Here is a 57671-nt window from a genome sequence, read left to right on the forward strand (position 1 = left end):
CAACAGACTGGTATTGCTGCCCGAAAGATCCAGTCTTTCGGCAATCCAGGCCGTGTCCTGCATTTGGGGGACCGCTTTGGGCGATACAAAGCTACCGAAATCAATGGTATCAAAACCGACCCGGATCAGCTGATTCAGGTATTCCAGCTTGATCTCCGATGGAATGAAGGGATGAAAGCCTTGCCAGGCGTCGCGGGGGCATTCGATGAACTTCATGTTTCAATGATTGAATGACTGAATGACTGAATGTAGCAATGAGTGAATGTGACCGGGGCGGATCTAAAAAACAAAGACTGCAATCAGGTAGTTCTTGGAAGCTACGCGATTGCAGTCAGTATTTTTCAAATGGCGCGAAATGGCGCGAAGCTCCTGCTTCGTGCCTACTATTCGCAGGCCTCCGGCCGGTCCGAAACGGTAATATCGTTTTGAGGTACAGCCCGGCCAGAGGCCTGCGGATAAGGAGCACGAAGCAAGAGCTTCGCGCCATGTTTATTTCAAAATCGGAGCGAGATCTGCTTCGTTTTCGGCGAGCCATGCTGTGATTTCTTCGACGATCTGGCGGATTCCGATCTTCGGCTCCCAGCCTGTCAGCGCAGTTACTTTTGTGTTATCTGTCACGTAAAGACGAATATCAGCGGTCCGGTTTTCCGGAACGACTTTGATCGGAATGGTTTTACCTGTCACTTCCTGGCAGATTTTTGTCAATTCCTGCAATGATGCGCTGCTTTGCAAGCCACCGCCGGCATTCAGGATTTCACCATTCACTTTATCTAGGTTATGCAGCTGCCAGTCGATCAGGTTGTATAAATCGGCCACGTGCAGCATGTCGCGGATTTGCTTTCCGGTGCCGCCGTAACCAAAGTATCCCAGCTGCTGCTCGAAATAGTGCTTCGCGATCCAGAGCACCATCACACCCTGATCGACTTTGCCCATTTGCCATGGACCGGTGATCACACCACAACGGTTGATGACGGTTTTCAGATTATAAAATTCATTGTATTCCTGGATGATCAGTTCGGAGGCCAACTTGGTGGTACCGTAGAGCGAGCGCGCGCCGTTCAGCGGGAAATCTTCACCGATACCTTTGGAGGAAACGCCCGGTACAGGCTGTTCGTCAGACAATGCGAAACGGGTCTCTTCTTCTACAAAATTCAATGTTTCGATCGTCTTGATCGGATACACGCGGCTGGTGGAAAGGAAAATGAAGCCCGCTTTGTGTTTCAATGCATAGTTGAGGCAGTTAACTGTCCCGACCAGATTGGTATTGATCAGGTAATCGGGCGTACCGTCCAGACCGGCCAGTACCGACGGCTCGGCGGATGCTTCGATTACGGTATCTACCGCCGGAATGGCGTCGAAATCTTCTTTGTTGCGGATGTCGCCATGAACGAATTCCACGCCTGCCTTTTTGAGACGGGTTATATTCAGTTCGGAACCTCTTCTTTTGAGATTGTCCAGCGCGTAAACCTGATAGTCAGGATAATTTGTTTTCAAGGCTATGGCCAGCGAAGAGCCAACAAAACCGGCCCCACCGGTGATCAGAATTTTCATAGAAGGTAAGTGGAATGTGTGGTACTTATGAAAGGCCAAAGTTAGGGGATTCAAAGCAACCGCCAGTTATGCATTAGATAAATAGCATTTGATTCTTTTGTGATTAGATTTAATTAATCGAATAAAATATTTAATTTACATTTGAAGTATGTAACTTATGTTCACTTCATAGAAGTGCAAGCCCCGGCACTGCAACATTTCGATAGCCTTTGAACGTACTGCTTTAAAATCGACTGCGTAGATGCGTATTTTTACCACTGCATTATTTCTTTGTGCCCTGGTTTCTGGGAGAACCTATGCCCAGGGGGCATTAGCCGAAGCTTCTTCTGCCCGGGAAGTTGCTGCCTATCCGGTATCCCTTTATAAGAACGCCACATCCGTTTCCCAGAATCTTTACAATGGCCGCCAGTACTACGTGTACGATTCGCGTATGGAAGAACACCAGTTTTACCAACAGCGCCGCTGGCTCAATGGAATGGTACTTTACGACGGCCAGCAGTTCGACAGCATCCCGATGCTCTACGACATTTTCCACGACGAACTGGTTATCCGGCATTTTAATGGCGACCATGTATTGTTGCAGACCGTGAAGGTGGATTCATTCATCGTAGATAACCACCATTTTGCCCGGCTCGAAGCAGGGAAGGATATTAACCCGCAAATGCGGACCGGTTTTTACGACGTCGTGTACGGCGGCAAGTCGCGCACGCTCGTGCGCAGGACCAAGTCGCGGCAGGAAAAAATCGTTGAGAAGAAAGTGATTGCCTACTATCCCGAAAAGAACTTTTTCTACGTGTTCAGGGACGGTCGTTACCATTCGGTGCATACGAAGAAATCGATGCTGGAACTGTTCCCGGAACAAAAGCGGGAGCTACGAAAGGTATTGCGGGAGAATAAGATCAAGTTCCGTAAGAACCGTGAATTGGCCATTGTGAAGATGGTAGAAACCTACGATAACCTAGCCAGATGAAAATATTTTTACCATTAGCCCTAATTCTTTGCTGCATTTTTACCACCCACTTTTCCTACGGTCAGAACGTGCCCGAGAAAAAGATCACTATGAAACTGGATTCGGCGCGGTTCGATCAGTTTGTGAAGCAGGTGGAGGCGCAGACAGGCTACTATTTCTACTACGACGCGACGCGGTTCGATAGCCTTACCCTCGATTTGAATGTGAACAACCTTTCGCTCCGCGAGGTGCTCGATCAGGTTTTTAAAGGTTCCGAATTCGAATACGCTATCGACGGGCAAAAGCGCATTTACATCACGCACGGACAGAAAATCATTACCCAGCTCACCCCCGGATTGTTTAACCCGGAACGCGCCGGCGAAAGCGATTCCATTGCCTATGCAGGCCCCGAGAGCGATATCAAGGAGAAGCTGCTATCGACAGCCGAAAGCAAGGTCCATGAAATAGGGATACGAAAGCACAGGATCACGCCCGGTAATTCCACTATAACGGGCTATGTAAGGAATGCGGTTACGGGTGAGCCGGTGATCGGTGCGGCCGTATTTATCACCTCCCCTTCAATTGGTGTCACTACGGACGCGCTTGGGCAATATGCGCTCACCATCCCGCGCGGGAAGCAGATTGTGCGTATCAAAAGCACGGGTATGCGCGAAACCCAGCGCCAGGTGGTTCTGTATTCCGATGGTAAACTCGACATTGAAATGCGTGAAAGCGTGATCGCATTGAAAGAAGTGTCGGTGAAGGCCGGCATGGACAAGAATGTAGTGGGTACACAAATGGGTACGGTGAAACTAACCATTAAAAACCTGAAACAGGTACCGACGGTATTCGGAGAAACAGACCTGCTGCGGACGGTACTTACCTTGCCGGGGATCAAGTCGGTAGGGGAGAACAGTACCGGTCTGAACGTCCGCGGCGGCTCGGTGGATCAGAACCTGATCCAGTACGACGATGCGGTGATCTACAATCCTTCTCACCTTTTCGGGTTCTTCTCGGCATTTAATCCGGATGTTTTGAAGGAAGTGGAGCTTTATAAAAGTACCATTCCTTCCAGATTCGGGGGAAGGTTGGCGTCGGTGCTCGATATCGCCAGCCGCGATGGTAACAAGAAGAAGTTCGTGGCGTCGGGCGGGATCGGGCTTGTTACCGGCCGGGTTACACTGGAAGGACCATTGGTAAAAGACAAAGCATCGTTCATTCTCGGCGGCCGCTCTACGTACTCCAACTGGGTGATCAGGGCGCTGGACAATGAAACCTATAACAGGAGCTCGGCGAATTTCTACGATGTCAACCTGCATTTCAATTATGAAATCAATGAAAAGAACAGCGTTTCGCTAACAGGCTACACCAGCAATGACAAGTTCCGGCTCTATGGCGATACTTTGTATTCCTACCAGAACCGGCTGGGCTCCATTAAATGGAAACATACTTTCAATTCGCGTTTATACGGGGTTCTTACCGCGTCGCACAGCAAGTACCAGTATGCGATGGAAGCGGAAGGCCTCCCGCTCAACTCTTTCGACCTGAAATTCGATATTAACCAGTCCAATTTCAAAGCGGATTTCAGCTATGCGTTAAATCCGAAACACACTTTGGAATTTGGAGGAAGTACTATTTATTACAAACTGCACCCTGGCTCGTTCAAGCCGCGCGGCAGCGAGTCGCTCATCGTGCCGGACGAGCTGGAAGCCGAGCAAGCGACGGAAAGTGCATTATATCTCGAAGACAAATGGGAAGTTAGCCCGCGGTTATCCATCTCCGGTGGTCTCCGGTGGTCATTCTTCCAATACCTGGGTCCCAAGTCGGTCAATACCTATTTACCCGGCTTTCCGATCGACTACATTTACCAGGAAGGAGTACAGGAATACAAATCGGGCAAGAAAATCAAATCGTACGGCGGACCCGAGTACCGGGCCTCGGTGCGGTATAGCATTCTGGATAACCTTTCGCTTAAAGCCAGCTACAATACCCTGCGCCAGTATATTCACTTGCTGACGAATACCATGACGGTTTCGCCGACAGACATCTGGAAACTGAGCGATCCGTATATCAAACCGCAGATCGGCGATCAGCTTTCCATAGGTTTATACCGGAATTTCAGGGGCAACAAAATCGAGGTTTCACTCGAAGGTTATTATAAAAACATCCGCAACTTCCTCGATTATAAAGGCGGCGATTCGCTTTTCATGAACCACAACATCGAAGCGGCGGTGATCAATACCAAAGCCAAAGCATATGGTGTTGAATTCATGATCAAGAAAATGACCGGTAAGCTGAACGGCTGGATCGGCTATACGTATGCGCGGACACTCCTGCGCGCGGTGGACCGCGACTCGCCCGATGCGCCCAACGGCGGTAACTTCTATCCAAGCAACTACGATAAGCCGCACGATTTCACGCTGATCTCAAATTACCGCTTCTCGCACCGTTTCAGCTTGTCGTTCAACTTTACTTACAGCACGGGCCGGCCCTACACGCCACCCATCGGCAAATACATCATCGACGGTTCACAACGGGTATATTATGCCGACCGCAACCAATTCCGCATTCCCGACTATTACCGGATGGATTTAGCAATGAACATCGAAGGCAATCACCGGATCAAAAAGCTGGCCCACAGTTCGTGGACACTTGCCGTGTACAATGTTCTGGGAAGGAAAAACCCGACTTCGGTTTATTTCCAGACCGTCGCCGGAAGGGTGAATGGTTACCAGCTTTCCATTTTCGGACAGCCGATCCCGACTGTTACTTACAATTTCAGATTCTAAAACGGGAAGCAGGCTATGAGACATTGGTTTTTAAAAGTAAGTGTTTTTGCATTGCTGCTGATCGTAGACAGCTGTATCGAGCCGTTTTCGCCGCCGGAGGTTAATTCGGACGAGAATTACCTGGTGATCGACGGCTTTCTGAACGTGAGCGGCACCGATTCAACGCGGATCGAGCTGCGTAGGACGCAAAATGTGAATGCAAGCGCGTCGCCGGCGATCGAGAAAGGCGCACAGCTAACGGTGGAGGAAGAAAACGGGGAAACGTTGTCGATGAAAGAAACAGGTTCAGGTGTTTACACCCTGCCGCCGAGGCAATACAACCGGACGAAAAAGTATCGATTGCGGATCAAGACGAAAGACAATCAGGAATATTTATCCGATTTCGTAGGTGTGAATATTACCCCTGTGATCGATAGCGTAACCTACAAAGTGGATCCGGTACTGAATGCGGCAGTATTTTATGTAAACACGCACGACTCGCAGAGCAAGACGCAGTTTTACCGCTGGAAATTCGAGGAGACGTGGGAATATGAAGCAGCCTATTATTCCGCATTGATAGTCAGGAATGATTCGGTCGTAACAAGGCCTGATAACATCAATAAGTGTTGGGGTAAACTGAAATCCGGGAGCATTTTGCTGGGCAGTACCATCAAACTGAGCAGCGATATAATCAAAGACCTGCCACTGAACCGGGTACCTATCCCTACCAACAAGCTGTTTATCAAATACAGCATTCTGGTGAAACAGTATGGCCTCTCTCGCGACGCATTCGAATATTGGACTGCTTTGTCCAAAACAACCCAGGGAACCGGCAGCTTTTTCGACGTATTGCCGTCGCAGGTGACGGGCAATATCCGCAACACGGGTAATCCGCGTATGCTGGCATTCGGCTATTTCAGCGCGGCTACGGAAGAAACCCGCAGGCTCACCGTTACGCCGCGGCTTGGAATGTTCCCACGCTGTATCGAACCGGATACCATCCCCATCCGCTGCTCGTCGCGGGATGCCGACGAATGTGCATTCAATACGGCCAAGCTGCTGCTCAGTTATTGGGGGCAACGTTCAGACTCCGTTTTGGTAGCGGGCCATTCATGCGCCGATTGCCGCCTGCAAGGTGGTACCACCGAAAGACCCTCTTATTGGTAATGATTTTACAAGGAATGACTGTGAAAGGAATAAACTTCATCAAAAATCTGAAAGAGGCCAATAGGGTCGGAGAGCGGCGTTCGGAACGATGGGCGTTATGGGGAATGCTGGTGGCGGCCGGGCTGGTAATCAATAGCTGTATTGAGCCGTTTTCGCCGCCGGAAGTGACTAACCCCGGTACATACCTCGTGGTGGACGGCTTCCTGAATGTGAACGGCGACACCAGCAAGGTCGTTTTAAGCCACACACAGGGTGTGAATGACGACAAGCAGTTTGTAAGGGAATCTGGCGCTACGATCACGGCCGATGCTGAAAACGGGGAAAGTTATGCGTTTCAGGATATGGGTGACGGTTCTTACAAGCTGGCGCCGACGAATTTTAACAGTGGCGTCAAATACCGGCTCAGGATCAAACGGTTCAACGGGAGGGAATACGAGTCCGACTACGTGGTTGTAAGCAAGACCCCACCGATCGACAGCGTCACCTATCGCATGGACCCTGGAAGAAATAGGATGATGATCTACGTAAATACGCATGACCCGAGCAATCAGACGCGTTTCTACCGATGGAGTTTTGATGAAACTTACGAATACCGGATGGCTTACTATTCAAGCCTGACGCGCGATTATAAGACCAAGGAGATCGTTCCGCGCAGTGATAATATCAACGTTTGCTGGCGTACATTGTCATCGGGGGACATTAAACTCGGGTCGACGATCAAGCTTAGCCAGGATATTATCCGCGACTTGCCCGTCAATATCGTGGACATCGGCACCAACAAATTGTATTTCGGGTATTCGATCCTGGTAAAACAATACGGGCTTACGCGGGAGGCATTCGAATACTGGACCGACCTGGCGAAAACAACCCAGGGTACCGGTAGCCTTTTCGATCCGCAGCCGTCACAGGTAACGGGTAATATTCACGCCAAGGCCGATGCCAAAGAACTGGTGTTCGGTTATTTCAGCGCAGCGCAGGAGCAAACGAAGCGGATATTTATCCGCGAAGCATTAGGCGCATACCCGCGCTGCACGCCGCCGGATACGCTGACTTTCGATGAGGCATTCAATGGCTCCGCGGTGCTGCTTTACTTTTATATGGGTGACCCGACGACGAAGAGCGGTTACCTCGGGACGTCGGAATCATGTGCGGATTGCCGGTCACAGGGCGGCACTACCACGAAGCCTTCATTTTGGTATCAATGATTATTCTATTGTCTGAAAATATACAATGAAACTCAGGACATTTATTTGTGGTTTGCTGGCGCTGGCATTTTACAATACCTCGTACGCGCAGGACGACGCCATGCTCGCTTCCGTTCGGCAGAGGTTCGGCCTTTACACCGAGCGGGCCGTACAGGAAAAACTGTTTGTGCATATCGACAGGCCGTTTTACCTCGTGGGAGAGACGATCTGGTTCAAAGCCTACAACCTCAATGGCGCCACGCACCGGTTTCTGGATCTGAGCAAAGTAGGCTATCTGGAAGTGCTCGACAGTGAGAACAATGCGGTACTGCAAACCAAATTTGCCATGGTCGACGGCCGGGGAAATGGTTCGGCGCTCGTACCGTCCACACTCGTCAGCGGCAAGTACAAGTTGCGGTGCTATACCAACTGGATGAAGAACTTCTCCGCTGAAAGCTACTTTGAAACCTCGGTCTCCATCCTGAACCCATTTGTTCGCTTCGATCCTGACCGGGCATCGAAGGAGGAAACCCGCTATGACGTGCAATTTTTCCCGGAAGGGGGACATCTGGTAAGCGGTATCGAAAGCAAGGTCGCATTTCGCGCCGTGGGTGTAGATGGCAAGGGTATTAAGTTTAAAGGGGCGATCCTTAACCAGCAGAATGAAACCGTGCGCGAATTTGAGCCGGAGCTGAATGGTATCGGCTATTTCAAGCTGAAACCGGAGGAAAACGCAGTTTATAAAGCAGCCATTACCGATAGCAAGGGGCAGCGTTTCGAATACCAGTTTCCCAAAGTGGAGCCGCAGGGGTATATAATGGAGGTAAAAGACTCGACTTCGGCGCTGGTGAAAGTGACTGTGACCGGGAAGCTTGAAAACGAAGAGCCCGCGACCATATATCTGCTCGCACATACGCGTCAGGCGAATGCAGTGTTTGGCAAAAAAGGATTAGGCAAGGGCCCGGCGGTTTTTGTGCTCGAAAAGGCGAAACTCGGGGAAGGTATTTCGCAGATTACGATCTTCAATGAAAAACTGAAACCGGTTTGTGAACGATTGTATTTCAAACGTCCCGAAAAACAGTTGGCCATCGATGCGCAGGTGGGTAAAAGCTTTATCGGACGTGAAAAGGTGGCGATGAATATCTCGGCTGCAACAGGACAGGCATTACCGGCTTGGAGCAATTTGTCGGTAGCCGTGTATCTCGACGATTCGATCCAATACCAGCCGCAGCACGATATGCACAGCTACCTGTGGCTCACCGCCGATTTGAAGGGCGACATCGAAAACCCGGGCTATTATTTTCAAAATGTAAATCAGAACACGGATAGGCAGCTCGACAACCTGATGCTTACCCATGGCTGGCGCCGTTTGAAATGGGACAAGGTTTTCGGGGGGCAACTGGTCAGTTTCGAACATTTGCCTGAATACGACGGACATTTTATTCACGCCCGCGTACTGAACCGTGCCGATGGAAAACCGGCGGTGAATAAGGACGCATACCTGGCATCGCTCGACGTGCCTGCGCGCCTGTATGTGGACAGGAGCGACAATGAAGGCCGGGTGAAATTTGAAGTACGCCAGTTTACAGGGCCTAAGGAAATTACGCTGCAAACGGATCTCGCTAATGACTCGACTTATCGATTCGAGGTGGCGACGCCGTTTTCCAAACAGTTTTCGACGACTGCCGTTCCTTCCTTCTTTTTTGATAAAACGCTGGAAAATCAGTTGCTGACGCGATCCGTCAATATGCAAACGGGCAATGCGTTTTTGCCAAGGATCTATACGGAGAAAAAGGCCGTACTGACCGACTCGCTACCATTCTTCGGGGTACCCGACGAGAAATATTTTCTCGACGATTTCACCCGTTTCCCGACCATGGAGGAGGTTTTGAGGGAATATGTAAAAGGCATTTTGGTCCGCAGGCGCCAAAAGGAATTCCATTTACGAATGATCGACAAGCTGCTCCCCAACACCTATTATACGACCGATCCCCTCATGCTCCTGGACGGTATCCCGGTTTTCGACGCCGACAAGATCATCGAAATGGATCCTTTAAAAGTGAAGAAAATCGAGCTGATCAGCTCGCGCTACTTCCTGGGGCCGATGACTTTTACCGGTATTGTCAGCTTCTCGACTTACCGGGGCGACCTGGGCGGGTTTGAACTCGATCCGAAAGTACTAGTCATGCCATACGAGGGCGTTCAGGCGCAAAGGGAGTTCTATGCGCCGAAATACGATAGTAATAACGCCAACAGCCGTATCGCCGATTTTCGCAATCTCCTGCATTGGGCACCCAATGTCACGACGGGCAAGGACGGCAAAGCGACGGTCGAGTTTTACACTTCTGATCAGACCGGCCGTTACAAGGTCGTGATTCAGGGTATCACCCCGGATGGCACGGCAGGCAGCAAAACCGTCTCTTTCGACGTCAGGAAGCGAAGCCTTTAAATGTAAAACTCCGAGGTGTGCTTGATCTCCTTCAATACGAAGGTGCTGTTGAGCACACCTATGTTGTCGATCTTCGACAGCTTATATTTCACGAAGTCGTGGTATTCGTCGAGGCTGGCGACGTTGATTTTTAGCAAAAAATCAACCTGCCCGGCCATGTGGTAGCATTCCTGCACCTCGTGGAGATTCTGTATCTCCTGTTCAAACTTCTCGATAAATGCTTCATTGTGGTAGCGCATGGATACCTGGCAGATGGTTGTAACCTGTCTGTTAATGAGTTTTTTATCTAAAATTGCTACATATTGCTTGATGTAACCCAGGCTTTCCAGTCTTCGGATTCGTTCATACACGGGCGAGACCGTGAGGTTAAGCATCGTCGCGATTTCCTTGGTCGTTTTCTTGGCATCTTTTTGAAGAATGCGGAGGATTTTGGTATCGATTTTGTCCAACTGTTCCATGAGGCAATAATATTTACTGGTACGGGTTTCGAATTGAATCTCAAAAAGTAAATTTTACTTCAAAAATCAAATAGTGTGGTAATGTTTCCTGAGAAATAGGCTGTTTGTTGAAAATAATTTTCACAAATGGGAAATTGCAAGTGATTTATGCTTTACCCAAAAGTTGTTTTTTATGAAAACGGACTGCGTTTTAGTAATAGGGGCAAACGGACAGATCGGATCTGTTCTGGTGGAATATCTGAGGGAAATTTACGGATTGGGAAAAGTGGTGGCGACGGACATCCGCATGCCCGAATTCCCGGCCGGAATATTTGAGCAACTCGATGCGACCAATGCCGGTGAAATGGCCGCACTGGTGCGTAAATACGGTGTCACGCAAATTTATCACCTGGCCGCAATCCTCTCTGCAAAAGGCGAGCAGGACCCGCTCCGAACGTGGCATATCAATATGCAAACTTATTTCAACGTGCTGGAAGTGGCGCGCGAAAACGGGGTAAGCAAAGTTTTTTACCCAAGTTCCATTGCCGTTTTCGGTGACCGTGTGGATACGCTGGCTGAGCAATGGTCGTACCTCGACCCTGCAACGGTTTACGGGATCAGCAAGGCGGCGGGGGAGAACTGGTCGAACTACTATTTCAAACGTTACGGCGTCGATATCCGCTCGCTGCGTTACCCGGGCATTATCGGCTACCAGTCGATGCCGGGCGGCGGAACTACCGACTACGCAGTTGATATTTATCACAAAGCGGTAAAGGGAGAGGCATTTGAATGCTTTCTCAAACCGGAAACGACCCTGCCGATGATCTACATCAGCGACGCGATGGACGCCACTGTCCGCCTGATGGAAGCGCCTGCCGAAAAGATCTCGGTCCGGACATCCTACAATCTAGCGGGCATGAGTTTTTCACCGAAAGAAGTCGCGCAAAGCATTCAAAAGGTAATTCCAAACTTCAACATAACTTACAAGCCAGACTTCCGCCAGGCCATCGCCGATTCCTGGCCACAGGAAATCGACGATGCCCAGGCCCGGAAAGACTGGGGCTGGCGGCCAAGCTATTCGCTGGACAAGATGACGGAGGAGATGATTAGCGAGTTGCGGAAGAAGTATCAAGTTGTTAATGAGTGAATGTGTGAATGATTGAATGATTGAATATTCTCTCGGTAGGTATGGCTTCGGTGAAATTCTGAAACTCGTTCAAATTCACTCGTTCAGTCATTCCATTCACTCATTCAAAATTCAGTCATTCACACATTAATCATTCAATCATTCAAAATTCATTAGCATGTACGGTACCATCCAACAAGAACTCCAAACCGAGCTGGAAGCGATCCGGTCGGCTGGCTTATATAAAAAGGAGCGCGTGATCACCACGCCGCAGTCTGCGCATATTGCTACTACTGATGGCGGTGATGTGCTCAATTTTTGCGCCAACAATTACCTGGGCCTTTCTTCGCATCCCGATGTGATCCAGGCGGGTATCGACGCCATTCATTCCCACGGTTTTGGCATGTCGTCGGTGCGGTTTATTTGCGGCACGCAGGATATTCATAAGGAACTCGAACGCAAAACGGCCGAATTCCTGGGCACGGAAGACTGCATTCTCTATGCCGCGGCATTTGATGCCAATGGAGGTGTTTTCGAGCCGTTGCTGAATGAACAGGACGCTATTATCTCCGACGAGCTAAACCACGCTTCAATCATTGACGGCGTGAGATTGTGCAAGGCCAAGCGTTTCCGCTACAAGCATAACGACATGGCTGACCTCGAAAAGCAGCTCCAAGATGCACAGGGCAGCCGCCGCATTCTGGTTGTGACGGACGGTGTATTCTCCATGGATGGTACCATCGCCCGCCTCGATCAAATATGCGACCTGGCCGAGCAATATCAGGCCATGGTAATGATCGACGAATGCCACGCCAGCGGTTTTGTGGGTAAAACCGGCCGCGGCACGCACGAGTACCGCAATGTAATGGGCCGTATCGACATCATCACAGGTACTTATGGCAAGGCATTGGGCGGCGCTTCGGGAGGTTTTACGGCGGCGAAAAAAGAGATTGTGGAAATCCTCCGCCAGCGTTCACGTCCGTATTTATTTTCAAACACATTGGCGCCTTCCATTGTGGGGGCTTCCATCAAAGTACTCGATCTACTCACCTCATCCACTGCATTGCGCGACAAGCTGGAACGGAATACGCAGTATTTCCGTAAGGCTATGACCGAAGCCGGGTTTGACATTCTGCCCGGCGAGCACCCGATTGTTCCTATTATGCTCTACGAAGCCAAGCTGGCGCAAGAATTTGCCGCCAAGCTGCTCGATGAAGGCATTTACGTGATCGGCTTTTTCTATCCTGTGGTTCCACAAGGCAAGGCGCGTATCCGCGTGCAGATCTCAGCCGGGCACGAACAAGCGGACCTTGAAAAGGCTGTGGCGGCGTTTACGAAAGTCGGTCGCGAGTTGGGCGTTATTTAGTCAGGTATAGTGAAGTATTGTCAGATATAGTCAGGTGTTGTCAAGAGTTGTCAGATGTGGCAAGATTGGTAAGGAGCTGAATGCCGTTAGGCATGTAATATTGGTAGGAAACACGACTGGCCATATTTCGATAAAATGCCGTCAGGCATGTAACAACAATGCTCTGTTGTCGCATGCCTGACGGCATTTTTGGAACATAGCCCTGGGGACGATTGCTACCTATGTTACATCGCTACGCGATTTCAGACGACGTAACCTACATCAATGCGCTGTAATGTTCCGTCGCTTTCCACAATACATCGCGATTACTGACCACACTTCGCTCTACCTGACAATTCTTGACCACACCTCACTACACCTGACCGCACTTGCCCCTACTTACCCTTCGGCATCAAGCAGCTCCACTTCCACGTGCAGCGATTGCAGCGTGGCGTTTCCGTATTGGGTAACCATCGCCACATCTGCGGCATCGCGGCCGTGGGCGATCTCGATGCGGTAGCCTTCGGTTTTTTCCTGTACCGCATCGAACGTGTACCATTCGCCGCCGATGAAAACCTCAAACCAGGCGTGCAGGTCCATGTCTTTCAGTTTATCGAGGTAGCCTACTGTCATACGCGTCGGGATGCAGAGGTTACGGCATAGCGCAATGGCGAGGTGCGTAAAGTCACGGCACACGCCTACGTGGCTGCGGGCGGTGTCGAGCGCAGTGGTGGCGGCATTGGACATGCCATATTGATAGCGAATGTTGTTGTGTATCCACGTCCGGATCGCCTCCACCTGGTCGTAGCCTGGTGTAAGGTTGCCCGCTATTTCCAGGGCCAGCATGTTGATTTCGTGTAAGTCCGATTGGCAATAGCGGCTCGGCAGGATGTAATGCATCACCTCATCGGGAAGCTCTCCGACAAGCATATACGCAGGTGGTGGGTTTGGAATAGGCTTCGTTTCGCTTACCTGCGCCTGTACTTCCGTGGTGATCGTAACCCGGCCCACGGGCAGGATCGTGCGCTGGCAAGGGTTGCCGTAAAGGTCGGTATACTCCGAAAACGGCACTGGTGGCTCTATGTTAAAACCTTCCTGAATGATCGATTGGCCTTCCTGGCGGCGGGGGCGTAACATGGTCGTTACGGTGGTGGGGGCATACACGTCGTACGTGAATATGCTTCTGCCCTTCATTTTCATTTATGAGTCGGATTAGTATTTTGGTTCAATGTAATGATGCTTAGTTACTTAAAAATTACGTGCCATTTATTTTATTGTGAACACCCGCGTCGACCAGAATTAAATCGTTTTAATCGACGTTTGTACATCAGGAATGTTAATTTTAGAGCGAGTAGTATTTAGTGAAATTTAAATGAATACACCTATGGCAGTTACAAAATGGATCGTAGACCCGGCGCATTCCGAAGTGCAGTTCAAAATCAAACACCTGGTCATTTCGACGATCACGGGTTCCTTCAACAACTTTGAAGGCGGGGCGACTTCGGACCTCAATAACTTTGAAAACGCGGAAATTCACTTCTCACTCGATGTGAGCAGTATCGATACCAATGTGGAAATGCGCGATGCCCATTTGCGGTCGGCGGATTTCTTCGATGCCGATCAATTCCCGCATATTACTTTTCAATCCAACTATTTTCATAAAGTAAAAGGAGACAATTATAAGCTCTCCGGCCTCCTGACGCTGAAAGGTATTACCAAGCCCATCGAGCTCGATGCCGAGTACGGCGGTGCGGAAAAGGACGGCGAGGGGAATGTGCGTATTGGTTTCGAGGTAGAAGGGCGTTTGAGCCGCCAGGAATTCGGCCTGAATTACATGCAGCTCACCGACTCGGGCGGCTTAGTAATTGGTGAGGACGTGAAACTGATTGCTAATATTCAGCTTGTAAAGCAGGCATAATCAGTGATTTAATTATTTTCATAAACTTTTAATACCCGGCATGGACCTGAAAACTGGTTTGCCGGGTATTTTTGATTTCAATAGAAAATGCGGGTTGCCGTCTTTTCATCAAACCTAACTCGCAATCCATGAAAGTGCTGCGCATTATATTCAAAGTCATCGGGATATTCCTCCTGCTGCTCGTACTGGCTATTATCACCATGGTCACCACCATGGACGATACGCCGTATCAGGAAATGGCCTATTATAAGGAATGGAAAAGCCTGATCGGTGGCGTGAAGGCCGATACGATGGCTGCTGACACGTTACAGGCCGGTTGGGCGAAGGTCAATATTACACCGGCGTCGCCTACGCCTACCGCGGGCTATGGCAACCGTCGCGGCCGCCCGTATACGGCCGTGCATGACTCCGTTTATGTACGTGCGATGGTGATTGACAATGGTCATACCAAAGCTGCGATCATCGCCGCCGACCTGCTGATCGTCCCGCCGACGGTGATCGAGTCCCTTAAGGCAAAACTGAAACCGGGCGATATTGCATTCGACCAGATCTATTTTGGCGCTACGCATAGCCATAACAGTGTAGGCGGATGGGGGACAGGTATTTCTTCACTCTTCTTTTCGGGTAAATTCGATCCCGCTATTGTAGAGAATCTTGCCAATGCATTTCACAAAGCCATTACCGATGCCCAAAAGAAAGTCGAACCCGTGCAGCTGACGTACATGGAATCACTCGATTCAGTGGATATCCGTAACAGGCTCGTAGGTGAGGAGGGGCGGGTCGACCCGGAGATACGCTCGGTGGCATTTGTGAATAAAAGCGGAGAAAAGGCTATTCTCAGTTCTTTTGCCGCGCACTCCACGGTTTTGGATTCGAAAAACATCGTTCTCTCTCGAGACTACCCGGGTGCGCTTGTGGATTCGCTCGAAAAGGGCCGCTACAATTTTGCGATGTACATGGCTGGCGCCGTAGGCAGCATGGGACCGATCGAACAGGGTACTGATGACTTTGATGAACTGAAAAACCAGGCATTCGGTGTTCAGAATGCATTGTTATCCCCCAATACCTTGAAGGAGGATTCGAAGAGCGCATTGATCGAAACGCTTACATTGCCCCTGCCGCTGCGGGATCCCTCTCCGAGATTGACGATGAGTATTGTGCTTCGCTCCTGGGCATTCAAAAAAGCTTTTGGCGAATACCCTGTGTATGTAAAAGCATTGCGAATCGGGAACATCCTGATGGTGGGCGTGCCGTGCGATTTCTCAGGCGAACTGACCGCCCCGCTGGATGCCTATGCCAAATCCAAAGGCCTGAACCTGATGGTGACCAGTTTCAACGGTGGCTATATCGGCTACATTACCCATGACAAGTACTTCAACCGCGATTTGTACGAGACCAAAACCATGAGTTGGTACGGCCCGTACAATGGTGCCTATTTGCAGGAAGTGATCAAAGATATTATTGATAAATTATCCTAAACCGTAACGAATGATGAGAACACTTGTAATCCTCTTCCTGGCATTACTGAGCCTTTCTTCCATGGCGCAGAAACCTGTCCGCGTGGCAGTAGCGGGACTTAGCCACGGGCACGTCGGCTGGATCTTTAACCGGAAGGATAAGACGGATATTCAACTGGTAGGCATTTGGGAAACGAATCCGGATCTGGTGAAACAGTTTACCGAACGCTACAAACTTGATCCGAAGCTTTTCTATTCAGACCTGAACAAAATGCTCGACGAGGTCAAACCGGAGGCGGTTTCCGCATTCGGGGCGATCAACGAGCACGTGGTGGTGGTACGGGCCTGTGCGCCGCGGAAGATCAACGTAATGGTGGAAAAGCCGCTGGCCACCACATTCGCCGACGCGAAGGAAATCCAGAAGCTTGCGACGCAGCATAACGTCCACGTCCTGACCAACTATGAAACCTCCTGGTACGCGAGCAACCAGCATGTGAACCAATTGATTCAGGAGGGTAAACTGGGGGATATTCGCAAAGTAATGGTCAACGACGGGCACCAGGGGCCCAAGGAAATCGGGGTTAGCAAGGAGTTTTTTGCTATTTTGACAGACCCTGTTAAAAACGGCGCAGGTGCATTGGTCGATTTCGGCTGCTATGGTGCCAACCTGATGACATGGCTCATGAAAGGCGAACGGCCTGTTTCGGTAACTGCTGTGACGCATCAGAATAAGCCTGATATTTACAAGAATGTGGATGATGAAGCTTCCATTATCCTGCAATATCCTAAGGCGCAATGTATTATCCAGGGCTCGTGGAATTGGTCTTTTGCGAGAAAGGACATGGAAGTGTATGGCAACAAAGGCTACGCCGTGGCTGTGAATGCGACCACCGTACGCCAGCGTTTGCAGGAGAAAGCACCCGAGGAAACGCTCAAACTCGAGCCTCGCCCGGCGCCTTACACCGATCCGTTCTCGGTACTGGCCGATGTGGTACAAGGTCGCATCAAGCTCGATCAGAACGACTTGTACGGGTTGCCGGTGAATGTGACCGTCGTCGAGATACTGGAAACGGCCAAGGAGGCCGCCAAAACCGGTAAGACTATCTTTTTGAAAAAATAAACTATGCATATGGAGCCCCGGCCCGTCAGTTTTTCCCAAACCACCCTCACCGAATTAATGATCCCTTCCTATGCCAATTTCGGAGGGAAAATCCACGGGGGCATATTGCTCTCATTAATCGACAAGGTCGCATATGCATGTGCGTCGAGGCACGCCGGGACTTACTGCGTGACAGTTTCGGTAGATGCCGTGGATTTCCTCGAACCGGTGGAGGTGGGCGACCTGGTTTCGCTGCATGCGTCGGTGAATTATGTCGGGAGGACTTCGCTGGTAGTGGGGATCCGCGTGGTAGCGGAGAATGTGCGGAACCGCTCGGTAAGGCACACCAACACTTCATATGTAACGATGGTTGCCAAAGACGACAATAACAAGCCGACCGTTGTGCCCGAGCTGGTATTGGAAAATGAGGACGACGCCCGCCGTTTCCTGGAAGCGATCAAGCGCCGGGAGCTGAAAGAGAAGTATCGGGACGCATTCGATAATGCCAAAACACGCCTCGATGTGCAGGATAACCTGGATAAATTAGCCGATCAGCGTTGCGTGATCGCTTATGATACCGATGTTTGATGGGGGGAATTATTGCGGTGCGCTGCACCTTTTGGTTTTTATTAATGCAACTTATCTACAAGTATTACGGCGCTCTGCGCCTTTAACAGAGAGGCGCAGAGCGCCGTAATACTTGTAGATAAATGATTGATAATTAATAAAAGGTGCAGCGCACCGCAATAAAATTGAATTAGAATCCGAACAATCCTCCGCCGCTTTTCCGCGTAGTTGTTTTCTTACCAAACAGCATCCCAAAAACTCCGCGGACCACTTCGCGACCTATTTGCTTGGCAAGCGGCGAGTTTAATGCATCAGAGATCATGCTCGACTGCTCTTTCTCCTTTTTAGCCTCTACTTTCGCCTGAACCTCCGCTTCCTTCGCTTCTGATTCCTTGCGGGCCTGTTCTTCCATGCGCTTCGTCAGGATTTCGTAGGCGCTTTCCGGGTCGACGGGATCTTTGTATTTGGCATACACATCCGACTGCTGGACGTGCTTGTCGTAATCGGCCTGTACCATGGGGCCCATAACGGAAGCGGGTGGCATCAGGTGCGTCGCCGCGACTTCGGTAGGGATACCTTTTTCGTTCAAAACGGTGATCAATGCCTGACCGATACCGAGGGTGGTCAGGATCTGGTCGATCGAGTAATAATCTGATTTCGGGTAGGTTTTGACAGTCTGTTTCAACGCCTCGGCATCCTGGGGCGTAAATGCGCGGAGTACGTGCTGCACGCGGTTACCCAGCTGCCCGAGCACCGATACCGGCACGTCCTGCGCCATTTGGGTACAGAAGAAAATACCTACGCCTTTGGAACGGATCAGACGAACGACCTGCTCGATCTGTTCGAGGAATGCTTTGGGAGCGTCTTTGAACAGCAAATGCGCTTCATCCAGGAAGAATACCAGCTTAGGTTTATCCAAATCTCCCGCTTCGGGTAGTTTTTGGTATAATTCAGCCAAAAGGCTTAGCATGAATGTCGAGAACAATGCGGGCTTGTCCTGCACATCGGAGACATTCAACAGGCTGATCACGCCCTGCCCGTCGACCTTGTTGATCAGATCGTCGATATCGAATGATTTTTCCCCGAAAATGGTGCCTACGCCTTGCTGCTCCAGTGCGACGATCTTGCGCAGGATCGTTCCGGCTGTGGACGCTGAAATGGTACCGTAATCGGCTTTGATTTCATCGGCGCCCGGGCCTTCGGCGAGGTAATTAAGGACTTTTTTCAGGTCGTTCAGATCTACCATCGGCAAATCCTTGTCGTCGGCATATTTGAACAGGATAGCGAGTACGCCGGCCTGGGTTTCGTTCAGTTCGAAGATTTTGGAAAGCAATATCGGCCCGAATTCCAATACCGTGGCACGCATTTGCGCGCCCTTGTTGCCGCTCAGGGAATACAGTTCGACAGGGAATCCTTTCGGTTCGAAAACGGTGCCGAGTATTTGCGCGCGTTCTTCCAGAGCTGCATTGGTCTTGCCCGGCTGTGCGATCCCCGAAAGGTCGCCCTTGATGTCGGACATGAAAACGGGTACACCGGCCGCCGAAAGTTGTTCGGCGAATACCTGCAATGTGCGCGTTTTACCCGACCCCGTAGCCCCGGCCACGAGCCCGTGGCGGTTCATCATGCGCAAGGGAAGGTTCACGCGGGCCTCGCCGATGATCTCGCCGTCGAGAATGGCCGACCCCAAATGAATTACAGGTTTGTCAGTTTGATAAGATTTCTGAATTGCTGCAATAAATTGTTCTTTCTTTGACACAGAAAATACGGGTTATGGTTTGATGAAAGGTTAAGTTACAAATTTTAAAGGTTTCAGGAAGATTCCAAGCCAGGGATGCGAATTATTATAGAATAATAATTTGTGAGGAAATAATATAACTTTTTGCATATGCTTGTATTTGCAAAATATTATTAGGTATTTTGGTTTGATCGCATTAGAATTATTCTGAGTTGTATTTTTAGAGACATTACTTTCCACTTATGTTGAGCCGCGTTGCGAATTCTATTTACTGGATGAATCGTTACATGGAACGGGTCGAGAATTACGCCCGTTTCGTGGGAGTTAATTTTAACCTGGCCCTGGATCTGCCGCCCGATGTGGACGAGCAATGGGAACCGTTACTGATCGCGACGGCCGACCACTTTCTATTCTATAAGTATTACGATAAGCCTACGAAAGAGGACGTCATTCATTTCATGACGTTCGATAAACGTAACCCGAACTCGATCATTAGCTGCCTGTACGAAGCGCGGGAGAATGCGCGGACGATCCGCGAGACGATCTCGAAAGAAATGTGGGAGAGCATCAATACGTTCTACCTGGCCATTAAGGGCACCTCGCCCGACGATTTCCGGAATATGGACCATATGCAATCCTATTTCACGGACATCCGTAAAAACTGTCAGCTTTTCCACGGGGTAGTCGATTCGTCGATCACGCGCAACGAAGCCTGGCATTTCGGACGACTCGGACGGCATATCGAACGGGCCGACAAATGCTCACGCTTTCTGGATGTGAAGTATTTTACATTGTTACAAGATTCGGGTACGAACGGCTCGACGCTCGACCTGATGCTCTGGACAGCCGTACTGAAATCGGTGAGCGCCTATAATATGTACCGTCAAACGCACCGGGCGTTGACGCCGATGAATATCGTGGCGTTCCTGATCCTCGACAAGCTGTTTCCCCGCTCGATCGCCTATTGTGTACGCCAGGCGGAACTGTCGCTGTACGCGATCGCCGGCTCTATTCCCGAACGCGGCTACACCAACCCGGCGGAGCGTGCATTGAGCAAGATCAGAAGCGAACTGGAATTCACCGATGTGGAGGATGTTTTCAAAATGGGCTTGCACGACTATCTCGATAAGTTCCAGATTAAGAACAACGAAGTGGATAATAAAATCTTCGATATGTACTTCGGATTGGAGACCGGGCAGTCGCAAAGTCAGAGCCAGGGGCATTTCAAAAGTCAGTGGATGAACTGATCAAAACTTTTATATCTTAGCGACTCTATCATTATTGAGCTGCTAACACATGACATATTGCCTGGGGATCAAAGTCGCATCCGGCCTGGTGGCCATTGCCGACACGCGCCTTACTTCCGGAACCGAGGTTTCGACGAATAAGAAAGTATCTGTTTACCAATCCGATAAGCATTCGATTTTCGTGATGACCTCGGGTCTGAGGTCGGTGCGGGACAAGGCTATTACCTATTTCAAGGAAGTCCTGGAAGAGCGGGACACTTCATTCGACAAGCTTTACAAGGCTGTCAATGCATTGGGGCAGCAGGTGCGACGGGTGGCCGACGAGGACCGTTATGCGCTGAACAATGCGGGGCTGGTATTCAACCTGTTTGCAATTGTAGGCGGGCAGCTCGAACACGATTCCGAGCATAAGCTTTTTCTGTTGTATCCCGAAGGTAACTGGGTGGAGGTCGGCGATGGTTCGCCGTTTATCATCATCGGTAATTCGGGTTATGGGAAGCCGCTGCTGTACAGGAGCCTTAAATTCGATTCCTCGATGCAGGACGCTTTGAAGATCGGGTTCCTGTCGTTCGATTCTACAAGGGTGAGTTCCAATGACGTGGATTACCCGATAGATGTCGTCATGTATGAAAAGGACTCGTTCCAGTTGGTGGAGCATCGTTTCGAGAAGGACGACCTCGATTACGTCGGGAAGCAGTGGAGCGCGCTGCTGAGCAATTCCGTACAAAAATTGTCGTTGGAATGGATGGACCCGGTATTTGGCAAAATGGGAGAAGTTACAAAGGCATAACCGCTTGTTTTAACCTGGAAACGTATATAACGGCTGATTTGGCGGTGCACAATTAACACGGTGAATAAACGGAATATAAGAGTCCAGAAACTCAATTGTAGTTTTTTGTTTGTAGAAAAATCTAATTGCGGAGAGGGAATTTAGTATTTTTGCAACCAAACATAAAGAGGAATTCTAGATCGTGACGTTAATTAAATCTATCTCAGGAATCAGGGGAATAGTGGGAGGAAAATCGGGTGAGGCGCTGACTCCGATTGATGTTGTTAAGTTTGCTGCTGCATACGGGACATGGGTGAGGCGTACAAATCCACAGAATCTTAAGGTGGTGATCGGCAGAGATGCCAGGCTTTCCGGTGAAATGGTAAGTCGCCTGGTGGCCGGTACTTTACAAGGTGTTGGGCTGAATGTGCTCGACCTTGGCCTTTCCACTACTCCGACTGTCGAGATAGCCGTGAAAGCGGAAGGCGCGGCGGGAGGTATCATCCTTACAGCAAGCCACAACCCGATCCAGTGGAACGCCCTTAAGCTGCTCAACCACGAAGGAGAATTCATTTCGGAAGCCGAAGGCGCCGAAGTGCTGCGCATTGCCGACGAGGAAGATTTCCTTTTTCCCGATGTAAAAAAACTGGGGAGCTACGCATCGGACGATACTTACCTGCAAAAGCATATCGATCACGTTTTGTCGCTTGCGCTTGTAGATGTGGATGCGATCAAAAATGCGAATTTTAAGATCGTCGTAGATGCCGTCAACTCAACCGGAGGCATCGCGGTACCGCTTTTGCTCGAAGCATTGGGCGTTGATCCAAAGAATATCAAGAAACTGAACTGCGACCCGACGGGTAATTTTGCGCATAATCCCGAGCCGTTGCCGGAGCATTTGCATGATATCAGCAAAGAGCTCAACAATGGCTCTTACAACCTGGGTATCGTCGTGGATCCGGATGTAGACAGGCTCGCGCTCATGTGCGAGGATGGTACACCGTTTGGAGAAGAATACACGCTCGTCGCTGTTGCGGATTATGTTTTGAAAAATACACCGGGCAATACGGTTTCCAATCTTTCGTCTACGGCGGCATTGCGCGATGTTACGGTGAAAGCCGGTGGCCAGTATTTCGCATCGGCGGTAGGTGAGGTAAATGTGGTGAACGCCATGAAAGCCAATAATGCCGTGATCGGCGGAGAAGGCAATGGCGGGGTGATTTATCCTGAAAGCCACTATGGCCGTGATGCGTTGGTAGGTATCGCGTTATTTCTGACGCACCTGGCGAAATCGGGCAAGAAAGCGTCGGTTTTAAGAAGATCTTATCCGAACTATTATATTTCGAAAAACAAAATCGAGCTCACGCCGGAGATCAATGTCGATAATATCCTCGACCGTATCCAGACACGCTATTCCAAGCAGCCTGTGAACACGATCGACGGTGTCCGCATTGAATTCGACCGCGAATGGGTGCATTTGCGCCGGTCCAACACCGAACCGATTATTCGTATTTACTCGGAATCGGAGACGCTGACGACCGCTACCAGCCTTGCTAATAAGATCATTTCCGATATCAAGGAAATTATTTCGGAACCGAAGAAATAATAAAGCTGTTGCTAAGCTAATTTGGGTCACTTGTTGTCTGAACTGACAATGAGTGATCTTTCTAATTTATATCCCCATGAAAGTCTATCTGGACAATGCGGCTACGACGCAGCTGGACCCCGAGGTCCTGGAAGCCATGCTGCCGCTGATGACCGAGCAATTCGGAAATCCCTCTTCCATTCATTCCTACGGCCGCGCCGTGCGTTCGTCCATCGAGCGGGCCAGAAAGAATATCGCTGCGATTCTGAATGCGGCACCTGCCGAGATATTTTTCACCTCAGGTGGCACCGAAGCCGACAATACCGCGATCCGTTCGAGTATCGAGACATTCGGCTTGAAACACGCCATTACCTCGCGCATCGAGCACCACGCGGTGCTGCATACATTGGAACACCTCAAAAAGCTGGGTATCATTGAACTGAGTTTTGTGAATCTGAATGCGAAAGGGGAGGTTGACCTGGAACACCTCGAATCGCTTCTTGCGTCGAAACCACGCTCATTGGTTTCACTAATGCACGGAAACAATGAAATCGGGAACCTGCTCGACCTCGAAGCGGCCGGCGATATTTGCGAAAAATACGACGCTATTTTTCATTCCGATACCGTGCAGACCATGGGCCACTATCGTCACGACCTGCAAAAGCTGAAAACGAATTTTATCGTTGGAGCAGCGCATAAGTTTAATGGTCCGAAGGGGATCGGATTCTTGTATGTTCGTCCGGGTATTAAGATCAACCCATTCGTACACGGGGGTGCGCAGGAGCGTAACATGCGCGGGGGCACAGAGAATATTTATGGCATTGTAGGTTTGGCCAAAGCGCTGGAAATCGCTTACCGTGATATGGACGCACACAGATCGCACATCGAAAGCCTGAAAGGCCGAATGATCGGGAAGTTGAAGGAAGGTATTGAGGGAGTGGCTTTCAACGGGAATTCAGCCGATTTGGGTAAAAGCCTTTATACCGTTTTGAATGTCAGTCTGCCGCCATCTGATATATCGGATATGCTGCTTTTCAACCTCGACATTGCCGGAATTGCCGTTTCTGGCGGTAGCGCTTGTTCGAGCGGTACCGACATTGGTTCGCACGTTTTAAATGAGCTTAGAATCGATGAAAACCGTGCTAACGTGCGCTTCTCGTTTGGAAAATACAATACGGAGGCCGAAATCGATTACGCAGCAGATACGCTGATCGGCCTTTACAAGAAAGAAAGTGTTACTTTATAAAGAGGTATCCCTCTAAAAAGCCAAAACCCGGCCCCTGAATCAGGAGGCCGGGTTTTTAATGATATCTTCGAGGCATTCGACCCAGATGTCGGAGTCGTTGAGACTTTCGACGAGCTGCCAGTGAACACCGCCTTCTTTTTCAAACATTTCCTTATACTCTTCGCCTACCTCGATCGTCGTTTCCAGACAGTCGGCAACGAATGCCGGGGAAAATGCTAGTGCACTTTTGACGCCTTTTTTGGTCAGTTCAGGGATTACCTCGTCGGTGTAAGGCTTAATCCACGGATTTTTGCCCAGACGTGACTGGAAACAGGTAGTGTATTTGCCTTCCGGAATACCTAAGCCTTTCACCAGCAAACGCGTTGTCTCAAAGCATTGAGCGCGGTAGCAATGTTGGTTGCGGTGATCGAGCTTGTCGCAACAGCTGCCGAACTGGCAAAAGCTGCCTGTAACATCGCCTTTGGTAATCTGCCGCTCGGGCAGGCCGTGATAGCTGAATACGAAATGGTCGTAATCGTGCTGCGCCATGTATTTTTTACCCAAATCCACAAAACCCTGAATGAATTTCGGGTGTTCGAGGAAGCGGTTTACAAAACGGATTTCAGGCAGTACCTCCCAGTCCTTCACCACGCGCATCACCTCTTTATACACCGAGCCGGTGGAAGCGGAAGCATACTGCGGGAAGAAGGGCACAACGATGATTTCCGTCAGACATTCCTTACGCAAAGCAGTGAGCGCTTTTTCGATGCTCGGGTTCTGGTAACGCATGGCGAGTTCTACCACGTAATCGTTGCCCAAAACCTTCTGTAACTTGTCTTTTACCGAGTATCCGTAGGTTTTCAGCGGAGAGCCGTCGGGCCGCCAGAGTTGCTTGTAAACTTTTGCGGACTTGGGTGCACGAAATGGTGCGATAACCAGGTTGATCAGGAACCAGCGGTTCAGATACGGTATATCGATCACGCGCTCGTCCATCAGGAATTGGCGCAGGTATTTGCGGACGTCGGGCACCGACGGGCTGTCGGGCGTACCGAGGTTCACGATCAATACGCCGGTTTTACGGACTTCGTCCAGGGTGGTTGAATCAGAGGGTTGAGCCAATGTGGTTGTACTCATTTCAATATCAGTTTCATGATGCGGATGTATCAAAGTGCGGGTAAGCTGGCTCCCTGAGCGGACGGTGCCGCCCGGCGGTCGAAGGGTGACAACGAAATGTGATTTTACTCTTTTTGATACATCCTCTTTTTATATTCAGTCTTGCAAAAATAGCAATTACAATCCTAACAAGACTTCTTTCAATGCTGCCTGTGCCGACCATTCGCGGTTGGCGGCCTGCTCGATCACCAGCGAACGCGGACCGTCGAGGACTTCGTCGGCTACCTTCATATTGCGGCGTACCGGCAGGCAGTGCATAAACTTGCCGTTGTCCGTCAAGGCCATTTTTGCTTCCGTTATCATCCAGGATGGATCTGTATTCAGAACTTTTCCGTAGCTGTTATAGGAGGACCAGTTTTTGCCGTACACAAAATCCGCGCCTTCCAATGCCTTATCCTGGTCGTAAATCACCTGTCCTTTGCCAACAAACGCTGGCGAGAGGTCGTAGCCTTCCGGATGCGTGATCACGAGTTCCACGTCCATCGGGTTCATCCACTCGCAGAACGAGTTGGCCACCGCCTGAGGTAATGCCTTGAAATGCGGCAGCCAGGTCAATACTACTTTCGGGCGTTGTTTTAGTTTGAATTCTTCGATTGTAATGCAGTCGGCCAGCGATTGCAGCGGGTGCCGCGTCGCCGATTCGAGGTTTATGATCGGGACATTTGCATATTTTTTGAATTGCTGGAAAACGATTTCGGAGTAATCCTTATCGCGGTCCTGCAACCCGGCGAACGAGCGGATACCGATGATATCGCAATAGCTGCCGATCACCGCTGCCGCTTCTTTCACGTGTTCCGCCTTGTCGCCATTCATGATTACACCCTCTTCCATTTCCAGTCCCCAACCATCCTGGCCGACGTTCATCGTAATCACGTTCAAGCCGAGGTTCTGGGCAGCTTTCTGGGTGCTGATCCTCGTCCTTAAACTCGAATTGAAAAACAGGAGGCCGATGGTTTTGTTTTTCCCGAGCTCATTATCCGCAAAAGGGTTCTTTTTCGCCGCAATGCCGCTGCTGATGAGCTGGGGTAGGTCGGTGACGTCTTTAATGGAAAGAAAGTGTTTCATTCAGGTTAAAATTTCGGAGATAGGTGTTCCTATTCTCAACTAGGACAAGGATGGTATTAGTTCAAAAAAAATCAAACTGCGGCAACAGATACTTCTTTTTTCAATGCTTCGAGGAACAAGTCGGCCTCTGTTTTGCCCAAAGCCAGTGAAGGCAGCAAACGGATCGTGTTCGCACCCGCAACGCCCGTAAACATTTTGTGTTCAAACAAAAGCTTGTTGCGCAGGTCTTTTACCGGGAAGTCAAACTCGATCCCGATCATCAGCCCGCGGCCTCTGAGCTCCTTATAGCCGCCGATCGCCTTAATGCCTTCGAACAGGTATTCACCGATTTCGGCTGCATTCGCGATCAGGTTTTCTTCTTTCATAATATCCAAAACGGCCACGCCCGCCGCGCAAGCCAGGTGGTTGCCGCCGAAGGTCGTTCCGAGCAAGCCGTAGCTGGCTTTAAATTTCGGAGAAATCAATATCCCGCCGATCGGGAAGCCGTTACCCATTCCTTTCGCCATCGACATAATGTCCGGCGTGATGCCGCTGAACTGGTGCGAGAAGAATTTGCCCGTCCGTCCGTAACCGCATTGTACGCTATCGAGGATCAGGATAGCGCCGGTTTCGTCGCATTTGCGTCTCAATGTTTGAAGGAATTCATCGGTACACACATTGATACCACCTACACCCTGGATACCTTCCACGATTACCGCGCAAACTTCGTCGGTAATGCCCTCCTCGGCCGCTGCCACATCGTTGAATGGCAGGAATGTGACATGTTCCTTGTAGTTTACCGGCGCGACGATCGACGGGTTATCCGTAGCCGCCACTGCGCCGGCCGTCCGGCCGTGGAACGACTTGGTGAAGGAAATTACCTTCGTTCTGCCATTGTGGAAAGAAGCCAGTTTCAATGCATTCTCGTTCGCCTCGGCGCCCGAGTTGCAAAGGAACAGCTTGTAGTCAGGATAGCCCGAAAGCTCACCCAGCTTCTCCGCCAGTTCTTCCTGAATGGAAATTTTAACAGAATTGGAATAAAAACTGATTGCATTCAACTGCTTCGTCAGCTTATCCACATAATAAGGATGGCAATGGCCGACCGAAATCACCGCGTGGCCTCCGTAGAGGTCGAGGTACTTGGTACCATGCTGGTCCCAGAGGTAGCTGCCTTCGGCTTTCACCGGTTCTATATCGTAAATGGGGTAGACGTCAAAAAGGTGTGACATTTCTTTTTTGTGGTTTATCGGGCTAAATCCAAAGTTTCAATTCTTTGAAAATGATCCTTGTTCAATGTTTTGATGGGTAATTGAAAAATGATTGCTGTTGCAGCAATAAATATGTCGCGGAATTCAATCATCAGGTTTCGCCTTCGCAGATTGTGATAGATCTCCGCCGCTTTCAACGAAATCTGATGATTGAAATTCCGTCCAGAAGTGTTTCAACGTCCTTCTTCTTTTGGTCATTAGTTGCTCCCATCATCAATTCATAAACTGTTACAGCCGAAACAAATAGCGAAGCGTCGTTCGGTAATGACGCCAGAATGGTTTTCGATTTTTCAGGTTTCCGGAGATATTCGATGAATATCCCGGTATCTATTACCAATCCTGTGCTTTCCATTGGTTTAAATGTTTGGCATTGTCTTCCAATGCTTTAATATCCTCTTCGCTCCATGTAGAAACCTCCCCGATTTTCTGTTTCCAGGAAGAAAGGTTTCCCGTTGGCTGCTTAGCCTTCTGTTTGAGTAAGAGCAAATTAGCAAATGCAAGTAATTGCTTTTGCTGGGTGTCGCTCAACTGGTTATATGTTTGAATCAAATCGTTCATAGCAATCATCTCATTACGCTCAAAACTCAAACAATTCTTTGCTTCAATTAAAACGCCGGCGCTTTCAACCGCAGCCCTGCATCTTCCGGCAGGCCAAACAGCAGGTTCATATTCTGCACCGCCTGCCCCGACGCGCCTTTGGTGAGGTTATCAATAATACTTGTGACCAACAGCTGACCGTCGTGTACTTCAAGGTGAACGAAGCATTTGTTGGTATTCACAATTTGCTTCAAATCGATTGGCGAGTCACTCACGTGTGTGAACGGGTGCGAGGCATAGTACGCTTTGTAAAGTGCTTTCGCTTCCTCCAAAGTGCCCTCGTAACGCGTGTACACATTGGCAATGATGCCGCGCGTGTAATCGCCGCGGTACGGTACGAAGTTCACCGGCTTGTCGAAACCTGCCTGCAACTTGCCGAAGGTCATTTTGATTTCGGTCAAGTGCTGATGCGTGAATGCCTTGTAAATCGACATGTTGTTGTTACGCCACGTGAAATGTGTGGTCGCGCTCAATGCCTGTCCGGCACCCGTACTGCCCGTAACCGCGCTCACATGAATGTCGTCCTGGATCAAACCTGCATTAGCCAAAGGCAGAACAGCCAATTCTATGCTCGTTGCGAAGCAGCCTGGGTTCGCAATTTTCGTCGCGCCCTTGATCGCTTCTCTCTGCAATTCCGGCAAGCCGTATACAAAGCCATTCGATTCATTCCGGAAATCGGTGCTCAGGTCGATCACCTTCACCGTTTCCGGTAATTGGTATTCATCCAGAAACTTTTTCGATTCGCCGTGGCCGGAGCAAAGGAAAATCGCATTCAAGCCCTGCAGATCCAACAATGGCTGAATATCATCCCCGGAAAATACCAGCTCGGTGTCACCCAGCAAATCCGTATGCGTTGCGTACACCGGCTTGCCCGCCTGGCTTTTGCTATGCGCGAATGCGATATTCGCATTCGGGTGGTTAACAAGGATTCTGATCAACTCGCCTCCCGTGTAACCGGCGGCGCCTATGATGCCTATATTGAGAGAGTTTATGAGTTTATGAGTTAATGAGTCCATGTTTTTCGTCTTTGTGAAGAGCGCACTGTTTTAATAAGGGATATCAGCATTGCTTTAATTTCCTTTATTTCCAGATCACGACTCTCAAATACTTCATTAGTAATGTAATGTAGGTCCCTTGAAAGCAAAAGATAATATTCTGTTTCATGAAGAGACCCTAGCGATATCTGAAAAAAGTTTGCGACATCAAGCATTCCTTTTTTACCACAACCTTCCGCGAGATTGGCGGCAACGGAAACCGACGAACGCCGCATTTGAGATATAAGGCCAAATGTTTCATTTTTCGGCAGGAGGTCAGTCATTTTGTAAATCTCCAACACCAAGGCGTGAGACTTTTGCCAAACTTTAAGCTCCTGATAGTTTTGCATCTGACCCTAAACTCATAAACTTTAAACTCACTTACTTTTCTACCGACTCACTTACTTTTTCATAAATCATCACCTGATTCGAAGCTACCTTCGAGAAGCCACGAACGTCATCACCGGTCCAGGCATTGTTCATCTCGCCGTAGCTACCGAATTTCGACGACATCAGATCAAATGGCGATTCGATACCTTCTACGTGGAAGCGGTGCGGAGCCAGATAAACATGAACCTTACCCGTTACGTGTGACTGCGTATCGCCCAGGAATGTTTCGATGTTACGCATGACCGGCTCTACAAACTGCCCCTTGTGCAGCAAGCTGCCGTACCAGTTCGAAAGCTGCTCTTTCCAATACAATTGCTGCTCTGTCAAAACATGTTTTTCAAGCTGATGGTGCGCTTTGATGATGATTAGCGGCGCCGCTGCTTCAAAACCTACACGGCCTTTGATACCGATAATCGTGTCGCCCACGTGGATATCACGGCCAATACCGAATGGCTGCGCAATCTCCGCCAGCTTTTGAATAGCGGTTACCGAGTTTTCAAAGGTTTCGCCTGCAACACCTTTCAACTCGCCATTGACAAATTCCAAAGTAATGCGCTCCGGTTCTGTTTTGGTGATTTGGGTAGGCCATGCAGATTCCGGAAGGTATTGGTCTGAGGTCAAGGTTTCTCTACCACCTACCGATGTACCCCAAAGACCCTTGTTGATGCTGTAAGCAGCCTTGGTCCAGTCGCGGGCAACGCCTTTGGCTGTCAGATATTCGATCTCTGCTTCGCGGGAAAGTTTCAAATCACGGATCGGGGTGATGATTTCGGCGTCCGGCACGATGATGCGGAATGCCATATCAAAACGCACCTGGTCGTTACCGGCACCTGTGCTTCCGTGCGCGATAGCGCTCGCTCCGATTTCTTTGGCATATTCAGCTACCGCAACGGCCTGGAAAATACGTTCTGCACTTACCGAAAGTGGGTAAGTGTTGTTTTTGAGAATGTTACCGAAGATCAGGTATTTGATACAGTTGTTGTAATACTCTTTGGTTTTGGAAATCGTAGCGTGTTGCTTCACGCCCAAAGCATAGGCATTCGCTTCGATTGTTTTCAGCTCTTCGTCCGAAAAACCACCGGTGTCAACCAAAACCGAATACACTTCGTAACCTCTGTCTTCGGCTAAATATTTTACACAAAAGGAGGTATCAAGTCCTCCTGAAAACGCTAATACTACTTTGGGCTGTGACATTATCTATGAATTCTGATTAAATGCTTGATTTGCGGTGCAAAAGTACAAAAAAATACCCCGCCGCAGTCCTTTTCGGTTGCCGGGCGGGGTATTAAAAATGAGATACTAAAATCTATCAAGTGTGTGGCACACTAGTGTACCAGCACGGCCCCGGCGTTTTTCTTTTTGGCACGTTCTTCCCTTCGCAGCAAAATGCGTTGCTTAATGCGCATCCAGCGCTCATAAAGGCTCGATTCCTTCAAGAAATCCCAGGTATGGCTTTCGGTTGCGGTCGCAGTACCGTTGTTGGGCGTCGAAGCAGGCTTTTTATCTTCCGGATCATACATCATACCTGTGCAAAGGCAGTGCTTTCTGTTGGTTCGGGTAAGGACGTCGTAATTCACGCAACTCGCGCAGCCTTTCCAGAATGCGTCGTCCGCGGGTAATTCACTGAACGTTACGGGCTCGTAGCCGAGGTCCGAGTTGATTTTCATCACCGGAAGGCTCGTAGTGATACCGATAATTTTGGCATCAGGATATTTTTGACGCGACAGTTCGAAAGCTTTCATTTTAATAGCTTTCGCCATGCCGCTGTTGCGGAAATCAGGATGTACGATCAACCCTGAATTCGCCACGAATTTTCCATGCTCCCAGGTTTCGATGTAACAAAACCCTACCCATTCACCTGTATCCGTGGTAGCAATGATGGCTTTTCCTTCCACCATTTTCTCCATAATGTACACAGGGGAACGTTTGGCTATACCGGTACCACGCTTTTTAGCGCTCTCCTCCATTTCCGCGCAGATTTGTTCGGCGTAATGGAGATGATTTTCATTGGCAGTCTGTACGATAAACTTACTGCCCACTACTTCGGTATTTTTCATTGATGACTATGCTGACAAAATGTTCAAGACAATAATTAACTAACCCAGAGAAAAACGATGGGACGTCTAGAAATTGTAAGAAAGTTGCGGGTATTAGATATTTACCACGTAGGTAAAAGGAGATTATGCGGTCCGTGGGGACCTGAATCGGAAAGGCGTAGTATGCAGAACAGTATGTATGCCGTTGTGATTCATTGACTTGCTTGTGCGTCTAAGAGGCTGCAAATTTTCAAAAAAAAAATCTTACAGCAAAGAAACAGAAGATATATTTTTATGGTTCGTTTTGAACGGTAAAGTTTCGAAAACACGAACTTGCGAGCGTACACGTTTTCGTGCAATTCACACTTCGATCAACAATATTTATTCCCTAAATTCAGTGGCTTTCATGTCTGCAATCAGTACCGACGACCTCCTCAACGGCTATATCAATGGCATATTCCCGATGGCCGAGGCGGACGGTACGATTTACTGGTACTCGCCCAATCCCCGGGCAGTTATCCCCATCGATACTTATAAACCTTCCAAATCGCTCCGGCCGGTGCTTAATAAAAGGCATTTCGATATCCGGATCGATACGGACTTCGAGGGCGTCATGCGTGGGTGCGCGCTCCCGCGTGCGAGCGAGCCCGGGACATGGATTTCGGAGGAAATTATCGCTTCCTATACCGCATTGCACGAGATCGGTTATGCACATAGCGTCGAGGCCTGGCGTGAAGACCGGTTGGTCGGAGGGTTGTATGGCGTTTCCATTAATGGGGTGTTTTTTGGAGAATCGATGTTTACGATCGAGAGCAATGCTTCGAAAGTGGCATTCCACTATTTGATACAGCTACTGAAATTGAACCGTTTCGCGTTACTGGATACACAGTTTATCAATGATAACGTGCTTCGCTATGGTGCTATCGAAATCCCGCGGGACGAATACCTCGATCAGCTTCACAAGGCACTAAAACTCAGGCGGCAGTTCAATGGAGCGGTTTTAAGCGAATTATAATGTGCCAAATAGGCCGTGGATGCTGGTAAGTCATCTGATTTCGTCTGAAAAGAAGTATTTTTGCGCCCAGATTGATTACCGGGCATCGGCAGCAAACTGTAACGGTGCCGTTTATTTGAATACCAAGTGTCAAAACCTATTCTCGTCATAAAGTTCGGGACAGCCTCTATCACGCTTCCTTCGGGTGAACCTGATGTCAGGATCATCTCGGAAATAGCCCGGCAGGTTTCGGAAATTCATGCACAATACCGTATTATCATCGTTTCTTCGGGCGCGGTGGGTGCAGGGAAGGCTTATATCAATGATTATAAGGGTACAATGACCCAGCGAAAGGCGGCTGCGTCCGTCGGTAACCCGCTGCTGGTGGGCCTTTATGCCTCTTATTTTGCTCCGAATAAAATTTACATTGCCCAAAGCCTTTGCGAGCGGCAGCATTTCGCGAACCGCAATAAATTCCTGCAACTCAAAGAGACTTTCGAAGAACTCTGGTCGAACGGCATTATTCCGATCGTGAATGAAAATGACGTGGTAAGCGATCGCGAGCTCAAATTTTCGGACAATGACGAGTTGGCGACTTTGCTGGCCGTTGGTTTCGGAGCCGAATCGCTGATGTTCTGCACATCGGTGGGCGGCTTGCTCGACGAGGAAGGCAAAATACTGCGGAACGTATCGAATGTGAACGAGGTTTTTAAGTTTGTCAGAACCGATAAATCGTTTCTCGGACTTGGAGGAATGGCTTCCAAGTTGACTTTCGCGAAACTGGCGTCCAGAATGGCCATTCGTGTGGTGATTTTTGGAATGAACCAGCCTAATGAATTGCTCAATGCATTGAAAGGCGAAGCGGGGACGTTAATCACGCCGGGAAAAAGCACATTATCGGCGCGTAACCGCTGGCTGGGAAGCGGCGGTCTGGTATCCGGCACCTTGAGAGTGGACGAAGGCGCGTCGAAAGCATTATTGAAGCGGAAAAGCTTGCTTGCAGTAGGAGTTACCGACGTGACGGGCGATTTTGAAGCAGGCGAGATCATTGAAATATATTCATCGGAAGATGAAATGATCGCGGTCGCACGTGCACGTGAGACGTCCTCCGCCATCCGCACGAACTTGAAAACAATGAATTTTGAAGTGGCGCATGCCAATGATATAGTTTTGTTATAATGGAATCGATAGTACCTCAATTAAAGGAAGCGCGGGAGGCATCAGCCGCCGTTCGCCGGCTGACAGACAGGCAAAGGACTGATCTGCTGATCAACCTTTCGGCCCGGGTTCTGGCCAATGCCGAAAACATCATCGCCGAAAACCGGAAAGATCTGGATTTGATGGATGATGCCGACCCGAAAAAGGACCGCTTGCTCCTGAACCAGAAACGGATCAACGAACTGGCGCAAAGCCTGATTGAGGTAGCCGAGCTCCCGGACCCAACGGGAGAAGTTTTTGTAGAGAAAACCATTCAGCAGGGACTTTCCCTAAAAAAAATCGCTGTGCCGCTGGGTGTGGTAGGCGTGATATATGAATCACGTCCGAATGTAACGATCGACGTTGCGTCGCTGTGTCTGCGCTCCGCAAATGCGTGCGTGCTCAAAGGCGGGAAGGAAGCGCAGCATTCCAATACTTACCTGGTGGGCCTTATCCATGAATCACTGGCAGAGTTCGGTGTACCTGCGGCGGCTGTCACCTTGCTGCCGACCGGTCGTGAATTTGTAGGCGAACTGCTGACAGCCATTCAATATGTGGATATTATCATTCCACGAGGTTCTGAGGGCTTGATCAAATTCGTGCGTCAGAATTCACTCGTTCCTACCATTGAAACCGGTGCGGGCGTTTGCCATACTTATATTGAAAAAACAGGTGACCTCGATAAAGGAGCGCAGATCGTGGTGAATGCGAAGGTTTCAAAACCTGCGGCTTGCAATGCACTGGATACCGTTTTGGTTGATCGTGCGGTTGCAGGCGAGTTTTTACCTAAGCTGAGAGAGGATTTTATCAAATGGAATGTGGAGGTTTTCGCAGATGAAGAGTCCTATGATATTCTTCAAAAAGCGGAGTACCCTTATTTGCAACATGCCAGCGAAGACGATTTCGGGAAGGAATTCCTGGATTTCAAATGCTCGGTGAAAGTGGTCGATGGGCTGGAAGACGCTTTGAAACAGATCGAAAACTACTCTTCTAGACATTCGGAAGCGATCATTTCGACTAACGAAGAAGCTATCGAGACGTTTTTGAAAGAAGTGGATGCGGCTTCGGTTTATGCCAATGCTTCCACCCGCTTTACCGACGGCGGCGTGTTCGCATTAGGTGCGGAAATTGGTATTTCGACCCAGAAACTGCACGCCAGGGGGCCATTTGCATTGGAAAAGCTGGTAACCGAGAAATGGATTGTTAAGGGAGACGGACAGGTAAGATGGTAAATACTTTGGATAACATACAAACGCTCTCCAGGGAGGCCGTCGAACTGTTAAGGAACCTCATCGAAACGCCCTCGTTCAGCAAGGAAGAGGAGAATACGGCTAGACTCATTGCGGATTTCTTTACGAAGAAGAACATCCCTTTTCATACCAAAAAGAACAATCTGTGGGCCTACAACAAGCATTTCGATGCGAGCAAGCCTACAATGTTGCTCAACTCACACCATGATACGGTAAAACCGAACAAATCCTGGACGCTCGATCCTTTCAAGGCGATTGAGCAGGATGGAAAGTTGTATGGTTTGGGTAGCAATGACGCTGGTGGTTGCCTGGTGTCGCTGATCGCTACTTTTTGTTATTTCTACCCAAGGGAAGATCTGACCTATAATGTCGCGATCGCTACAACTGCCGAGGAGGAAATTTCGGGTAAAGAGGGACTTGAAATTGTAGCTCCTGAGCTTCCTGAAATTGCATTCGCAATCGTGGGCGAGCCCACCGAAATGCATTTGGCCGTTGCTGAAAAGGGGCTGCTGGTACTCGACTGTACTGCGAAAGGCATTTCCGGCCACGCGGCGCGTGAGGAAGGTGATAATGCCATTTATAAAGCATTGAAGGATATCCAGTGGATTACTGAATACAAGTTCCCAAAGGTTTCCCCAACCCTAGGCCCGATCAAAATGTCGGTGACGATCATCAATGCAGGTACGCAGCATAATGTGGTTCCCGATGCCTGCACATTCACGATTGATGTGCGCGTGACCGAACAATATACTTTGGAAGAAGTAATCGCGGAAATCAAGGCGAATATTCAATCCGAAGTCGTTCCGCGTTCGATCCGTTTGCGGCCATCCAGCATTCCGATGGACCATCCGATCGTTCAGGAAGGTTTGAAACTGGGCCGTAATGCCTACGGTTCGCCAACCACTTCCGACCAGGCATTGCTCGATTGTCCGTCGTTGAAAATGGGCCCGGGGCATTCCGCACGGTCGCATAGCGCGGATGAATTCATTTATCTGCATGAGATCGAAGAGGGCATCGCGCAGTATATTAAAATGGTAGAAGGCGTGGTAACCCGATAATTTGCTATACTTGCCAAAGCGAACTAACCGTGTTTTGGCATGCGATTCTACACCGAAGAAGATATCAAGGCTTTCGATAACGTCCGGTTTTTGCACATCAAAACTGCAAAGGCCGGACATCTTTTTACCATCACATTAGCCCGGTCCGAAAAGCGGAATGCATTTACGCCGACGATGGCGGAGGAGATTATCTTCGCGCTCGCTTATGCGCATTACGAGGCAGAAATCCGTTGTGTAGTATTAAAGGCTGAGGGCCCGGTATTCTGCGCCGGCGCCGATTTGAATGCATTTCATGATCCTTCTGCAAACACTGTGAATGGGTTATTGCCACGAATACACGAAGAGGTGCGAATAGGGGATGCATTCAACGAGTTGTTGAAACCTTGCATTGCCCAGGTAGAAGGCCCGGTACTGGCCGGAGGATTTCTGATGATATGCGGTTGCACATTCGTATTCGCTGTGCCGGAGGCGACATTTAGTTTGCCTGAGGTAAAACGGGGCATCTGGCCGATGCAGGTAATGGCTTCACTAACACCGATTGTAAGCCAGCGTAAAATTTTGGAAATGTCAATCACTGGAAAGGCTTATTCAGCCGAAGAAGCGCTTGAAATGGGGTTAATCACACATTTAGTGGAAAGGGAAAAGATAGCGGAGGAAGTGAATGCGCTAGCGACTCAGATTTGCAACAGCGCCCCACTCGCTATACAATCCGGAATGCGGAGCTTACAGGAATTGAAGAATATCCCTCAAAACGAGCAACATACTTTTCTGAAAAGTGAATTGGACAAGCTCCTGAAAACGGAAGACGCCAAAGAAGGAGCATTAGCCTTCAAAGAAAAGCGGGAACCCATCTGGAAGGGTAGGTAGTTGACCGCCGAAAGCCGAAAGCCGAAAGCCGAAAGCCGAAAGCCGAAAGCCGAAAGCCGAAAGCCGCTAATTCACCGGCACAATCTCAATCTCCTCCCCATACCGGTTATGGAATTTGAAATCCACCACGCCTAACGACGAGTCTTTGATCAGCTTCACCCAGGTTTTGTAATGGAAGAACCATTTCACCTGCTCGGAAATTAATCCTTTTGTGAAATAGGAATGCAGGAAGGGGTGGAGCGAAATGGTAATGCCGCGCTCGTTCTGCTTGGTGAGAATGTAATCGAGGTTGTTGGCGATCACGTCGGAAACGAGAATGCTCGCCTGGATCGTCCCGGTACCGCCGCAGGTAGGGCAGGTTTCGCGGGTGACGATGTTCATTTCCGGCCTTACGCGCTGGCGTGTGATTTGCAGCAGACCGAATTTGGAAAGTGGCAAAACGGTGTATTTCGACCGGTCGCCCTTCATTTCATCGCGCATCACGTCGAACAGCGTGCGCTTGTTCTCCGCCTTCTTCATGTCGATGAAATCGACAACGATGATACCACCCATATCGCGCAGACGCAACTGTCGGGCAATTTCCTTCGCCGCTTCGAGGTTCACGCTCAATGCCGTCGCTTCCTGGTCTTCTTCCGAATTGGATTTATTACCGCTGTTGACATCGATTACGTGTAAAGCTTCGGTATGCTCGATGATCAGGTAACCGCCATTAGGAAGGCTTACCGAACGGCCGAATAACGATTTGATCTGTTTTTCGAGGCCGAATTGTTCGAACAGCTTGTTCTTGCCGTTGTGCAGGCGAAGAATGTTTTCTTTCTCCGGCGCGATGTTATGGATGTATGCTTTGATATCATCATAAACATCTTTGGAGTCCACGGTAATGCTGTCAAACGATTCGTTGAGCATGTCGCGGATAATTGAGGACGCGCGGTTCATTTCACCGATCACGCGGTCGCGTGGTTTGGCGTCACGCAATGCCTTGATACCGTTCTCCCATTTGTCGAGGCAGTCCTGCAAATCCTTGTTGAGCTCGTCCACATCCTTGCCGGTAGCCACCGTGCGGATGATCACCCCGAAATTCTGGGGCTTAATGGACGACATCAGCCGTTGCAAGCGGTTGCGCTCCTGCTTGTCGGTGATTTTCTTGGATAGGTTGACTGAATTCGAAAATGGTACTAATACGATATACCGTCCGGCAATCGAAATATCGCATGAAAGTCGTGGGCCTTTGGTAGAAATAGGCTCCTTGACAATTTGGACGAGGATAGGCTGGTTTTTGGAAAGGACTTTGTCGATTTTCCCAAGCTTCTCGATTTCCGGCTCCATCTTGAAGTTTTTCAAGTTGCCGGTGTGCGTGCGCTTGGCGATTACATCCTTGGTGAGCTTGTTCAGCGAGTTGATGTTAGGCCCCAAATCGAGGTAATGCAGGAATGCATCTTTTTCAAAACCAACGTCTACAAAGGCAGCATTGAGCCCTGCCACCAGCTTCCGCACTGTACCGAGGTAAATGTCGCCTACGGTAAAGCTCTGGTCTGGTGTTTCTACGTGATATTCTAAAAGACGTTTATCCTGCAAAAGGGCTATACGCTCTCCCTTTTGAGTAGAATTGATTAGTAATTCGTTACTCAATGTTCAACCAACTGAATGGCTCGATAATGTTGATACTTAACTCTCCGCATATCAGACTGTTAGCGGGATACAGACGTGGGGAATAACGATGACCGGATCTTAATACTAAAACCCGGTCATAGCCAATTATTTCTTCTTATGTCTGTTTTTTCTGAGTCTTTTCTTTCTCTTGTGAGTGGAGATCTTATGTCTTTTTCTCTTTTTTCCGCAAGGCATGATTATGTCGTTTTATAAAATAAGTAATGTATTTCCTTAGTGATCTGATGATCAATTGCCCAGACGGCCCTCCAATTCGCCAATGGCTTGCTGGATTACCGGGTCTTTCTCCTCTTTTTTAACCTCCGACAGAACTTTGCTTGCTTGTTCTTTGTCACCCAATTCCACTAATGAAAGACCAAGATAGAACTTAGCTTTCGTGTTCCTAGGATTGTTGGTTAAAATCTGTCTGAACCTGTCAGCAGCTTTTGAATATTGGTTAGATCTCATGGACAGGATCCCCAGATTGAACAATGCCAATTCGTTGGTAGGATCCGTGTCGATCACCTCGCGCAACATCAGGATACCCTGCATCGGGTTTTCGGTGTTGACGTAGGTCATCGCCATGTTGGCCTTAGCGGTCAACAGGCCAGGATTCTGGTCAATTGCTTTTTGGTAATATTCACGGGTTTTGATACCCAGGTTCTTTGCTTTCTGCTCGTCCACCGCGAACCCGTACGCCTCATAGTAACGATCGCCCGCACGCATGAGGTTTTCGATGGCAGGGGAGAGCAGGGCAACTTTTTCGGCGTAGAATGCGGCGCTGTCAAATTTTTGAAGCTTCGCAAACTCGTCTGAAAGCTTAATGCCCGCAGCAACCTTGTCTTTATTACCCGCTTGATTGAAGCCGCTTCTGAGCTGATCTACAATTTTCTGCTGATCAGGAGTTAAAGCGGCTCCATCATGCGATTTGGAAGAGGACTCAGCAGCATCGGCTGCCGCAGCGGGAGCCGTAGTAGTTGCAGTTGACTGGCCCTTCTCCTTGTCCATCTCTTTGCTCTTGTTGTTTACGACTACCTTGGGAAGGCTGAAAAGCGTTCCTACCAGCGCTACCGCAAGCACGCAAGAAAGTAAAATGGACTTTTTCATACTCTTATAACCCAACCTTTTTCAGGTAAATTACTTTTCAGCGACTGCTTTCAGTTTGTCACTTTCTTTTACCTGCTCAACAAAAACTTTTGCAGGCTTGAAGCTTGGTACAAAGTGCTCGTCAATAATCATGGAAGTTCCCTTTGAAATATTGCGGGCCACTTTGCGCGCACGTTTTTTGTTGATGAAACTACCGAAACCTCTAACATAAAGGTTCTCACCATCAGAAAGTGAGTCCTTTACCACGGTAAAAAACGATTCTAGCGTTTGCTGAACGTCGCCCTTGTCTACGCCTGTTTTCTCGGAAATCTGTGCGATTACGTCTGCCTTAGTCACTTTGATTGTTTACTTTAAGTGGATATTATTTCATTAATTTACTTACTCCTGTAAATTTTGGGAACACAAAGGTACGGTAATTTTAACAAAACTTAAAAGGATGAACTTCCCCTTTTTTATATAATTCATTAAAAAACAGTGCACATAAGTGAAAATAATATGATACCGGATGATTTGGAGGTGCTTGATTTTAACAGAAGACTGAAATCCTGGTATCTTGAAAACCACCGCCCTTTGCCTTGGCGTGAAACCAAAGATCCATATAAAATTTGGTTATCGGAGGTGATCCTTCAACAAACCCGCGTGGCCCAGGGAATGCCTTACTATGAAAGATTTACAGCCCAGTATCCTACGGTGTTCGACCTGGCTGCTGCCGACGAGCGCGATGTGCTGCGGCTATGGCAGGGACTCGGCTATTACTCCCGTGCGCGGAACATGCACTTCACGGCGCGGCAGGTTGTGAACGACTACCAAGGGAAATTTCCTGAAAGTGCTGAAAAGCTTTTGAAACTAAAAGGGCTGGGGCAATATACAGCCGCGGCCATTGCTTCCTTCGCATTCGACGAGGCTGTGCCGGCGATCGACGGCAATGTGTACCGGGTAATGTCCCGGATTTTCGGAATTCAATCCGATATGCTGAGTAATGAGGGGAAAAAGGAGTTTGCCGTGGTGGCGAAGCAACTCGTTTCTAAGGAAGACCCAGCGACGTATAACCAGGCGATGATCGAGTTTGGCGCATTGCAATGTGTGCCGGCCTCGCCGAATTGTATGGCTTGCATTTTTAAGGACAGTTGCTTCGCTTTTGAGCACCAAATGCAGGGACAGTTACCCGTCAAAATCAAGAAGCTGACCGTTAAACACCGGTTTTTAAGCTATTTTATCATAAAGCAGGGCGACAAGCTGGCGATGCACGAACGCCGCGGACGCGATATCTGGAAAGGCCTGTACGATTTTTACCTCGTGGAATCCAAGTTCCCCGCCACAACCCCTGACTCACTGACAATATCTGACGTAGTTTTCGAAAATCTCCTAAAAACCGGCCGCCTGACCGAAATCCCCAAAGTGTATTCCCACATCCTCACCCACCAGCGATTGCAGGTATGGTTCTGGTGGCTCGAAATTCCTGAAACCGAAAGGATAGATTTGCCTCATGGAATGGCTTTTTACAATCATGAGGAAGTGGAAGTGCTTCCAAAGCCGATTCTGATCGACACCGTTTTGCGGGAAGAAAATTACCTCTGACCGCCTGATCATTGCTGCCGGTAACGAACTTCTGGTCGCATTGCGTGGGAACAGAGTTATGGCTTAAGTAATATATTTTTGAACTAAACACTTAACCGAGCGTCAGTCATGGGAAGTTTCAGTTTGAATGCCAGCCAGATCGCCGACTATAACCGCGACGGCTATATCATTGTAAAAAGTCTGTTTTCCGCGGAGGAAGTGGAAAAACTGTATCACACGGCACTGGAAAATTCGGTGATGCAGAAGAATGCGATGGACCTGAACGACCAGTCGGGGAAAAAGACGAAGCTATCGCTATGGTTTACGCCGGGCGATGATGTATTCGGGTATCTGATCCGCAGTGAAAGAATGGTCAATTCGGTGTGGCAGCTTTTGCAGGAAGAGAGCCAGGTTTGCCATTTTCATACCAAACTCATGCAGAAAGAGCCCAAAGTGGGCGGCGCCTGGGAGTGGCATCAGGATTATGGGTATTGGTATAAAAATCAATTCATTTTCCCGGACCAGCTGATGAGCGTGATGATCGCGCTGACGCCGGCTAATAAGGAAAATGGCTGCTTGCAAGTGATCAAAGGCTCCCATAAGATGGGTCGTGTGAACCACGGCTTCGCGGGCGAGCAGGTAGGTGCGGACATGGAAATGGTGAATCACGCATTAAAAACGATGGATTTGATTTACTGTGAATTGGAGCCGGGCGATGCATTGTTTTTTCATAGCAACCTCATGCACCGCTCCGAAGCCAACCTGTCCGATCATCCGCGCTGGTCGCTGATTTCGTGCTACAATTCCCAATCCAACATCGCTTATGCCGAAACCTCCACCTCCTGGCGGGTGCCGGTTTCTATTGTGCCCGACCATGCGCTGCTGGAATGGAATGCTGAATCATTTGAAAATGCAGATTTCCTCAAAAAAGAAAATGATCCGGCGCTGAAATCGACGGGGTGGGAGAATGAAGTGAAGACGACTTAACTTAGGGTCAGGGAGAGTCAATAATTGTAGGTATAGTCATTAATAGTCATGTGTGGTCAAGTATTGTCAGGTGTAGTCATTAATAGCCAGGTATGGCCATTATTAGGTATGGTCACTAGCTGACCGGAAATGCTTTTCAGCAAGTAACAATGCATGACAACACTTGACTACACCTGACTATTCCTGACCTATTTTTAAACATTAAATCGATTGCAGATATGCAGAAAATCGCAATGCTGGGCTCCGGCTTTATCGGACGTTTTTATGCGGAATCCATTCACGGGCAGCGCAGCCGCGACCGCGTGGTGGCCATTTATGCGCGGCGGGAAGAAAGCGCCAAAAAGTTTGCAGATGATTATGGCTGCGATTTCTGGTCGTCGAATATGGAAGAGGTGATTGCGCATCCCGATGTAAACATGGTTTGCATTGCATTGCCCAACAATGTCCACGAGGAAGCGGTATTGCTTTGTGCCAAACATAAAAAGGCCGTCGTTTCGACCAAACCGCTGGGCCGTAATGGCGCAGAGGCATTGCGTATGCTGAAAGCGGTGGAGGAAGCGGGCATTTTTGCGGGTTATCTGGAAGACCTTTGCTACACGCCCAAGTTTTTGAAATCACTCGAAAGCGTTAAAAATGGCTCATTGGGGCGCATTATCTGGGCGAAATCACGCGAAGCACATCCCGGCCCGCATAGTGAGTGGTTCTGGGATATCGAGCAGGCTGGTGGTGGCTGTATTCTCGATTTGGGATGCCATTGCATCGAAATATCACGGAATTTTATTGGTAAGGATATTAAACCCGTAGAGGTAATGTGCTGGGCCGATACACAGGTGAAGCCGATCGATGCCGAGGATCATGCGATTGCATTGGTTAAATATGAAAACGGTGCTATCGGGCAATTTGAAGTGAGCTGGACGTTCCGGGGCGGAATGGATTTGCGCGACGAGGTAATGGGTACCGAGGGGACAATCTGGATTAACAACTTTTTGAGAACAGGTTTTGAAATGTTCACCACGGGCCAGAACCCCGATGGCGCAGGAGAGGAATATGTTGCTGAAAAAGCGGAAAGCAATACCGGTTGGTTGTTTCCCGTAGGCGACGAAGTGAATGATTTGGGGTATAACCACATGTTCACGGATATGTTCAATTCTGCGGAAAAGGGAAATGCACCCGCGGAGACTTTCTATGACGGCTACATTGTGAATGCGGTCATTGATGCGGCTTATAAATCAGCCAAATCGAAGCTTTGGGAAAAGGTGGAATTGCCGGTTTGGCGTGGGCGTGAAGGCGTGGAAAAACCTTCTAACTATGTTTCGTATAATGAAACGCATTACCTGATCAAGCAGGAAGTAACGCACGACGGTCGGAATAAACTGATCCTGAAAGACAAAGTTACCGGCAAGATTACTGAACAGGATATTTAACGGGTGTTTTTCATGGATTATGTCTATATTTAAGGTTGCAACAAACATTAACCACGTTAAAAAATCATGGCAGGAAGCGTTAATAAAGTAATTCTGATCGGTAATCTCGGCAGCGATCCGGAGGTCCGGTACCTGGAAAGCGGATCGGCGGTAGCGAAGTTCAATATCGCGACTACTGAGAGCTACACGAACAAAAACGGTGAGCGCGTCGACAATACCGAATGGCACCGTATAGAGCTTTGGGAAGGGCTGGCGAAAGTAGCTGAAAAATACCTTAAAAAGGGAAACCAGGTTTATATCGAGGGCCGCATCCGCACCGACACATGGACGGATAAGGAAGGCCAGCAGCGTACCGGCGTGACGATCCGCGCGAACAGCATGACATTGCTGGGCGGTCCGTCTGGCGGCGGTAACTCTGGCGGAGACTACAATCAGGGAGGGCAGCAAGGCGGTTACCAGCAGTCGGGTAATGCGCCGCGAGGCAACAATGCACCACGGCCGTCGGACCCGATACCGCCATCGATGGCCGCCGGCAATGGCGACGACGACGATCTGCCGTTTTGATGCATTCAATGAGATAAAGACGAATCCCGCTTAAAAATGTATTTATTCCGAAATAGATACAGTTATTAAGCGGGATTCGCTACATTTATCTGACTGAATATCTATTTTGAACATTCTCTGACATTTCGTGAAAGAAACCGAAGACAGTGACGACCCGCTTGCCCGAACGCGTACGGGGATTCATTTTCCCCGGAAAAGTACGCAAACCACTCTGGCAGGGGTGCTCATACCCGTTGATTTCCTGGCTCCCTACGACTTCATTCTTGTTATTTTTTTGCTGATCATTTCCCTGTTTTTATCGGGAATCCGGGCGGCTTATGCAGCTTCCGGCGCGATGGAAAACCCCTGGGAACGAAAGGCAGAGGGCGATAATCATTTGCCAACACGTATTCAGCAGCTGGCTCTTTCGTTGGTACAGCGCGGTATCACGCTGTTTGCGTTGTTGCTTGCAGCGCGCCTTGCATGGTTGCATATGCAGGCGGGAAGTGTGGAAATGGTTCGTTGGGCTGTCCTCGCATTCCTCGTAGTGTGGATTTGGCTCGATGCGATGGTGCGGTATAACAGTGCACGTAAGGCGCAGGAGTTTATTCCCAAAATATCAGGTCTCACCCAGTTTCTGATCAAAATATGCAAGCCGCTGACCCAGCCGATTATGAAATTGGGCTATTCATTCGGCGTGCTTACGCCGCAAGGTGCGGAGATTACCACTGAAATGCTGGAAGCGAAGGCCGAAAGCGAGGAGGAAACCGATTTGCTGCGAGGCCTGGCCAATTTCAGGCAGACCAATGCCCGGAAAGCCATGCAGGCAAGAGTACAAATCACGGCATTCGATATAGAGCTCGATTTTCACGAGTTGATGGACCGCATTAATAAATCGGGTTACTCGAGAGTGCCGGTTTATCGGGATGACCTGGATCATGTGGAAGGTATTTTAAATGTAAAAGATTTACTGCCACATATCCATCTCGACGAGCATTTCAACTGGCAGAAGCTGCTGCGCCCTGTGTATTTCATTCCGGAAAGCAAGCGCCTCGACGATCTGATGAAGGATTTTCAGAACCGCCGCGTGCATATGGCGATCGTTGTGGACGAGTACGGAGGCACGAGTGGATTGATTACGTTGGAAGATATTATTGAAGAGATTTTTGGGGATATTAATGATGAATATGACGAAGACGAAGAAGTGAATTACACCCAGGTCGACGAACATACCTATGTCTTTGAAGGAAAGGTGCTGATCAACGATCTTTGCCGTATCCTCGATCTCGAAACCGATTATTTTGACGAAGTTAGGGGGAATAGTGAGTCTTTGGCGGGGCTTTTGCTGGAACTGTTTTCGCGCCTCCCGCGGACCGGCGAAATCGCTACTCATCGGGAAGTCACCTTCAAAGTCCAATCAGCCGATAAGAAGCGGATTAAAAAAGTGCGGGTGTTGGTATCCTGATGACCGTCGGCTTTCGGCTGTCAGCAATCGGCCTTGGCGGATTGCGATCTTTAATTTTTCTCCGAATAAACGAAGTTGTTGATCGCCGAAAGCCGACGGCCGAAAGCTGGTTAAAGAAAAAATACAATTCGATTTTATTTAGTCAGAACTTATTCTTAATTTTGCCCGGCAAATAACAATAGTTTATTTGCTATGAACACAGACCCATCCAAAGTCCTCTTCGAGGCGCTCACCTACGACGACGTTCTGTTAATCCCCGGTTATTCAGAAGTCCTGCCTCGTAACACAACAACAAAAACCAAGCTTACCCGGAACATCGAGTTGAACATTCCTATTGTTTCAGCTGCTATGGACACGGTGACGGAATTTGAACTGGCCATCGCAATGGCTCAGGAAGGTGGTATTGGAATAATCCATAAAAATATGTCCCTGGAAGCGCAAGCTGAGCAGGTGAGAAAGGTAAAACGTTCTGAAAGCGGCATGATCCTCGATCCGATCACGCTGCTTGACACTTCGACCCTTGGCGACGCGCATCAGATCATGCGCGAGTTCAAAATCGGAGGTATTCCCGTAATCGATAAAGACCACAAGCTGGTGGGGATCCTTACCAACCGCGACCTTCGTTTCGAGCGTGAAATGAACAAGCCGGTGACCGAGATCATGACGAAAGACAATCTCGTGACAGCTTCGGAAGGACTTTCACTGGACGATGCGGAGAAAATCCTGCAAGAGTACAAAATCGAGAAACTTCCCATTGTAGACTCAGAGTATCGTCTGACGGGTTTAATCACCTACAAAGACATCCTGAAACGCAAATCACACCCGAATGCATGTAAGGACGAATACGGCCGCCTGCGTGTAGGTGCAGCCATAGGCGTTACACCCGATGTGCTGAAACGCGTAGAGGCGTTGGTGAAAGCAGGTGTTGACGTGGTAAGTCTCGATACCGCGCACGGACATTCCAGAGGTGTAATCGATGCATTGAAATCCATCAAAGCCGCATTCCCGAAACTCGACGTAATCGCTGGTAACGTAGCAACAGGCGAAGCTGCCAAAGCATTGGCAGAGGCTGGTGCGGATGCTGTGAAAGTGGGTGTGGGTCCGGGTAGTATCTGTACAACCCGTATTATTGCTGGTATTGGTGTTCCCCAGCTGACCGCGGTAATGTGGGCAGCGGAAGGTCTGAAAGGCACTGGCGTTCCGGTAATAGCCGATGGTGGTATCCGTTTCTCAGGCGATATGACGAAAGCATTGGCTGGCGGCGCAAGCACCATCATGATTGGTTCGATGCTCGCAGGCAGCGATGAAGCTCCCGGAGAAGTGGTGATTTACGAAGGACGTAAATTCAAAGCTTACCGCGGAATGGGCTCGGTAGAAGCCATGGAAGATGGTTCGAAAGACCGTTACTTCCAGGATGCGGAGGACGATGTGAAGAAGCTGGTTCCCGAAGGTATTGTGGGTCGCGTACCGTTCAAAGGCAAAGTTTCCGAGATCATTTACCAGATGGTAGGAGGTTTGAAAGCGGGTATGGGCTACTGCGGCGCTGGTGATATCGAATCGTTGCAGAATGCACAGTTCGTAAAAATCACTTCGGCAGGTGTGAAAGAAAGCCACCCGCACGATATCATGATCCAGAAAGAGGCTCCGAATTATTCGAGATCGTAATTTGTACTTCGGCTGTCGGCTATCGGCAGTCGAACCTTTTTATTATAGTAAAAGATAAGGCGTTGCAAGTGAATGCAACGCCTTATCTTTTTATACCTGATTCAAAATATCATAAACAAGAGAAAAAGCCGACTGCCGATAGCCGAAGTCTTCTAAGCCGCACTTGGCTTCGCAAACCGGCTTTTCAAATATGAGAAAATCATTGGCAGAATAGATATTCCGATGATACCGAAAATAACCAGCTCGAAATTCTTTTTAACAATCTCCATATTACCGAAGAAATAGCCCAGCAATGTAAGGGTAGGAACCCATAGCAATGCGCCGACGATGCAGAAAATAATGTAGCGTGAGTAATTCATACTACCGGCACCCGCCACGAAAGGTGCTACCGTGCGCACGATCGGAATGAAACGTGCCATGATTACGGTGCTACCACCGTGTTTTTCGTAGAAAGCTTCGGTTTTTTCAAGGTATTCTCTTTTCAGGAACAAGATCTTTTCTCGTTTCTTGATCTGTCCGCCGAAAGTTTTTCCAATGAAATAGTTCACATTATCACCCAGCAATGCGGCGATAATGAGGATAATGATGATCAGCCAGACGTTCAGGCCGGTGGTTTCGTTAGCGGCAATGGCGCCTGCTGCAAAAAGGAGCGAATCACCGGGGAGCAGCGGCATGATTACCAGGCCGGTTTCGGTGAAGACAATCAAAAACAGAATGACATAAGTGAGTGTACCGTATTCTTCCACGATGTTGAACAAATGCTTATCGAGGTGGAGGAAGAAATCAATGAACTGCGTTAAAAATTCCATAGCTATACTTTAAGTTGACAATCTGTTTTATGAGTCCTGACTTATTTGGAATCGATTTTCCACTTCTGCTTCGTCTTGGTGTTCAGGAAGTGGTTGAAAGTATCGCCGCGAAGGCCGAGGCGGATTGTTTCGAGTGGGATCAGTTCACTTGGGGCGATGTTGCCCAGGTTGACATTAGCGCCGAGCAGTTTCACAAACCATACCTGCTGTGACTTCTGCGGAGCTTCCCAGATCATATCTTCGAATGCAATTTCCGTAAGGATTTCTTCCACCAACCCCTGGCGCACTTCACCGCTTGCACGGAAAAGTCCCACATTTCCCGATTCACGCGCTTCGCCGATCACCTTCCAGGCACCTGCCTGCAACTCGGATTTGATCAGCTGGATCCATTTGTAGGGGGGGATGATTTTGTTTTCGTCCTTGGAACCTACCTCTGAAAGAACGGTAACCTGTTGGGAAAGCTTGTTAATGTATTCACATTTAACATCCTGTGGCATTTCGATGGAGCCGTCGGAAACCTCAGCATGTGTTAATTGATATTTATCGAGCAGTTTGCGGTAATCATCGAACTGGTTCCTGACCACAAAAGCTTCGAAGAGCGTTCCTCCGAAGTATACCGGAATATTGGCATTTTTATAAACGGCCAGCTTCTCGTTCAGGTTCGGACTTACGAACGAAGTGGCCCAACCTAGTTTTACGATATCAATGTAAGGCGATGCAATCGATAGCATATCTTCTGTTTCCCTGACACTCAGCCCTTTATCCATCACCATGGTAAGTCCTTTTGTTCTGGGTTTCTGGGAACGCTCGGGAACCTGCGATAACGTAAAATTCATATATGAGTAAGCATTTATCTCTGGCAAAAAACTCCGGCAAAGGTAGTAATAACCTTCGATACGTAACAATAAAATCCATAGCATTGACTCGTAACCATCAATTTTTCTACGATAATTACTATTTTTAAAAATCGCATTCATAACTATTCAAACCATTCTGATATCTATGAACACACACACGCAGATTGATCCGCAAACGGAAAACAAACGTCTTTCTTTTCTCCGGCAGTTTATTGGCAGGCCGATGGACCAGCATTTTTCACCCGTTGCCAAATGGCTCAACGGTGTTCTCATATTGATAGACGAGGGCGCGATGGAGGTCGAATATCGCGTACGGGAAGATATGTGCAACCCGATGGGCACATTGCATGGCGGCATTGCCGCTACCATTCTCGACGACATTGTGGGGACGATGGTATATGCCCTGGGGCGGGAGTTTGGCTTCACGTCCGTTAACCTGAACTGCGATTTCCTCAATCCAGCAGTGGTCGGAGATGTGCTAGTGGCAAAATCGGAGGTTATCCGGGCCGGGAAGAACATCGTGCATGTGGAAGGGCGGCTCGTGAATGCCCATGGTCGGATCGTCGCCAAATGCACGAGCAACCTCATTCAGACGGGCTTTAAATTACCATTGGTGCCCGGGCAGTAACAGGTTTCGCCATATATTTGTAATATGGAAAAACAATTCAGTGACCTGCCCGAAAGTCGTCAGCAACAGTTAATGGCTTTCGATCGTTTGTTGACGATCATGGATGAGCTCCGGGAACAATGCCCGTGGGACAGGAAGCAGACGATGGAGAGCCTGCGCCACCTGACGATCGAAGAAACCTACGAACTTTCTGATGCCATATTGAACAACGATCTCCCCGAAATCCGGAAGGAGTTGGGAGATGTGTTGTTGCATATTGTTTTTTATGCCAAAATCGGCTCGGAGCGAGCGGAGGGCAAGACCTACCATTTTGATATCAAGGATGTGCTACACGGCATTTGCGACAAGCTCGTTGCCCGTCATCCGCATATTTACGGCGATTTCGTAGCCGATACCGAAGACGCTGTGAAGCAGAATTGGGAAAAGCTGAAATTGAAGGAAGGCAATAAATCGGTACTCTCGGGCGTACCCGCGTCCCTGCCCGCGCTCGTGAAGGCAATGCGCATTCAGGAGAAGGCGAGAGGGGTCGGGTTTGACTGGGATGAAAAGCAGCAGGTATGGGCTAAAGTCGAAGAGGAGTTGCACGAATTCAAGGAGAACTTCAATATAGAATCGGCGGATATCATTGACCAAAAGGAAGCCGAAGGCGAATTTGGAGACCTGCTGTTTTCATTGGTAAATTATTCCAGATTTGTGGATATCAATCCGGAAACTGCTCTCGAAAGAACCAATAAAAAATTCATCAGCCGCTTTCAGTACCTGGAAGAAGCCTCCAAGGCCGACGGCAAATCGCTGTCGGATATGACGCTGGAAGAAATGGATATTTACTGGAACCGGGCGAAGGAAATGGGAGTTTAAAAATTTTGTCCCGAGTGATGTTACCAAATGTTGAATGTAGCGTATAAATAAATGGGCCGGGTTATGTCCGGTTTGAAAACATTTTTATACACTATAAACACATTAGGTATGTATCTGGAACAACGCATCGAGCAACTTGAAAATGTTACTGTTGAACATGGAAAGCAAATTGAGATGATAGCAACTGGATTAGCCACATTGACAACCACCGTCAACAATGGATTCAACGAAATGCGAAACGAGTTCAAACTCGTTCACGAAAAATTTGCAGCGCAAGACCGGAGGTTTGAGAGACTTGAAGGTAGAATGGACAGACTTGAAGCCGATGTGACGGTTCTCAAAGCCGATGTGGCGGTTCTTAAAGCTGATGTGGCGGTTCTCAAAACAGATGTGGCCGAGATCAAGGGGCGCCTGGATGTCATGAGCGGGCAGTTCGGTAAGATGACTGAGGGCATCGAGACCCTCGTTGAGCTGATAAAAACTAAAATGAATTAATGTCATCACACCATATCGTTCGGGAGAAGCAGGAGCCTGCTTTGATTATTGCCAATGGGGAAGCCTGCTCTCCGGAGTTATTAGGACAGTTGCTGGAATGGAGCCCATTCATTGTTGTGCTCGATCATGCTATTTACAGGGTTCTGGATTTGGGGATTAAAATAGATGTCTGGATGGGAGATTTTGATCAGCCGCATGACGTGGAAATGATTCGCAACCACCAACACCCGCTTGAAATTATCAATACACCCGATCAGGAGAAGACGGATTTGAACAAAGCCATCGAGTTCCTGATTGAAAGGGGCTTCCCGGCCGCTAATATCGTCTGGGCGACGGGACGCCGGGCTGACCATGCCATTACCAACATTACCGATCTGGTTCGCTACAAGGACAAGATCAAACTGGTGCTGCTGGACGACTATTCCAAGATTTTTCCGCTTACGGGCATATTTGAAAAATGGTATGCCGCCGGAACTCCTATTTCGCTGATTCCGGTCGGTACTGTCGATGGTGTTGAAACGACGGGCTTGAAATACAACTTAAATAATGAAACCCTGACGATGGGATACAGGACCGGCAGCAGTAATGAAGCCGAGGCTGATGGCATGGTCAGGGTTTCCGCGCAGAAGGGCGATCTTCTGATTATGGAATGCTGGGATTTATAGCGAAGCCTGCTTGGATTCTTTGGCTTCCACATAGAAGTTCCGGTCGACCGCCAATGACTTGTCGCCTTTTACTTTCAATGTTTTCCAGTCGTTTGTCGGATACAGGAATTCTTCTTTCCCGCTAGCAAGTTTCACTTTGACAGGCATATCAAAATTTCCAACCGTGTTGATCCAGCGGTATTGCAGGCCCTTACCTGTAAATGCATATTCCAGAACCGGTATCCGCACATCCCGCAGATATTGATCAAAAACCTTCGAAAGATTTCTTCCCGCATGCTCACTGATGTAGTTTTCGATCTGTGAGCCGTCGACAGTTTGATGATAGAATGTCTTATTCAACCCGCGTAGGATCTGACGCCATTTTTCATCGTCGTTCACGATCTGACGAATCGTATGGAGCATGTTTCCTCCTTTGTAATACATATCCTTAGATCCTTCCTGATTGACCCCGTAAACACCGACGATGGGAACGTCATTCGCAATCAATTCGCGGGTTCCGATTACATAGTCTTCCCCGGCCTTTTTTCCAAAGTAATACTCGGTGTAAAGGTTTTCGGAATAGTTGGTGAAGCTTTCGTGCACCCACATATCCGCTACATCCTTGTAGGTAATGTTATTGGCAAACCATTCATGCCCGCTCTCGTGGATAATGATAAAGTCCCATTTCAATCCCCAGCCGGTATTCGACAGGTCGCGGCCGCGATAACCCATTTTGTAATCATTGCCATAGGTAACCGAGCTTTGGTGCTCCATGCCGAGGTAAGGCACTTCCACGAGCTTGTAGCCGTCCTCATAAAATGGATATGGACCAAACCAGTGTTCGAAAGCTTTCAGCATTTTCGGGGCTTGCTTGAACTGTTCTTTCGCCTTTTCCAGATTCTGGGGTAAAACGTAGTAACTGAGTTGTAAATCGCCTTTTTCGCCTTTGAATGTCTCCTTCCAGCTTACGTAATTGGCTACATTCATATTCACCCCGTAGTTGTTAATCGGGTTTTTAACCACCCAATTGAAAGTATGCGAATTATCGCTATTCTCGACTACCGACCGCAGGTTCCCGTTTGATACATCCATTACATTTTTGGGAACGGTCATGCTGATGAGCATGCTGTCGGGTTCGTCGTACATATGGTCCTTACAAGGCCACCATACGCTCGCGCCCAGTCCCTGGCAGGAAGTGGAAATGATGGTATTGCCTTTCCCGTCGGGTACCCATTGTACGCCGCCATCCCAGGGCGGACGTTTGGCAAGCCTGGGTTTTCCGGCGTAGAAAACCTCAATGGATTCATTCTTGCCCGTTTCCTGCTGTTTTTTTAGTGTGATAAAAAATGCATTGCCATCGCGGCGGTAGGTGAGTGCTTCACCATCCTGGACCACTTTGGTAATCTGCAATGGTTCCTGCAAATCCACCTGCATGGTCTGGTACGGTTTCAATACTTTGTACCTGATCACCGTGCTGCCGGTAAGCGAGCTATCTTTATCGTTGGGCCGTACGCTAAGGTGGTAGTAGTTCAGGTCCCACCACTCCCTTTCCGGTGTAATGGAGCCTCGTAGTGTGTCGGCGTGGGTAAATGTCTTCTGCTGCGCGAAAGAAGAGATGGAAACAAACAGTAAACAGATACCGGCGAATTTTTTGAACATTTGAGTTGGGGTTAGTATGAAGTGTATTATTTATCGAGTATTTCCATATCGTTCAGCTCCGGGCCGCCACCGCGATTAGCTGAACCGGCCGCAATGTATACCTTCTTATTAAGCGCCACCGCTTGCGTGCCGTGACGACCCTGGTGGAGGGAGGGCAAATGTTCCCATTTCTGGGTTTGGGGATTGAATGCCTCCACTTCGTTGTGCGCCTCCTGATGCGCGTCACTTTCGCCGCCTATCACGAGTATTTTATTGTTGTAAACGACCGTAGTATTGCCTGCTCGAAGGGTTGGAAGATTGTTGGATGCATCCAGCGTCGTCCATTGGCCGGTTTTGAAATCATAAACATCCACTTCCTTGATAACGGTATTCAAAACCTGATTGATACGTGCGGTCGAGAGGCGTCCGCCTGCTACGTAAAGTTTGTTATCCAGCACAGCCACTTGCACGTGATCGCGCGGGCGGGGAGCGTCTGCGAGGGTTTTCCAGGTGCCGGTAGCAGGGTCGAACTCGTCGAACCAGGTAACCTGGCCATCCCAGTGACCGTCCTGGATGCCACACACGAGGTAAATCTTGTCATTCAGCGTAAAGGCTCCTGCGGCGCCGCGCCTGCGGTTTTCAGGAATAGCCGCCCCTTTGCGCCACTCGTTTTTGACAGGATTGAAAATATAAATGTCCGGAATCGGAACCTCGTGTGGATAACCACCGGTGAATGCGCCGAGTACGTAAATTTCATTCTTATAGCTGACAGCCTGGAAATGACTCATTTCAAGTGGCGATGGTGCGAGGCTTTTCCAGGAATCCTTTTTGAAATCATATTCGTCAACCGGCTTGATTCCGCGTCCGCCCAGCAGGTATAACTTTCCATTAGCGGTGGCCATCGCGTTTTCGTGCCGTTTTTCAGGCAGGTTCTCAGGTTCGGAAACTGTCCATATCTGTGCCGACCCCTGTAACGCGAATGCATTCAGCGCGATCAGCAATGCAGCTTTGTGGTAGAGTGGTTTCATAGCGATTTACGTTTAGATTAGCCCTTCTTTTGCTTTTCAAAAACGGTATCAAGGTACAATTATATTCTATAAAACAGAAAGACCAGCTTGCGGCCGGTCTTCCTGTGAATATTAGCTAAAAAGCGGTTAATTTCTGCTGGATAAGCCCAATGCAGGACTTTCAAATCCGAGTTTTTTCAAGCCTGCCTGAACCTCCGGGTCTTTCATGAACAGCTTCCAGAGCAAGCCTGTCCGGTAGTTTTCGATCATCACGATAATGGGCCCCTGGTCGATGGCCAGGTGTGATTTGGCATACCAGTTTTGCGTTTCGTTGAATGCATCGGTAAACCCGTATTCCGACCAGATTTTATCGCCGAGATCATCGTAAAAATGGCGTAGCGCCTTCATCGACTGCTCCGGCGTGTATGGGAATGACGACAATGCCGCCGTAGGCGTAATGGTGCCAAAGTCGTTTGTGGGTGAATGCGCATTGTAGCCATTGTAAGTATCGCTCGCGGTCAGTCCCCAGCTGTTCTCGCCATATCCTTTAAACTTGCCCGGATTGGCAACGCAATGCTTGTAGTTGATCAGTGAATGGTTCACATTCTGTTCCCAGTAATTGGCATACTGATCTTTCAAATGGCGCGGATCAAGGCCGAGGAACGAGTAATGCGTAAAAAACAAGGGGCCGCCATACTCGAACCCTAGCGGAAGTTTTACGCCGTAATATTCCTTGCCGTTGCGGAAATGATCGCTCTGCGCCCAACATTTGTCGTAAACCTGGCGGGTAATCGGGTAACGCGGAGAGGCTGCGCCCATGATGTAGGTGATCAGTGTCTCATTGTACCCGCGAAGTTCGAAGTTCATGGCCCAGCCGTTGTTCGGGCTCCAGTGCCAGTAGAGCTGATTGGGGTTTCCGCGGGTATACCAGTCCCATTCGGCCTCGTTCCATATCCAGGTAATGCGGCTGCGCAGTTCTCTTTCCAGGTCGTTATCGCGGTCGAAGTATTGCCTTACCGCAAGCAATCCCTGAAACAGAAATGAAGATTCGACCAGGTCGCCGCCGTCGTCTTTGCGGCCGAAAGGAACGATCTTGCCAGTTGCCCCATTGAGCCAGTGCGGAAAGATTCCGTGGTAATGATCGGCCTTCGAGAGGAATTTGACCATTTTCAACAGTCGGGCTGCGACGGAATCGCGCGGCTGCCATTGTCTTTCAGCCGCCACTACCATAGCCATCACGCCAAAGCCGGTACCGCCGATGGTGCACACTTCGTCACCGTAGTCGAAGGCGACGTTGCTCCGCTCACGTGCCAGGCCACTTACCGGATGGCCAAATTCCCAGAAGTACCGGAATGTCTGTTTCTGAATCAGTTCGAGCAATGCGGTATCGGAAAGGTTTTTGGGCCGGTCGGCCGGGTTAAATGCGGCGGGTTTGGCAGGCGTTGATTTTTTCTTTTGTGCCCAGCCATCCACCTGCGAACCGGCAAGTAGTGTCAGGCATAATAGTAATTGGAAGTATAGTTTCATAGTCGAGTAATGTTTATTGGCGGGATAAGTTTTGTTAAAGCGCCGGACTGCTGAATCCGAGCTTTGTAAGGCCATTTTTAACCTCAGGGCCGCTCATGAAGAGTTTCCAGGGCAGCGCCGTGCGATGGTTTTCGATCATGACCACGATGGGCCCCTGGTCGATGGCGAGGTAGGAATCGGCGAACCAGCGCTGATCCAGCGAGAACGCGTCATGGAAACCATATTCTCCCCAGAGCTTGTCGCCCAATTTGTAGTAAAAGAATTTCAGGGCTTTCATCGACTCTACGGGCGTGTAGGGGAATGCGGACAACGCGGCCGTGGGCGTGATCACTCCTTTGTCGCTGCTAGGCGAGTTGGCATTGTACCCATTCGGAATATCGCTGGCGGTTAGCCCCCAGCATCGGTCGCTGTATCCGTAATATTGCTGCGGGTTTGTTTTGCAATAGTTATAGTTGATGAGGGTCTGGGCCTTGTTTTGGGTAAAATAATTGGCAAAACGGTCGGTAAGCCCCGTAGGGTTTAAACCTAAAAACGAATAATGAGAGAAGAATAACGGCCCTCCCAAAGGCTCACCGAGCGGTAATGTGATGCCATAGTATTCCTTTCCATTCGTAAATGTGCTGTTACCTGCCCAGCCATTGTCATAAACGGCTTTGCTGATGCTGTGCGTAGGCGAAGACGCTGCCAGGACATAGGCGATCAGGCATTCATTCCATCCGCGGATCTGATGATTCATATCCCAGCCATAATCGGGGCTCCAATGCCAGTACAACACATTTTCATTGCCTTTCCGAAACCAGTCCCATTCCACTGCTTCCCAGATTGCACTGATATCGGCACGCAACGCGGTTTCAGCAGCATTGCTTTCGTTGAAATACTGCCGGACCGTCAGCAACCCCTGAACTAGGAATGAGGTTTCTACCAGATCAGCCCCATTGTCTTTAGTACTGAATGGTACCGCCACGCCCGTAGCACCATTCAGCCAATGTGGAAAAGCACCGTGAAATGTCTGTGCCTTTTTCAGGAAGCCGACAATCTTCTGCATTCTTTCCAAACCCTGGGCCCGGTTAATGAATTTCCGCTCGATGGCGATAGGGATGATCATAATGCCGAAGCCGCTTCCTCCTGAGGTTACCACATCGCCGGAGGTGTTACGCTCACGGGCAAGCCCGCTCGCGGGATGCGCGAAGTCCCAAAAATACTTGAAGGTTTGCTGCTGCACGAGGGTCAGTAAAGCTTCGTCGCTGATGACGGGAAACTTGTCGGTGGAATCCAGCGCGGTAATCAACTCCACTTTTACCTCATTCAGCAGCATTCCGCCGGCTTT

General features: G+C 49.1%; 53 protein-coding genes (2 of these 53 only partly in view). 30 read left to right on the plus strand and 23 right to left on the minus strand.

Features of this window, described 5'->3' with window-relative positions; genetic code table 11:
- Together J7619_RS21715 and J7619_RS21720 are read right to left on the minus strand one after the other, a co-directional pair.
- Positions 1–216 carry the 5' portion of a hydroxymethylglutaryl-CoA lyase gene (locus J7619_RS21715; RefSeq protein WP_291203585.1) on the minus strand. The gene continues 630 nt to the left of window position 1, outside the view, so the window shows 216 of its 846 coding nt (coding positions 1–216); it begins with the start codon at positions 214–216; its stop codon lies off the left edge, out of view.
- 273 nt (positions 217–489) lie between these two features.
- A complete protein-coding gene (locus J7619_RS21720; RefSeq protein ID WP_291203588.1) occupies positions 490–1551 on the minus strand; it encodes an NAD-dependent epimerase/dehydratase family protein in 1062 nt (353 codons plus the stop codon).
- Positions 1552–1792: 241 nt separating this feature from the next.
- Between J7619_RS21720 and J7619_RS21725 the strand changes: the two genes are divergently transcribed.
- Genes J7619_RS21725 through J7619_RS21745 form a run of 5 tightly spaced genes read left to right on the plus strand, consistent with a single transcriptional unit; the run spans position 1793 to position 10068 of the window.
- Entirely contained in the window at positions 1793–2521 is a 729-nt protein-coding gene (locus J7619_RS21725) for a hypothetical protein (RefSeq protein WP_291203591.1), read from the plus strand.
- Positions 2518–5289 (plus strand): TonB-dependent receptor, encoded by a 2772-nt coding sequence (locus J7619_RS21730; protein WP_291203594.1) that lies wholly within the window; start codon positions 2518–2520, stop codon positions 5287–5289. Before J7619_RS21725 ends, J7619_RS21730 begins: the two co-directional genes overlap by 4 nt.
- Before the next feature lie 15 nt (positions 5290–5304).
- Positions 5305–6435, plus strand: a complete 1131-nt coding sequence (locus J7619_RS21735; protein WP_291203597.1) for a DUF4249 domain-containing protein — start codon at positions 5305–5307, stop codon at positions 6433–6435.
- Between the two features lie 20 nt (positions 6436–6455).
- A complete protein-coding gene (locus tag J7619_RS21740) occupies positions 6456–7640 on the plus strand; it encodes a DUF4249 domain-containing protein (protein ID WP_291203600.1) in 1185 nt (394 codons plus the stop codon).
- 25 nt (positions 7641–7665) lie between these two features.
- On the plus strand, positions 7666–10068 hold the full coding sequence (locus J7619_RS21745) for a hypothetical protein (RefSeq protein ID WP_291203603.1): 2403 nt from the start codon (positions 7666–7668) through the stop codon (positions 10066–10068).
- Here the strand turns inward: J7619_RS21745 and J7619_RS21750 are convergent.
- Positions 10065–10526 (minus strand): Lrp/AsnC family transcriptional regulator, encoded by a 462-nt coding sequence (locus J7619_RS21750; RefSeq protein WP_106594330.1) that lies wholly within the window; start codon positions 10524–10526, stop codon positions 10065–10067. The genes J7619_RS21745 and J7619_RS21750 overlap by 4 nt on opposite strands.
- Before the next feature lie 172 nt (positions 10527–10698).
- Here J7619_RS21750 and J7619_RS21755 point away from each other — a divergent pair, with 172 nt between their 5' ends.
- Positions 10699–11652: an NAD-dependent epimerase/dehydratase family protein gene (locus J7619_RS21755; RefSeq protein ID WP_291203608.1), complete on the plus strand. Its 954-nt coding sequence runs from the start codon at positions 10699–10701 to the stop codon at positions 11650–11652.
- 157 nt (positions 11653–11809) lie between these two features.
- Complete coding sequence (kbl, locus tag J7619_RS21760) at positions 11810–12997, plus strand: glycine C-acetyltransferase (RefSeq protein WP_291203611.1); 1188 nt, start codon at positions 11810–11812, stop codon at positions 12995–12997.
- Between the two features lie 378 nt (positions 12998–13375).
- Here kbl and J7619_RS21765 read toward each other — a convergent pair whose 3' ends face one another.
- Positions 13376–14176 (minus strand): transglutaminase family protein, encoded by an 801-nt coding sequence (locus tag J7619_RS21765; protein ID WP_291203614.1) that lies wholly within the window; start codon positions 14174–14176, stop codon positions 13376–13378.
- Positions 14177–14360: 184 nt separating this feature from the next.
- Between J7619_RS21765 and J7619_RS21770 the strand changes: the two genes are divergently transcribed.
- The 4 genes from J7619_RS21770 to J7619_RS21785 all read left to right on the plus strand — a co-directional run bounded on the left by J7619_RS21770 (position 14361) and on the right by J7619_RS21785 (position 18038).
- Positions 14361–14894, plus strand: a complete 534-nt coding sequence (locus J7619_RS21770; RefSeq protein WP_291203617.1) for a YceI family protein — start codon at positions 14361–14363, stop codon at positions 14892–14894.
- A 128-nt stretch (positions 14895–15022) separates the two neighbouring features.
- Entirely contained in the window at positions 15023–16372 is a 1350-nt protein-coding gene (locus J7619_RS21775) for a neutral/alkaline non-lysosomal ceramidase N-terminal domain-containing protein (protein WP_291203620.1), read from the plus strand.
- Positions 16373–16385: 13 nt separating this feature from the next.
- On the plus strand, positions 16386–17471 hold the full coding sequence (locus J7619_RS21780) for a Gfo/Idh/MocA family protein (protein ID WP_291204315.1): 1086 nt from the start codon (positions 16386–16388) through the stop codon (positions 17469–17471).
- A 9-nt stretch (positions 17472–17480) separates the two neighbouring features.
- Positions 17481–18038: an acyl-CoA thioesterase gene (locus J7619_RS21785; RefSeq protein ID WP_223402051.1), complete on the plus strand. Its 558-nt coding sequence runs from the start codon at positions 17481–17483 to the stop codon at positions 18036–18038.
- A 169-nt stretch (positions 18039–18207) separates the two neighbouring features.
- Here J7619_RS21785 and J7619_RS21790 read toward each other — a convergent pair whose 3' ends face one another.
- Positions 18208–19773, minus strand: coding sequence for a helicase HerA-like domain-containing protein (locus tag J7619_RS21790; RefSeq protein WP_291203623.1), 1566 nt, complete (start codon positions 19771–19773; stop codon positions 18208–18210).
- A 221-nt stretch (positions 19774–19994) separates the two neighbouring features.
- Between J7619_RS21790 and J7619_RS21795 the strand changes: the two genes are divergently transcribed.
- The 4 genes from J7619_RS21795 to J7619_RS21810 all read left to right on the plus strand — a co-directional run bounded on the left by J7619_RS21795 (position 19995) and on the right by J7619_RS21810 (position 24599).
- The gene (locus J7619_RS21795) at positions 19995–20999 is read left to right on the plus strand and encodes an alpha-E domain-containing protein (protein WP_090152153.1); all 1005 of its coding nucleotides are present in this window, start codon (positions 19995–19997) and stop codon (positions 20997–20999) included.
- A 49-nt stretch (positions 21000–21048) separates the two neighbouring features.
- Positions 21049–21789 carry a peptidase gene (locus J7619_RS21800; protein WP_291203628.1) on the plus strand — a complete coding sequence of 247 codons (741 nt, stop codon included), beginning with the start codon at positions 21049–21051 and terminating at the stop codon, positions 21787–21789.
- Between the two features lie 181 nt (positions 21790–21970).
- Positions 21971–23374, plus strand: coding sequence for a phosphoglucosamine mutase (gene glmM / locus J7619_RS21805; RefSeq protein WP_291203631.1), 1404 nt, complete (start codon positions 21971–21973; stop codon positions 23372–23374).
- A 76-nt stretch (positions 23375–23450) separates the two neighbouring features.
- Positions 23451–24599, plus strand: a complete 1149-nt coding sequence (locus J7619_RS21810; protein ID WP_291203634.1) for a cysteine desulfurase family protein — start codon at positions 23451–23453, stop codon at positions 24597–24599.
- Positions 24600–24638: 39 nt separating this feature from the next.
- Here J7619_RS21810 and hemH read toward each other — a convergent pair whose 3' ends face one another.
- From hemH to J7619_RS21855, 9 genes are all read right to left on the minus strand, one after another.
- Positions 24639–25712, minus strand: coding sequence for a ferrochelatase (hemH, locus tag J7619_RS21815; protein WP_291203637.1), 1074 nt, complete (start codon positions 25710–25712; stop codon positions 24639–24641).
- A gap of 156 nt (positions 25713–25868) precedes the next feature.
- Positions 25869–26816, minus strand: coding sequence for an N-acetylornithine carbamoyltransferase (locus J7619_RS21820; protein ID WP_291203640.1), 948 nt, complete (start codon positions 26814–26816; stop codon positions 25869–25871).
- A gap of 71 nt (positions 26817–26887) precedes the next feature.
- On the minus strand, positions 26888–28024 hold the full coding sequence (locus tag J7619_RS21825) for an aspartate aminotransferase family protein (protein ID WP_291203643.1): 1137 nt from the start codon (positions 28022–28024) through the stop codon (positions 26888–26890).
- A 172-nt stretch (positions 28025–28196) separates the two neighbouring features.
- Complete coding sequence (locus J7619_RS21830; protein ID WP_291203646.1) at positions 28197–28415, minus strand: type II toxin-antitoxin system VapC family toxin; 219 nt, start codon at positions 28413–28415, stop codon at positions 28197–28199.
- Positions 28394–28621 carry a hypothetical protein gene (locus tag J7619_RS21835; protein ID WP_291203649.1) on the minus strand — a complete coding sequence of 76 codons (228 nt, stop codon included), beginning with the start codon at positions 28619–28621 and terminating at the stop codon, positions 28394–28396. Before J7619_RS21835 ends, J7619_RS21830 begins: the two co-directional genes overlap by 22 nt.
- A 47-nt stretch (positions 28622–28668) precedes the next feature.
- The gene (gene argC / locus J7619_RS21840) at positions 28669–29676 is read right to left on the minus strand and encodes an N-acetyl-gamma-glutamyl-phosphate reductase (RefSeq protein ID WP_291203652.1); all 1008 of its coding nucleotides are present in this window, start codon (positions 29674–29676) and stop codon (positions 28669–28671) included.
- On the minus strand, positions 29664–30044 hold the full coding sequence (locus J7619_RS21845) for a four helix bundle protein (protein ID WP_291203655.1): 381 nt from the start codon (positions 30042–30044) through the stop codon (positions 29664–29666). Before J7619_RS21845 ends, argC begins: the two co-directional genes overlap by 13 nt.
- Before the next feature lie 31 nt (positions 30045–30075).
- On the minus strand, positions 30076–31278 hold the full coding sequence (locus tag J7619_RS21850) for an argininosuccinate synthase (RefSeq protein ID WP_291203658.1): 1203 nt from the start codon (positions 31276–31278) through the stop codon (positions 30076–30078).
- Between the two features lie 131 nt (positions 31279–31409).
- Complete coding sequence (locus tag J7619_RS21855) at positions 31410–32141, minus strand: GNAT family N-acetyltransferase (RefSeq protein WP_291203661.1); 732 nt, start codon at positions 32139–32141, stop codon at positions 31410–31412.
- A 385-nt stretch (positions 32142–32526) separates the two neighbouring features.
- Between J7619_RS21855 and aat the strand changes: the two genes are divergently transcribed.
- From aat to J7619_RS21880, 5 genes are all read left to right on the plus strand, one after another.
- Positions 32527–33135: a leucyl/phenylalanyl-tRNA--protein transferase gene (gene aat / locus J7619_RS21860; RefSeq protein WP_291203664.1), complete on the plus strand. Its 609-nt coding sequence runs from the start codon at positions 32527–32529 to the stop codon at positions 33133–33135.
- A gap of 126 nt (positions 33136–33261) precedes the next feature.
- A complete protein-coding gene (gene proB, locus J7619_RS21865) occupies positions 33262–34293 on the plus strand; it encodes a glutamate 5-kinase (RefSeq protein ID WP_291203667.1) in 1032 nt (343 codons plus the stop codon).
- A complete protein-coding gene (locus J7619_RS21870) occupies positions 34293–35543 on the plus strand; it encodes a glutamate-5-semialdehyde dehydrogenase (protein ID WP_291203670.1) in 1251 nt (416 codons plus the stop codon). The genes proB and J7619_RS21870 overlap by 1 nt, the downstream gene beginning before the upstream one ends.
- Positions 35537–36619: a M20 family metallo-hydrolase gene (locus tag J7619_RS21875; RefSeq protein WP_291203673.1), complete on the plus strand. Its 1083-nt coding sequence runs from the start codon at positions 35537–35539 to the stop codon at positions 36617–36619. Before J7619_RS21870 ends, J7619_RS21875 begins: the two co-directional genes overlap by 7 nt.
- Positions 36620–36658: 39 nt before the next feature.
- Entirely contained in the window at positions 36659–37486 is an 828-nt protein-coding gene (locus J7619_RS21880; protein ID WP_291203676.1) for an enoyl-CoA hydratase/isomerase family protein, read from the plus strand.
- 66 nt (positions 37487–37552) lie between these two features.
- Here J7619_RS21880 and J7619_RS21885 read toward each other — a convergent pair whose 3' ends face one another.
- The 3 genes from J7619_RS21885 to J7619_RS21895 all read right to left on the minus strand — a co-directional run bounded on the left by J7619_RS21885 (position 37553) and on the right by J7619_RS21895 (position 40576).
- Positions 37553–39115, minus strand: coding sequence for an Rne/Rng family ribonuclease (locus J7619_RS21885; RefSeq protein WP_223402089.1), 1563 nt, complete (start codon positions 39113–39115; stop codon positions 37553–37555).
- Positions 39116–39382: 267 nt separating this feature from the next.
- A complete protein-coding gene (locus J7619_RS21890) occupies positions 39383–40240 on the minus strand; it encodes a tetratricopeptide repeat protein (RefSeq protein WP_291203683.1) in 858 nt (285 codons plus the stop codon).
- 30 nt (positions 40241–40270) lie between these two features.
- Positions 40271–40576: an HU family DNA-binding protein gene (locus tag J7619_RS21895; RefSeq protein ID WP_015813879.1), complete on the minus strand. Its 306-nt coding sequence runs from the start codon at positions 40574–40576 to the stop codon at positions 40271–40273.
- Between the two features lie 138 nt (positions 40577–40714).
- On the opposite strand from J7619_RS21895, the gene mutY reads away from it, so the two are divergent.
- The 6 genes from mutY to guaB all read left to right on the plus strand — a co-directional run bounded on the left by mutY (position 40715) and on the right by guaB (position 47881).
- Complete coding sequence (mutY, locus tag J7619_RS21900; protein ID WP_291203686.1) at positions 40715–41818, plus strand: A/G-specific adenine glycosylase; 1104 nt, start codon at positions 40715–40717, stop codon at positions 41816–41818.
- Between the two features lie 108 nt (positions 41819–41926).
- The gene (locus tag J7619_RS21905; protein ID WP_291203689.1) at positions 41927–42784 is read left to right on the plus strand and encodes a phytanoyl-CoA dioxygenase family protein; all 858 of its coding nucleotides are present in this window, start codon (positions 41927–41929) and stop codon (positions 42782–42784) included.
- A gap of 218 nt (positions 42785–43002) precedes the next feature.
- A complete protein-coding gene (locus tag J7619_RS21910) occupies positions 43003–44208 on the plus strand; it encodes a Gfo/Idh/MocA family protein (RefSeq protein ID WP_223402098.1) in 1206 nt (401 codons plus the stop codon).
- 66 nt (positions 44209–44274) lie between these two features.
- Positions 44275–44772, plus strand: a complete 498-nt coding sequence (locus tag J7619_RS21915) for a single-stranded DNA-binding protein (RefSeq protein WP_291203693.1) — start codon at positions 44275–44277, stop codon at positions 44770–44772.
- A 127-nt stretch (positions 44773–44899) separates the two neighbouring features.
- Positions 44900–46216 carry a transporter associated domain-containing protein gene (locus tag J7619_RS21920; protein ID WP_291203696.1) on the plus strand — a complete coding sequence of 439 codons (1317 nt, stop codon included), beginning with the start codon at positions 44900–44902 and terminating at the stop codon, positions 46214–46216.
- A gap of 192 nt (positions 46217–46408) precedes the next feature.
- Complete coding sequence (guaB, locus tag J7619_RS21925; protein ID WP_291203699.1) at positions 46409–47881, plus strand: IMP dehydrogenase; 1473 nt, start codon at positions 46409–46411, stop codon at positions 47879–47881.
- A gap of 152 nt (positions 47882–48033) precedes the next feature.
- On the opposite strand, the gene J7619_RS21930 is transcribed toward guaB, so the two are convergent.
- Together J7619_RS21930 and J7619_RS21935 are read right to left on the minus strand one after the other, a co-directional pair.
- The gene (locus tag J7619_RS21930; RefSeq protein ID WP_291203702.1) at positions 48034–48690 is read right to left on the minus strand and encodes a DedA family protein; all 657 of its coding nucleotides are present in this window, start codon (positions 48688–48690) and stop codon (positions 48034–48036) included.
- Positions 48691–48731: 41 nt separating this feature from the next.
- A complete protein-coding gene (locus J7619_RS21935) occupies positions 48732–49526 on the minus strand; it encodes a phosphosulfolactate synthase (RefSeq protein ID WP_291203705.1) in 795 nt (264 codons plus the stop codon).
- Positions 49527–49692: 166 nt separating this feature from the next.
- Here J7619_RS21935 and J7619_RS21940 point away from each other — a divergent pair, with 166 nt between their 5' ends.
- The 4 genes from J7619_RS21940 to J7619_RS21955 all read left to right on the plus strand — a co-directional run bounded on the left by J7619_RS21940 (position 49693) and on the right by J7619_RS21955 (position 52193).
- Positions 49693–50175: a PaaI family thioesterase gene (locus tag J7619_RS21940; RefSeq protein ID WP_291203708.1), complete on the plus strand. Its 483-nt coding sequence runs from the start codon at positions 49693–49695 to the stop codon at positions 50173–50175.
- Between the two features lie 24 nt (positions 50176–50199).
- The gene (gene mazG, locus J7619_RS21945) at positions 50200–51033 is read left to right on the plus strand and encodes a nucleoside triphosphate pyrophosphohydrolase (RefSeq protein ID WP_291203711.1); all 834 of its coding nucleotides are present in this window, start codon (positions 50200–50202) and stop codon (positions 51031–51033) included.
- A 108-nt stretch (positions 51034–51141) separates the two neighbouring features.
- Positions 51142–51528, plus strand: a complete 387-nt coding sequence (locus tag J7619_RS21950; protein ID WP_291203714.1) for a hypothetical protein — start codon at positions 51142–51144, stop codon at positions 51526–51528.
- Positions 51528–52193 carry a thiamine diphosphokinase gene (locus tag J7619_RS21955; protein ID WP_291203717.1) on the plus strand — a complete coding sequence of 222 codons (666 nt, stop codon included), beginning with the start codon at positions 51528–51530 and terminating at the stop codon, positions 52191–52193. Before J7619_RS21950 ends, J7619_RS21955 begins: the two co-directional genes overlap by 1 nt.
- Here the strand turns inward: J7619_RS21955 and J7619_RS21960 are convergent.
- The 4 genes from J7619_RS21960 to J7619_RS21975 form a co-directional block, all read right to left on the minus strand.
- Positions 52188–53831: a M1 family metallopeptidase gene (locus J7619_RS21960; protein WP_291203720.1), complete on the minus strand. Its 1644-nt coding sequence runs from the start codon at positions 53829–53831 to the stop codon at positions 52188–52190. The genes J7619_RS21955 and J7619_RS21960 overlap by 6 nt on opposite strands.
- Positions 53832–53857: 26 nt before the next feature.
- Positions 53858–54838, minus strand: a complete 981-nt coding sequence (locus J7619_RS21965) for a kelch repeat-containing protein (protein ID WP_291203723.1) — start codon at positions 54836–54838, stop codon at positions 53858–53860.
- A gap of 126 nt (positions 54839–54964) precedes the next feature.
- A complete protein-coding gene (locus J7619_RS21970; RefSeq protein WP_291203726.1) occupies positions 54965–56344 on the minus strand; it encodes a glucoamylase family protein in 1380 nt (459 codons plus the stop codon).
- 34 nt (positions 56345–56378) lie between these two features.
- Positions 56379–57671 carry the 3' portion of a glucoamylase family protein gene (locus J7619_RS21975; protein WP_291203729.1) on the minus strand. 378 nt of this gene lie beyond the right edge of the window, so only the last 1293 of its 1671 coding nucleotides appear in the window; the start codon falls outside the window, past its right edge; it ends in the stop codon at positions 56379–56381.

The organism is Dyadobacter sp., from assembly GCF_017744695.1.
Taxonomy (GTDB): Bacteria; Bacteroidota; Bacteroidia; order Cytophagales; family Spirosomataceae; genus Dyadobacter.

Bases quoted from the DNA above. Each gene is read 5' to 3' on its own strand.
- J7619_RS21720 (WP_291203588.1), bottom strand. From the start codon at position 1,551: ATGAAAATTCTGATCACCGGTGGGGCCGGTTTTGTTGGCTCTTCGCTG.
- J7619_RS21725 (WP_291203591.1), top strand. From the start codon at position 1,793: ATGCGTATTTTTACCACTGCATTATTTCTTTGTGCCCTGGTTTCTGGG.
- J7619_RS21730 (WP_291203594.1), top strand. From the start codon at position 2,518: ATGAAAATATTTTTACCATTAGCCCTAATTCTTTGCTGCATTTTTACC.
- J7619_RS21735 (WP_291203597.1), top strand. From the start codon at position 5,305: ATGAGACATTGGTTTTTAAAAGTAAGTGTTTTTGCATTGCTGCTGATC.
- J7619_RS21745 (WP_291203603.1), top strand. From the start codon at position 7,666: ATGAAACTCAGGACATTTATTTGTGGTTTGCTGGCGCTGGCATTTTAC.
- J7619_RS21750 (WP_106594330.1), bottom strand. From the start codon at position 10,526: ATGGAACAGTTGGACAAAATCGATACCAAAATCCTCCGCATTCTTCAA.
- J7619_RS21755 (WP_291203608.1), top strand. From the start codon at position 10,699: ATGAAAACGGACTGCGTTTTAGTAATAGGGGCAAACGGACAGATCGGA.
- kbl (WP_291203611.1), top strand. From the start codon at position 11,810: ATGTACGGTACCATCCAACAAGAACTCCAAACCGAGCTGGAAGCGATC.
- J7619_RS21765 (WP_291203614.1), bottom strand. From the start codon at position 14,176: ATGAAAATGAAGGGCAGAAGCATATTCACGTACGACGTGTATGCCCCC.
- J7619_RS21770 (WP_291203617.1), top strand. From the start codon at position 14,361: ATGGCAGTTACAAAATGGATCGTAGACCCGGCGCATTCCGAAGTGCAG.
- J7619_RS21775 (WP_291203620.1), top strand. From the start codon at position 15,023: ATGAAAGTGCTGCGCATTATATTCAAAGTCATCGGGATATTCCTCCTG.
- J7619_RS21780 (WP_291204315.1), top strand. From the start codon at position 16,386: ATGAGAACACTTGTAATCCTCTTCCTGGCATTACTGAGCCTTTCTTCC.
- J7619_RS21785 (WP_223402051.1), top strand. From the start codon at position 17,481: ATGGAGCCCCGGCCCGTCAGTTTTTCCCAAACCACCCTCACCGAATTA.
- J7619_RS21795 (WP_090152153.1), top strand. From the start codon at position 19,995: ATGTTGAGCCGCGTTGCGAATTCTATTTACTGGATGAATCGTTACATG.
- J7619_RS21800 (WP_291203628.1), top strand. From the start codon at position 21,049: ATGACATATTGCCTGGGGATCAAAGTCGCATCCGGCCTGGTGGCCATT.
- J7619_RS21810 (WP_291203634.1), top strand. From the start codon at position 23,451: ATGAAAGTCTATCTGGACAATGCGGCTACGACGCAGCTGGACCCCGAG.
- hemH (WP_291203637.1), bottom strand. From the start codon at position 25,712: ATGAGTACAACCACATTGGCTCAACCCTCTGATTCAACCACCCTGGAC.
- J7619_RS21820 (WP_291203640.1), bottom strand. From the start codon at position 26,816: ATGAAACACTTTCTTTCCATTAAAGACGTCACCGACCTACCCCAGCTC.
- J7619_RS21825 (WP_291203643.1), bottom strand. From the start codon at position 28,024: ATGTCACACCTTTTTGACGTCTACCCCATTTACGATATAGAACCGGTG.
- J7619_RS21830 (WP_291203646.1), bottom strand. From the start codon at position 28,415: ATGGAAAGCACAGGATTGGTAATAGATACCGGGATATTCATCGAATAT.
- J7619_RS21835 (WP_291203649.1), bottom strand. From the start codon at position 28,621: ATGAACGATTTGATTCAAACATATAACCAGTTGAGCGACACCCAGCAA.
- argC (WP_291203652.1), bottom strand. From the start codon at position 29,676: ATGGACTCATTAACTCATAAACTCATAAACTCTCTCAATATAGGCATC.
- J7619_RS21845 (WP_291203655.1), bottom strand. From the start codon at position 30,044: ATGCAAAACTATCAGGAGCTTAAAGTTTGGCAAAAGTCTCACGCCTTG.
- J7619_RS21850 (WP_291203658.1), bottom strand. From the start codon at position 31,278: ATGTCACAGCCCAAAGTAGTATTAGCGTTTTCAGGAGGACTTGATACC.
- J7619_RS21855 (WP_291203661.1), bottom strand. From the start codon at position 32,141: ATGAAAAATACCGAAGTAGTGGGCAGTAAGTTTATCGTACAGACTGCC.
- aat (WP_291203664.1), top strand. From the start codon at position 32,527: ATGTCTGCAATCAGTACCGACGACCTCCTCAACGGCTATATCAATGGC.
- J7619_RS21870 (WP_291203670.1), top strand. From the start codon at position 34,293: ATGGAATCGATAGTACCTCAATTAAAGGAAGCGCGGGAGGCATCAGCC.
- J7619_RS21875 (WP_291203673.1), top strand. From the start codon at position 35,537: ATGGTAAATACTTTGGATAACATACAAACGCTCTCCAGGGAGGCCGTC.
- J7619_RS21880 (WP_291203676.1), top strand. From the start codon at position 36,659: ATGCGATTCTACACCGAAGAAGATATCAAGGCTTTCGATAACGTCCGG.
- J7619_RS21890 (WP_291203683.1), bottom strand. From the start codon at position 40,240: ATGAAAAAGTCCATTTTACTTTCTTGCGTGCTTGCGGTAGCGCTGGTA.
- J7619_RS21905 (WP_291203689.1), top strand. From the start codon at position 41,927: ATGGGAAGTTTCAGTTTGAATGCCAGCCAGATCGCCGACTATAACCGC.
- J7619_RS21910 (WP_223402098.1), top strand. From the start codon at position 43,003: ATGCAGAAAATCGCAATGCTGGGCTCCGGCTTTATCGGACGTTTTTAT.
- J7619_RS21915 (WP_291203693.1), top strand. From the start codon at position 44,275: ATGGCAGGAAGCGTTAATAAAGTAATTCTGATCGGTAATCTCGGCAGC.
- guaB (WP_291203699.1), top strand. From the start codon at position 46,409: ATGAACACAGACCCATCCAAAGTCCTCTTCGAGGCGCTCACCTACGAC.
- J7619_RS21930 (WP_291203702.1), bottom strand. From the start codon at position 48,690: ATGGAATTTTTAACGCAGTTCATTGATTTCTTCCTCCACCTCGATAAG.
- J7619_RS21935 (WP_291203705.1), bottom strand. From the start codon at position 49,526: ATGAATTTTACGTTATCGCAGGTTCCCGAGCGTTCCCAGAAACCCAGA.
- J7619_RS21940 (WP_291203708.1), top strand. From the start codon at position 49,693: ATGAACACACACACGCAGATTGATCCGCAAACGGAAAACAAACGTCTT.
- mazG (WP_291203711.1), top strand. From the start codon at position 50,200: ATGGAAAAACAATTCAGTGACCTGCCCGAAAGTCGTCAGCAACAGTTA.
- J7619_RS21950 (WP_291203714.1), top strand. From the start codon at position 51,142: ATGTATCTGGAACAACGCATCGAGCAACTTGAAAATGTTACTGTTGAA.
- J7619_RS21955 (WP_291203717.1), top strand. From the start codon at position 51,528: ATGTCATCACACCATATCGTTCGGGAGAAGCAGGAGCCTGCTTTGATT.
- J7619_RS21960 (WP_291203720.1), bottom strand. From the start codon at position 53,831: ATGTTCAAAAAATTCGCCGGTATCTGTTTACTGTTTGTTTCCATCTCT.
- J7619_RS21965 (WP_291203723.1), bottom strand. From the start codon at position 54,838: ATGAAACCACTCTACCACAAAGCTGCATTGCTGATCGCGCTGAATGCA.
- J7619_RS21970 (WP_291203726.1), bottom strand. From the start codon at position 56,344: ATGAAACTATACTTCCAATTACTATTATGCCTGACACTACTTGCCGGT.